54 protein-coding genes (2 of these 54 cut by a window edge) are annotated in these 57,302 nt (G+C 70.9%); 25 read left to right on the top strand and 29 right to left on the bottom strand.

The annotated features are described in order from the left end of the window. From ACYVHG_RS05120 to ACYVHG_RS05095, 6 genes are all read left to right on the top strand, one after another. Positions 1-846, top strand: the final stretch of a protein-coding gene (locus ACYVHG_RS05120; protein ID WP_461166338.1) for a sodium:solute symporter family protein. It extends 858 nt beyond the left edge of the window; only the last 846 of its 1,704 coding nucleotides appear in the window; the start codon falls outside the window, past its left edge; the stop codon is at positions 844-846. Positions 847-859: 13 nt separating this feature from the next. After that, a complete protein-coding gene (locus ACYVHG_RS05115; protein ID WP_461166337.1) occupies positions 860-1,171 on the top strand; it encodes a hypothetical protein in 312 nt (103 codons plus the stop codon). Beyond that, the gene (locus ACYVHG_RS05110) at positions 1,158-1,949 is read left to right on the top strand and encodes a DeoR/GlpR family DNA-binding transcription regulator (protein ID WP_461166336.1); all 792 of its coding nucleotides are present in this window, start codon (positions 1,158-1,160) and stop codon (positions 1,947-1,949) included. Before ACYVHG_RS05115 ends, ACYVHG_RS05110 begins: the two co-directional genes overlap by 14 nt. Next, a complete protein-coding gene (galT, locus tag ACYVHG_RS05105; protein ID WP_461166335.1) occupies positions 1,946-3,043 on the top strand; it encodes a galactose-1-phosphate uridylyltransferase in 1,098 nt (365 codons plus the stop codon). Before ACYVHG_RS05110 ends, galT begins: the two co-directional genes overlap by 4 nt. Further along, the gene (galK, locus tag ACYVHG_RS05100) at positions 3,040-4,131 is read left to right on the top strand and encodes a galactokinase (protein ID WP_461166334.1); all 1,092 of its coding nucleotides are present in this window, start codon (positions 3,040-3,042) and stop codon (positions 4,129-4,131) included. The genes galT and galK overlap by 4 nt, the downstream gene beginning before the upstream one ends. Before the next feature lie 318 nt (positions 4,132-4,449). Further along, entirely contained in the window at positions 4,450-5,778 is a 1,329-nt protein-coding gene (locus ACYVHG_RS05095) for an MFS transporter (protein WP_461166333.1), read from the top strand. 2 nt (positions 5,779-5,780) lie between these two features. On the opposite strand, the gene ACYVHG_RS05090 is transcribed toward ACYVHG_RS05095, so the two are convergent. Further along, positions 5,781-6,938 (bottom strand): aminotransferase-like domain-containing protein, encoded by a 1,158-nt coding sequence (locus tag ACYVHG_RS05090; protein WP_461166332.1) that lies wholly within the window; start codon positions 6,936-6,938, stop codon positions 5,781-5,783. Positions 6,939-6,998: 60 nt separating this feature from the next. Beyond that, the gene (glpK, locus tag ACYVHG_RS05085; protein ID WP_461166331.1) at positions 6,999-8,552 is read right to left on the bottom strand and encodes a glycerol kinase GlpK; all 1,554 of its coding nucleotides are present in this window, start codon (positions 8,550-8,552) and stop codon (positions 6,999-7,001) included. Between the two features lie 99 nt (positions 8,553-8,651). On the opposite strand from glpK, the gene ACYVHG_RS05080 reads away from it, so the two are divergent. Beyond that, positions 8,652-10,382, top strand: coding sequence for a glycerol-3-phosphate dehydrogenase/oxidase (locus tag ACYVHG_RS05080; RefSeq protein ID WP_461166330.1), 1,731 nt, complete (start codon positions 8,652-8,654; stop codon positions 10,380-10,382). Here ACYVHG_RS05080 and ACYVHG_RS05075 read toward each other — a convergent pair. Further along, entirely contained in the window at positions 10,379-10,915 is a 537-nt protein-coding gene (locus ACYVHG_RS05075) for an META domain-containing protein (RefSeq protein ID WP_461166329.1), read from the bottom strand. The two genes, ACYVHG_RS05080 and ACYVHG_RS05075, sit on opposite strands and share 4 nt — an antisense overlap. Positions 10,916-10,965: 50 nt before the next feature. Next, the gene (locus ACYVHG_RS05070) at positions 10,966-12,540 is read right to left on the bottom strand and encodes an MDR family MFS transporter (RefSeq protein ID WP_461166328.1); all 1,575 of its coding nucleotides are present in this window, start codon (positions 12,538-12,540) and stop codon (positions 10,966-10,968) included. 129 nt (positions 12,541-12,669) lie between these two features. On the opposite strand from ACYVHG_RS05070, the gene ACYVHG_RS05065 reads away from it, so the two are divergent. Further along, on the top strand, positions 12,670-13,113 hold the full coding sequence (locus ACYVHG_RS05065) for an SRPBCC family protein (protein WP_461166327.1): 444 nt from the start codon (positions 12,670-12,672) through the stop codon (positions 13,111-13,113). Between the two features lie 32 nt (positions 13,114-13,145). Here ACYVHG_RS05065 and ACYVHG_RS05060 read toward each other — a convergent pair whose 3' ends face one another. Both ACYVHG_RS05060 and ACYVHG_RS05055 read right to left on the bottom strand, forming a co-directional pair. After that, a complete protein-coding gene (locus tag ACYVHG_RS05060; RefSeq protein WP_461166326.1) occupies positions 13,146-13,532 on the bottom strand; it encodes a PaaI family thioesterase in 387 nt (128 codons plus the stop codon). A gap of 31 nt (positions 13,533-13,563) precedes the next feature. Then, positions 13,564-18,051, bottom strand: coding sequence for an ATP-dependent helicase (locus ACYVHG_RS05055; protein ID WP_461166325.1), 4,488 nt, complete (start codon positions 18,049-18,051; stop codon positions 13,564-13,566). Between the two features lie 105 nt (positions 18,052-18,156). Here ACYVHG_RS05055 and ACYVHG_RS05050 point away from each other — a divergent pair, with 105 nt between their 5' ends. Next, entirely contained in the window at positions 18,157-18,774 is a 618-nt protein-coding gene (locus ACYVHG_RS05050; protein ID WP_461166324.1) for an LGFP repeat-containing protein, read from the top strand. Here ACYVHG_RS05050 and ACYVHG_RS05045 read toward each other — a convergent pair whose 3' ends face one another. From ACYVHG_RS05045 to ACYVHG_RS04980, 14 genes are all read right to left on the bottom strand, one after another. Further along, on the bottom strand, positions 18,775-19,209 hold the full coding sequence (locus ACYVHG_RS05045; protein WP_461166323.1) for a hypothetical protein: 435 nt from the start codon (positions 19,207-19,209) through the stop codon (positions 18,775-18,777). A 59-nt stretch (positions 19,210-19,268) separates the two neighbouring features. Then, the gene (locus ACYVHG_RS05040) at positions 19,269-19,496 is read right to left on the bottom strand and encodes a hypothetical protein (RefSeq protein WP_461166322.1); all 228 of its coding nucleotides are present in this window, start codon (positions 19,494-19,496) and stop codon (positions 19,269-19,271) included. 9 nt (positions 19,497-19,505) lie between these two features. Next, positions 19,506-21,323, bottom strand: coding sequence for an acetyl/propionyl/methylcrotonyl-CoA carboxylase subunit alpha (locus ACYVHG_RS05035; protein WP_461166321.1), 1,818 nt, complete (start codon positions 21,321-21,323; stop codon positions 19,506-19,508). Between the two features lie 129 nt (positions 21,324-21,452). After that, positions 21,453-22,898, bottom strand: coding sequence for a condensation domain-containing protein (locus ACYVHG_RS05030; RefSeq protein ID WP_461166320.1), 1,446 nt, complete (start codon positions 22,896-22,898; stop codon positions 21,453-21,455). Between the two features lie 10 nt (positions 22,899-22,908). Next, positions 22,909-23,334 (bottom strand): SufE family protein, encoded by a 426-nt coding sequence (locus tag ACYVHG_RS05025; protein ID WP_461166319.1) that lies wholly within the window; start codon positions 23,332-23,334, stop codon positions 22,909-22,911. Next, on the bottom strand, positions 23,331-24,233 hold the full coding sequence (locus ACYVHG_RS05020; protein WP_461166318.1) for a sulfurtransferase: 903 nt from the start codon (positions 24,231-24,233) through the stop codon (positions 23,331-23,333). Before ACYVHG_RS05020 ends, ACYVHG_RS05025 begins: the two co-directional genes overlap by 4 nt. A gap of 38 nt (positions 24,234-24,271) precedes the next feature. Further along, positions 24,272-25,582, bottom strand: a complete 1,311-nt coding sequence (locus ACYVHG_RS05015) for a condensation domain-containing protein (protein WP_461166317.1) — start codon at positions 25,580-25,582, stop codon at positions 24,272-24,274. Further along, a complete protein-coding gene (locus ACYVHG_RS05010; RefSeq protein ID WP_461166316.1) occupies positions 25,579-26,829 on the bottom strand; it encodes a phthiocerol/phthiodiolone dimycocerosyl transferase family protein in 1,251 nt (416 codons plus the stop codon). Before ACYVHG_RS05010 ends, ACYVHG_RS05015 begins: the two co-directional genes overlap by 4 nt. A 1-nt stretch (position 26,830) precedes the next feature. Then, entirely contained in the window at positions 26,831-28,225 is a 1,395-nt protein-coding gene (locus tag ACYVHG_RS05005; protein WP_461166315.1) for a glycosyltransferase, read from the bottom strand. Between the two features lie 79 nt (positions 28,226-28,304). Continuing rightward, positions 28,305-29,597: a phthiocerol/phthiodiolone dimycocerosyl transferase family protein gene (locus tag ACYVHG_RS05000; protein WP_461166314.1), complete on the bottom strand. Its 1,293-nt coding sequence runs from the start codon at positions 29,595-29,597 to the stop codon at positions 28,305-28,307. 21 nt (positions 29,598-29,618) lie between these two features. Then, positions 29,619-30,848 carry a phthiocerol/phthiodiolone dimycocerosyl transferase family protein gene (locus tag ACYVHG_RS04995; RefSeq protein ID WP_461166313.1) on the bottom strand — a complete coding sequence of 410 codons (1,230 nt, stop codon included), beginning with the start codon at positions 30,846-30,848 and terminating at the stop codon, positions 29,619-29,621. A gap of 267 nt (positions 30,849-31,115) precedes the next feature. Further along, positions 31,116-31,748 (bottom strand): Maf family protein, encoded by a 633-nt coding sequence (locus tag ACYVHG_RS04990; protein ID WP_461166312.1) that lies wholly within the window; start codon positions 31,746-31,748, stop codon positions 31,116-31,118. Between the two features lie 27 nt (positions 31,749-31,775). Next, a complete protein-coding gene (locus ACYVHG_RS04985) occupies positions 31,776-32,051 on the bottom strand; it encodes an acyl-CoA carboxylase epsilon subunit (protein ID WP_461166311.1) in 276 nt (91 codons plus the stop codon). After that, the gene (locus tag ACYVHG_RS04980; protein WP_461166310.1) at positions 32,048-33,703 is read right to left on the bottom strand and encodes an acyl-CoA carboxylase subunit beta; all 1,656 of its coding nucleotides are present in this window, start codon (positions 33,701-33,703) and stop codon (positions 32,048-32,050) included. The genes ACYVHG_RS04985 and ACYVHG_RS04980 overlap by 4 nt, the downstream gene beginning before the upstream one ends. A 76-nt stretch (positions 33,704-33,779) precedes the next feature. Here ACYVHG_RS04980 and ACYVHG_RS04975 point away from each other — a divergent pair, with 76 nt between their 5' ends. From ACYVHG_RS04975 to ACYVHG_RS04965, 3 genes are read left to right on the top strand one after another with little or no spacing between them, the layout of a single operon-like run. Then, on the top strand, positions 33,780-34,571 hold the full coding sequence (locus tag ACYVHG_RS04975) for a biotin--[acetyl-CoA-carboxylase] ligase (RefSeq protein WP_461166309.1): 792 nt from the start codon (positions 33,780-33,782) through the stop codon (positions 34,569-34,571). A 2-nt stretch (positions 34,572-34,573) separates the two neighbouring features. Then, the gene (locus tag ACYVHG_RS04970; protein ID WP_461166308.1) at positions 34,574-35,104 is read left to right on the top strand and encodes a PH domain-containing protein; all 531 of its coding nucleotides are present in this window, start codon (positions 34,574-34,576) and stop codon (positions 35,102-35,104) included. Continuing rightward, positions 35,101-35,784 (top strand): response regulator transcription factor, encoded by a 684-nt coding sequence (locus ACYVHG_RS04965; RefSeq protein WP_461166307.1) that lies wholly within the window; start codon positions 35,101-35,103, stop codon positions 35,782-35,784. Before ACYVHG_RS04970 ends, ACYVHG_RS04965 begins: the two co-directional genes overlap by 4 nt. A 12-nt stretch (positions 35,785-35,796) precedes the next feature. On the opposite strand, the gene ACYVHG_RS04960 is transcribed toward ACYVHG_RS04965, so the two are convergent. Continuing rightward, a complete protein-coding gene (locus ACYVHG_RS04960) occupies positions 35,797-37,113 on the bottom strand; it encodes a sensor histidine kinase (RefSeq protein WP_461166306.1) in 1,317 nt (438 codons plus the stop codon). Between the two features lie 34 nt (positions 37,114-37,147). Continuing rightward, entirely contained in the window at positions 37,148-37,693 is a 546-nt protein-coding gene (locus ACYVHG_RS04955) for a GtrA family protein (protein WP_461166305.1), read from the bottom strand. A gap of 118 nt (positions 37,694-37,811) precedes the next feature. Here ACYVHG_RS04955 and ACYVHG_RS04950 point away from each other — a divergent pair, with 118 nt between their 5' ends. The 3 genes from ACYVHG_RS04950 (at position 37,812) to ACYVHG_RS04940 (ending at position 40,843) form a co-directional block, all read left to right on the top strand. Then, positions 37,812-39,038 carry a 5-(carboxyamino)imidazole ribonucleotide synthase gene (locus tag ACYVHG_RS04950; protein WP_461166304.1) on the top strand — a complete coding sequence of 409 codons (1,227 nt, stop codon included), beginning with the start codon at positions 37,812-37,814 and terminating at the stop codon, positions 39,036-39,038. Then, positions 39,031-39,555, top strand: coding sequence for a 5-(carboxyamino)imidazole ribonucleotide mutase (gene purE, locus ACYVHG_RS04945; RefSeq protein WP_461166303.1), 525 nt, complete (start codon positions 39,031-39,033; stop codon positions 39,553-39,555). The genes ACYVHG_RS04950 and purE overlap by 8 nt, the downstream gene beginning before the upstream one ends. Before the next feature lie 127 nt (positions 39,556-39,682). Further along, the gene (locus ACYVHG_RS04940; RefSeq protein WP_461166302.1) at positions 39,683-40,843 is read left to right on the top strand and encodes an acyl-CoA dehydrogenase; all 1,161 of its coding nucleotides are present in this window, start codon (positions 39,683-39,685) and stop codon (positions 40,841-40,843) included. A gap of 137 nt (positions 40,844-40,980) precedes the next feature. Here the strand turns inward: ACYVHG_RS04940 and ACYVHG_RS04935 are convergent, their stop codons facing one another. The 3 genes from ACYVHG_RS04935 to ACYVHG_RS04925 all read right to left on the bottom strand — a co-directional run bounded on the left by ACYVHG_RS04935 (position 40,981) and on the right by ACYVHG_RS04925 (position 44,166). Then, positions 40,981-41,271 carry a transposase gene (locus ACYVHG_RS04935; protein WP_461166301.1) on the bottom strand — a complete coding sequence of 97 codons (291 nt, stop codon included), beginning with the start codon at positions 41,269-41,271 and terminating at the stop codon, positions 40,981-40,983. 514 nt (positions 41,272-41,785) lie between these two features. Further along, complete coding sequence (locus tag ACYVHG_RS04930; protein ID WP_461166926.1) at positions 41,786-42,478, bottom strand: TIGR03089 family protein; 693 nt, start codon at positions 42,476-42,478, stop codon at positions 41,786-41,788. Beyond that, complete coding sequence (locus tag ACYVHG_RS04925; RefSeq protein WP_461166300.1) at positions 42,475-44,166, bottom strand: LCP family protein; 1,692 nt, start codon at positions 44,164-44,166, stop codon at positions 42,475-42,477. Before ACYVHG_RS04925 ends, ACYVHG_RS04930 begins: the two co-directional genes overlap by 4 nt. A gap of 139 nt (positions 44,167-44,305) precedes the next feature. Between ACYVHG_RS04925 and rfbD the strand changes: the two genes are divergently transcribed. From rfbD to ACYVHG_RS04905, 4 genes are read left to right on the top strand one after another with little or no spacing between them, the layout of a single operon-like run. After that, complete coding sequence (rfbD, locus tag ACYVHG_RS04920) at positions 44,306-45,253, top strand: dTDP-4-dehydrorhamnose reductase (protein ID WP_461166299.1); 948 nt, start codon at positions 44,306-44,308, stop codon at positions 45,251-45,253. Next, positions 45,223-46,149 (top strand): glycosyltransferase family 2 protein, encoded by a 927-nt coding sequence (locus ACYVHG_RS04915; protein WP_461166298.1) that lies wholly within the window; start codon positions 45,223-45,225, stop codon positions 46,147-46,149. Before rfbD ends, ACYVHG_RS04915 begins: the two co-directional genes overlap by 31 nt. Further along, complete coding sequence (gene manB / locus ACYVHG_RS04910; RefSeq protein ID WP_461166297.1) at positions 46,150-47,241, top strand: mannose-1-phosphate guanylyltransferase; 1,092 nt, start codon at positions 46,150-46,152, stop codon at positions 47,239-47,241. A 14-nt stretch (positions 47,242-47,255) separates the two neighbouring features. Further along, complete coding sequence (locus ACYVHG_RS04905; protein ID WP_461166296.1) at positions 47,256-48,047, top strand: SGNH/GDSL hydrolase family protein; 792 nt, start codon at positions 47,256-47,258, stop codon at positions 48,045-48,047. A 6-nt stretch (positions 48,048-48,053) separates the two neighbouring features. Here the strand turns inward: ACYVHG_RS04905 and ACYVHG_RS04900 are convergent, their stop codons facing one another. Further along, complete coding sequence (locus ACYVHG_RS04900; protein ID WP_461166295.1) at positions 48,054-48,713, bottom strand: O-methyltransferase; 660 nt, start codon at positions 48,711-48,713, stop codon at positions 48,054-48,056. A 243-nt stretch (positions 48,714-48,956) separates the two neighbouring features. Between ACYVHG_RS04900 and sigE the strand changes: the two genes are divergently transcribed. From sigE to tatB, 4 genes are all read left to right on the top strand, one after another. Further along, the gene (sigE, locus tag ACYVHG_RS04895) at positions 48,957-49,610 is read left to right on the top strand and encodes an RNA polymerase sigma factor SigE (RefSeq protein ID WP_461166294.1); all 654 of its coding nucleotides are present in this window, start codon (positions 48,957-48,959) and stop codon (positions 49,608-49,610) included. 104 nt (positions 49,611-49,714) lie between these two features. Then, on the top strand, positions 49,715-50,092 hold the full coding sequence (locus ACYVHG_RS04890; protein ID WP_461166293.1) for a hypothetical protein: 378 nt from the start codon (positions 49,715-49,717) through the stop codon (positions 50,090-50,092). A 10-nt stretch (positions 50,093-50,102) separates the two neighbouring features. After that, positions 50,103-51,599, top strand: coding sequence for a S1C family serine protease (locus ACYVHG_RS04885; protein WP_461166292.1), 1,497 nt, complete (start codon positions 50,103-50,105; stop codon positions 51,597-51,599). A gap of 28 nt (positions 51,600-51,627) precedes the next feature. After that, complete coding sequence (gene tatB, locus ACYVHG_RS04880) at positions 51,628-52,110, top strand: Sec-independent protein translocase protein TatB (RefSeq protein WP_461166291.1); 483 nt, start codon at positions 51,628-51,630, stop codon at positions 52,108-52,110. A gap of 1 nt (position 52,111) precedes the next feature. Here tatB and ACYVHG_RS04875 read toward each other — a convergent pair whose 3' ends face one another. From ACYVHG_RS04875 to ACYVHG_RS04865, 3 genes are all read right to left on the bottom strand, one after another. Continuing rightward, positions 52,112-53,251, bottom strand: a complete 1,140-nt coding sequence (locus ACYVHG_RS04875) for an Mrp/NBP35 family ATP-binding protein (RefSeq protein WP_461166290.1) — start codon at positions 53,249-53,251, stop codon at positions 52,112-52,114. 45 nt (positions 53,252-53,296) lie between these two features. Next, on the bottom strand, positions 53,297-54,775 hold the full coding sequence (locus tag ACYVHG_RS04870; RefSeq protein ID WP_461166289.1) for a lytic transglycosylase domain-containing protein: 1,479 nt from the start codon (positions 54,773-54,775) through the stop codon (positions 53,297-53,299). A gap of 104 nt (positions 54,776-54,879) precedes the next feature. Further along, the gene (locus ACYVHG_RS04865; RefSeq protein WP_461166288.1) at positions 54,880-55,521 is read right to left on the bottom strand and encodes a dTMP kinase; all 642 of its coding nucleotides are present in this window, start codon (positions 55,519-55,521) and stop codon (positions 54,880-54,882) included. 52 nt (positions 55,522-55,573) lie between these two features. On the opposite strand from ACYVHG_RS04865, the gene mtrA reads away from it, so the two are divergent. Continuing rightward, positions 55,574-56,260, top strand: a complete 687-nt coding sequence (gene mtrA / locus ACYVHG_RS04860) for an MtrAB system response regulator MtrA (RefSeq protein ID WP_461166287.1) — start codon at positions 55,574-55,576, stop codon at positions 56,258-56,260. A 31-nt stretch (positions 56,261-56,291) separates the two neighbouring features. Continuing rightward, positions 56,292-57,302, top strand: the 5' portion of a protein-coding gene (gene mtrB / locus ACYVHG_RS04855; protein WP_461166286.1) for an MtrAB system histidine kinase MtrB. Its footprint extends 675 nt past the window's final position; the window shows 1,011 of its 1,686 coding nt (coding positions 1-1,011); its start codon is at positions 56,292-56,294; the stop codon falls past the right edge of the window.

The raw sequence follows: 57,302 nt of genomic DNA, 5'->3' as shown, positions 1-57,302 counted from the left end.
AACTCGATGTCGGCGGCGCGGCGCGCGCCGATCATCGGCGCGGTCCCGAAGATGTTCATCCCCTTCGTGGTGGTGGTTCCGGGCATGATCTGCGCCGCCGTGGTCGGTGACATGATCCACCTGAAGAACACCGGTGCCGCCGACGGCATCACCTACAACGACGCGATCCTGCTGATGATGCGCGACATCCTGCCCAACGGCCTACTGGGCGTCGCCGTCGCCGGCCTGATCGCCTCCTTCATGGCCGGTATGGCCGCGAACGTCTCGGCCTTCAACACCGTCTTCAGCTACGACCTGTGGCAGCAGTACGTCGTCAAGGACCGCGAGGACGGCTACTACATCCGGGTGGGGCGCATCGCCACGGTCGGAGCGGTGGTGCTCGCCATCGGCACGGCCACCATCGCGGCCGGCTACTCGAACCTGATGGACTACCTGCAGACCCTGTTCGGCTTCTTCAACGCCCCGCTGTTCGCGACCTTCCTGCTGGGCATGTTCTGGAAGCGGATGACGCCGACCGCCGGCTGGGTGGGCCTGCTCGCCGGCACCGGATCCGCGGTCGCGGTGTTCGGGCTGCAGGAGGTGGGCGTGATCGACCTGCCCGGGCAGGGGATGCCGTTCGTCGCCGCGTCCGCGGCGTTCGTCGTCGACATCCTGGTCTCGGTGCTGGTGTCGCTGGTCACCCGGCCCAAGCCGGACGCCGAACTGGCCGGCTTCGTGTACTCGATGACCGACAAGCAGACCCTGCAGGGCGACGACGACTCCGCCGCCCCCTGGTACGCCCGCCCCGTTCCGCTCGGCGCCACCGTGATCTCGGTCGCCGTGTTACTCGGCCTGATCTTCAACTGACGAGGAGCCGGACATGACCGACGAAACCCCGAACCTGAACCCGCCGGAGCAGTCGGAGCAGCGGCCGCAGTCACCGCTGACGATGCTCTTCGACATCCGTTCGATCATCGCGGCACTGCTGGGCATCTACGGCCTGCTGCTGCTGATCGCCGGAATCGCACCGGCCTTCGCCGAACTCGGCGCCCGCGAACTCCAGCACACCCCCGACCGCACCGATCTCGCCGTCGGCAGTGTCGGCAATCTGTGGGTGGGCGGCGCTCTGCTACTGGTGGCGACCGGATTCGCGCTGTGGGCGGTGCGGGGAGCGCGGCGTGCTGGCAGCTGAACGACGCCGCGCCATCCTCGCCGTCGCCGCCGAACGGGGGTCGGTCCGGGTGATGGACCTCGCCGCCGACCTCGGTGTCTCCGAGATGACGATCCGCCGTGACCTGGACCGACTGGACGAGGCGGGGGAACTGACCAAGGTGCACGGCGGAGCCGTCCGCACCGGCGCCGCGGCCGGCACCGGAATGGAGCCGCTGTCCGCGCTGAAAGCGGTGCGCGACACCGCGGAGAAGCGGGCCATCGCCGCTGCCGCCGAGCAACTGGTGGACGACTCCATGACCGTGGCCGTGGGCGCCGGGACCACCACCCTGGAACTGGCCCGCCTGCTGCGCGGCCGCCGCATCTCGGTGATCACCAACTCGATCTCGATCTTCCACGTGCTCACCGACGCCGGCGACGAGCCGTTCACCGACGCCCCGTCGGTACAACTGACCGGAGGGCAGCGGACACCGTCGGACGCCCTCGTCGGTCCGGTCGCGAACGCCATGCTCGAGCGTGTGCGCTGCGACATCGCCTTCCTCGGTGCGCACGGCATCGACCCCGCCGCGGGTTTCACCACCCCCAACATCGGTGAGGCGGAGACGAACCGGCGGCTGCTCGGTTCGGCGCGATCGACCGTTCTGCTCGCCGACCACACCAAGTTCGGGGAGATCGGCGCGCACCTGTTCGCCCGGTTCAGCGAGGTGGACGTGCTACTGATGGACGACGGACTCGCCCGCCCGGCCCGGGAGGCACTGGGCGCCGAGATCGACCTGACCATCGCCGAGGCGCCGCGATGACGCGCGAGATCGCCGATCCCGCCGCGGCCCGGCTGGCCGACGGCCGGCGGATCCTGTTCTTCAACGCCGACGAGCCGCCGTCGATCACCGCCGACCAGCGGGGCCTGCCCCAGCGCCCGCAGGTGTCGCAGACCACGGTCCGGCGGGATCCGACCACCGGCGACGCGGTGATCATCGCCCCCGCCAGGCAGGAACGCACCTACAAGCCGCCGCGCTCGATGTGCCCGCTGTGCCCGGATCCCACGGGCCGTTCCAGCGAGATCCCGGCCCGGGACTACGAGGTGGCGGTCTTCGAGAACCGGTTCCCGTCGCTGTCCGGACCGCCGGGAGTGCCCTGGCAGCCGTCCGGTGACGATCCGCTACGGGCCCAGGGGCCCGGCATCGGCCGCTGCGAGGTGGTGTGTTTCACCAGCGAACACGAGGGGTCGTTCGCGCGACTCTCGCCGAACCGCGCCCGGCTGGTGGTGGACGCGTGGACCCATCGGACAGCGGAGATGTTCGCGCGTAGTGACATCGAGGAGGTGTACTGCTTCGAGAACCGCGGCGAGGAGATCGGGGTGACGCTGCCGCACCCGCACGGCCAGATCTACGGCTACCCGCTGCGCACCCGGCGCACCGCCGCGCTGGTGCGCACCGCGCAGGCGTACCGCGCCGAACACGATGCGGACCTGTTCGAAGCGGTACTCGCCGCTGAGATCGCCGAGGGCACAAGGATACTGATCCGCACCGAATACACCACGGCATTCGTCCCGTACGCCGCGAAATGGCCCGTCGAAGTGCATGTGTACCCGAACCGGCACCACCAGAACCTGACCGAGCTCACCGACGCGGAGGCCGACGATCTCGCGGCGGTGTACCTGCGCCTGCTGCGCGGCTTCGACGCCCTCTACGACGCGCCGCTTCCGTACATCGCGGGGTGGCACCAGTACCGCTCCGGCTCGGCCGAGGGCTACCTGCACGCGGAACTGTTCTCCATCCGCCGCAGTTCCGACAAACTCAAGTACCTCGCCGGGTCGGAGTCCGGCAGAGACGCTTTCATCACCGACAAGACCCCCGAGGCGATCGCGGCACAGTTGCGGGAGGTGATTCGATGACGGTGCGCGCGTACGCCCCGGGCCGGGTGAACCTGATCGGGGAGCACACCGACTACAACGACGGGTTCGCGCTGCCGATCGCCCTGCAGATCGGTGCCGTCGCCGAATTCAGCACCGTCGCGGCCGGATCGGCTGAAAGTCCGGTGATCGCGGTGCACTCGGCGCAGCGCGGCGACGAGGTCCGGGTGCCGCTGGACACCGAACCCGGCGGGGTCCGGGGGTGGGCGTCGTACGTCGCCGGATGCGTCTGGGTGCTACGAGAACACGGAATTGCGCTGCCCTCCGGTGAGATCCGGTTGAGCTCGCAGGTGCCGGTGGGTGCGGGGCTGTCGTCGTCGGCGGCACTGGAGTGCGCGGTACTGCTCGCCCTGATAGCCGGGGCCGGCGCGCCGTCGCCGGACCGCACCACGCTGGCGCGGCTGGCGCAGCGTGCGGAGAACGAGTACGTGGGCGCCCCGACCGGACTGCTCGACCAGATGAGCAGCCTGCACGGTGCTGCGGACACCGCACTGCTGCTCGACTTCCGGAGCCTGTCCGTCGATCCGGTGCCGCTGCGGCTCGGCGACGAGGTGCTACTGGCGATCGACTCGTGCACCCCGCACAGCCATGCGGCGGGGGAGTACCGGGAGCGTCGGGATGCCTGCGAGCGCGCCGCCGCGCACCTCGGTGCGGTCTCGCTGCGCGAGGTCGACGACGACGCCTGGCAGCGGCTCACCGACGACCGGATCCGGCGGCGTGCGCGACACGTGCTCACCGAGAACCGGCGGGTGGTCGAAGCCGCAGCGGCTCTGCGGGAAGGCGATCACCGCCGCTTCGGCGTGCTGATGAACGAGTCCCAGGCGTCGATGCGTGACGACTTCGAGATCACCGTCCCCGCGATCGACCTCATCGCGTCGGTGGCGGTGGAACTCGGAGCCCACGGAGCGAGGATGACCGGGGGCGGCTTCGGTGGCACCGTGATCGCGCTGGCCTCCGCGGACGCCGCGGAGCGGATCGCCTCCCGGCTGCCAGCCCGGGTGGCCGGTGCCGGCCACCCGGAACCGGTGCTCACCGTGGTGCGACCGGGTCGCGGGGCGCACCTGCTCTGATCGGCAGCGCGGCCGCACAGCGCGGTACCGGTGCGGGGTGAGTCGTCCGGGCGGCGAATCGGATTGCAACGCAGTGATCGCGGCGATAGAGTCCGGTGCCATGTGGGGCAGCAAGCGGATCGCGGACGGTGCATCGTGCCGTCGGCGTCGGCCGGCCGGCCTGATCTGGGTTCAGTGAGATAGGACTCCGCACCACAGGTGTGGTGTGTCCATCTCCCCTTCTCTCGCAGATTCCCTCTGCTCGAACGAACCCGGACTTCCATCGTGATCGACGAAACCTCTCAGAACACTTCCCGCCCGACCCCATTCCTGGCCCCGTTGGCGACGATTTCCGTCGCCCAGTTGGTGGTCATCATGAACAATGCGATCGTCAACATCGCCCTACCCGAACTCTCCGTGGAGCTGGCCGTCCCGGAGCGATACCAATCCTGGGCCGTCACCTCGTACCTGCTGGCCTTCGGCTCACTGCTCCTGATCGGCGGGCGCATCACCGACCGGATCGGGCACCGCCGGGCTTTCATCGGTGGCCTGATCGGAACCGCCGTTTTCGCCTCGCTGGCCGGTGCGGCACCCACGGCATGGGTGTACTTCCTGGCCCGGGGCCTGCAGGGGGCGGTCGCCGCGGTGCTGGCCCCGGCGGCGCTGGCGCTCCTGTCCACCACCTTCTCCGGGGCGTCGAGAGCCCGCGCCTTCGGCGTCTACGGCGCGGTGACCGGTGTCGGAGCGGCGGTCGGCATGTTGGCCGGGGGGTTACTCACCGATCTGCTCAGTTGGCGCGCGACGATGTTCGTCTCGGTTCCTACGGTGCTGATCGCGGCCCTGGCCGCGAGGCGGACCCTGACCGCGGACCGTGAGACCACGTCGTCGGCGTGGCACGTTCCCAGTGTGTTGTCGGCGTTCTCCGGGGTGGCGCTGTTGCTGGTGGGGTTGGCCCAGGTCGAGGGCGATTCGGCCGGTACCGGTATGGCGGTGATCGCGGTCGGGGGCCTGGTGATCGCCGGATTCGCCGCCCTGCAGTACCGCACGCCGGACGCCCTGGTGCCGCCCGCACTCGTGTGCGACCGGCGTCGGCTGTTGGGCGTGATCGTGCTCGGTGTGGGTGGCCTGGGGATGACGGGGCTGTTCGTCATCGTCAGCCTGTACGTGCAGCGGGTGCTGGGGATGAGCGCCCTGTCCGCGGCGCTGGTGTGCCTGCCGTATCCCGTGGGGTTGGCGGTCTCGTCGAACCTCAGTCCCGCACTGATCTCCCGGTTCGGGGAGGCCAGGGTCGCCGGCTGGGGACTGCTGTCGACTGGGGTGTGCCTGCTGCCGCTGGGTTTCACCGGACCGGACGGCTCATCGCTCATCCTGGTGATCGCGGCCTTGGCCGGGACGAGCGTCACGATGGGCCCGGCGTTCGTGGCCGCGACCCGCCTGGCGATGTCGCAGGTCCCGCGCGGGCAGGCGGGATCGATGGGGGCCGTGATGAACTCGAGTGGCGAACTGGGCGGAGCGATCGGTGTCCCGCTGTTGGTACTCGTCGCGACCGCGACGGCCACCGACGGCCGGCCCGGGTACGGGTCGGCGATGGTCGGCGCGGGGGTGATCGTCTCCGCCGGAGCGGTCGTGGTGCTGGGCGGGCGGCGGTGCTCCACGGTGGATCGATAGCGTCAGAGCACCGACGAGAGCCGGTGCACCGCTGTGCGCAACTCCTGCGGGGACGACGTGGTGAAGCACACTCGCAGCGCGCCGTCGAGGTTGCGCTGCACCGCGAACGCGGCGCCCGGCACGTACGCGACCCCGGCGTGGACGGCCCGACGCAGCGCTGCCGCCGTGTCGCTGCCGTCGGTGAACTCGCACCACAGGAACATCCCACCGTCGGGGGTGCTGAGCCGCAGTCGTTCTCCGAAGGTCTCGGCGAGTGCCGAATGCAGGGTCAGTGCGCGCTCGGCGTACACCGCGCGGATGCCGTCGACGTGCGCATCGAGCCACTCGGTATCGGCCAGCAACTGCGCCGCCACCGCGTGCGTGAGCGACGATCCGCACAGGTCCGCGCCCTGTTTCAGGCGTTCCACCAGCGCCAGTGCCGCCGGATCGCCGTGCATCCACCCCACCCGCAGCGCCGGTGCCAGGGTCTTCGAGGCACTCGACAGGCGGATCACCCGGTCCGAGTGCGCCGCCACCGGAGCCACCGCCGGCCCGGCGAACCGCAGCTCGCCGTACGGATCGTCCTCGACGATCCAGAAGCCGAACTCCTCGGCGAGCCCGGCCAGCTCACGCCGCCGCTCGTCGGTCAGCGTGGCCCCGCCGGGGTTGTGGAAGTTCGAGACCGTGTGCACGATCGCTACCCGCTCGCGCTGCAGGATCGGCCGAAGTTCGTCGACCCGCATACCGCCGGCGTCCATCGGCACCCCGCGGACCCGCGCCCGCACGGTGTCGAAGGCCTGCAGTGCACCGATGTATCCCGGATCCTCCACCAGCACCAGATCACCCGGATCGAGCAGCGCCTGCGCCAGGAGCGACAACGCCTGCTGCGAACCGTGCGTCACCAGGACCGCGCCGGCGTCGCGGCCCAGTTTCGCCGACTCGCGTGCGTGCACCACCTCGCGCAGTGCCGCCGCACCCGCGGTCACGCCGTACTGCAGGACAGACGGGTCGTGCAGCGCCAGCGCAGCGGCCCGCGTGATCCGCTCCGCCGGCAGCAGCTCCGGCGCGGGCAGGCCGCCGGCGAGGGAGATGACACCTGGACGCTCGGTGACGGCGAGCAGGTCACGGATCGCCGAACCGCGCACCGCCCGGACGGCGAGGGAACCGGATTCGGGGGACATGCCGAAACAATCCCAGGGAGCGTCCCATTAATCAAGACGACCGTCTTACTATGTGGACAACTAGGCCCAGTCGAAGGTGTGCTCCACCGCCCTGTTCCATTCGGCGAACAGGTGCTCGCGCTCCTGCTCCGGCATCTGCGGCAGCCAGCGGCGATCCTCCGCCCAGTTGGTGCGGATCTCCTCCAGTGTCCAGACCCCGGTGGCGTACCCCGCCGCGTAGGCCGCACCGAGCGCGGTGGTCTCGATCACCCGCGGCCGGATCACCGGGACGTTCAGCACATCCGCCTGGAACTGCATCAACGTGTCGTTGACCACCATGCCGCCGTCCACGCGCAACTCCGTCAACGGAATCCCGCTGTCGGCGTTCATCGCCTCGATCACCTCGCGGGACTGGTAGGCCGTGGCCTCCAAGGCCGCTCGCGCGATGTGCCGCTTATCGGAGTATCTGGTCAGCCCCACGATCACCCCGCGCGCGTCCGATCGCCACCGCGGCGCGAACAGCCCGGAGAAGGCCGGCACCACGTACACGCCGCCGTTGTCCGGCACGCCGGTCGCGAGCACTTCCACGTCTGCGGCGGAGGAGATGATGCCGAGGTTGTCGCGCAGCCATTGGACCAGGGAGCCGCTCACCGCGACCGAGCCCTCCAGTGCGTACACCGGGGCTTCGTCGCCGAGCCGGTAACAGACCGTGGTGAGTAGGCCGTGTTCACTGAACACCGGCCGGGAGCCGGTGTTGACCAGCAGGAAGTTCCCCGTGCCGTAGGTGTTCTTCGCCGATCCCTCGTCCAGCGCGGCCTGCCCGAACATCGCCGCCTGCTGGTCGCCCAGGATTCCGGCGATCGGCACCCCGCCGAACACGCCGCGCTCGCGCACCGTTCCGTACACCTCAGCGCTGGAACGGATCTCCGGCAACATCGCCATCGGAATGCCCATCGCCGCGCAGGTCGCCGGATCCCAGGCGCCGTCGGCCAGGTTCATCAGCATGGTGCGCGAGGCGTTGGTGATGTCGGTGATGTGCAGCGGCCGGCCGCTCGATGGGACGCCGGTACCGATCTCGTCGTCGGTGGTCAGGTTCCACACCAGCCAGGAGTCGATCGTCCCCGCGCACAACTCACCCCGCTCGGCGCGCTCACGGGCACCGTCGACGTGGTCGAGGATCCAGGCGATCTTCGGGCCGGAGAAGTACGTCGAGAGCGGCAGTCCCGACGATGCCTTGAACCGGTCGGTGTCCGGCTCGTCGAGGCCGACCGCCGCGAGTTCCCGGCACAATTCGTCGGTGCGGGTGTCCTGCCAGACGATCGCGTTGTGGATCGGCTCACCTGTCGCGCGGTCCCAGACCACCACCGTCTCGCGCTGGTTGGTGATGCCCACCGCGGCGATGTCGGCGGCGGTCAGATCGGCGGTGGCCAGTGCCTGCGAGCACACCAGGCGTGTGTTGACCCAAATCTGCGTGGCGTCGTGCTCGACCCAACCGTTGCGTGGGAAGATCTGGTCGTGTTCCCGTTGTTCGGAGGCCACAATGGTCCCGCGCCGATCGAAGATGATGCACCGCGTCGAACTGGTGCCCTGGTCGATCGCGGCGACGAACTGCGGGTCGCGAGATGAAACTGCCACGCCCGAATACTGACATGGTGAGTGCCGATGAACCCTGCTGACCCTCGAATCGATACTGCCGCGGGCACATCCGCGGGGCTCTCGACCTCCGCGCCGCTGATGTCGCCGCAGTACCGGGCGCAGGCGTGGGACCGGCTCGGCGCCGAGGAGTTCGACGTGGTGGTGATCGGCGGGGGCATCGTCGGCGTCGGCGCCGCACTCGACGCGGCCACCCGCGGACTGAAGGTCGCGCTGGTGGAGGCCCGTGACTTCGCCTCCGGGACCAGCTCGCGCAGCTCGAAGATGTTCCACGGCGGCCTGCGCTACCTCGAGCAGATGGAGTTCGGCCTGGTCCGTGAGGCTCTGCACGAGCGGGAGCTGTCGCTGTCGTCACTGGCGCCGCACCTGGTCAAGCCGCTGCCCTTCCTGTTCCCGCTCACCAAGCGGGTCGTCGAGCGCCCGTACATGGCCGCCGGAATGTTCCTCTACGACACCATGGGCGGTGCGAAGACGGTGCCCGCGCAGAAGCACCTCACCCGCGCCGGTGCGCTCCGGCTGGCACCGGGCCTCAAACGCGACGCCCTGATCGGTGGCATCCGCTACTTCGACACCGTCGTCGACGATGCCCGCCACACCATGACGGTGGCCCGCACCGCCGCTCACTACGGCGCCGTGGTGCGCACGTCCACGCAGGTGGTGGACTTCCTCCGCGAGGCGGACCGGGTCTGCGGTGTGGTGGTGCGCGACAGCGAGACCGGCGAGCGGGCCGAGGTCCGCTCGACCGTGGTGATCAACGCGACCGGTGTGTGGACCGACGAACTGCAGGCGCTCTCCAAGCAGAAGGGCCGGTTCCGGGTCCGTGCCAGCAAGGGGGTGCACATCCTGGTGCCCCGGGACCGCATCGTCGCCGACGTGGCGCTGATCCTGCGTACCGAGAAGAGCGTGTTGTTCGTGATCCCGTGGGGCAGTCACTGGATCATCGGCACCACCGATACCGACTGGAACCTCGACCTCGCACACCCGGCGGCCACCGCCACCGACATCGACTACATCCTCGATCACGTGAACAAGGTGCTGGTCACCGAGCTCACCCGGGACGACATCACCGGCGTCTATGCGGGACTGCGGCCGCTGCTGGCGGGGGAGTCCGACGAGACCAGCAAGCTCTCGCGCGAGCACGCCGTGGCGGCGATCGCGCCCGGCCTGGTGACCATCGCCGGCGGGAAGTACACCACCTACCGGGTGATGGGCTCGGACGCCGTGGACGCCGCGCAGGCCTACCTGCCGCACCCGATCCCCACCTCGTGCACCGAGAAGGTGCCGCTGGCGGGTGCCGACGGCTACTACGCGCTGTCCAACCAGACCGCGTCGATCGCCGCTGAGCACGGGGTGCATCCGCACCGGGTGACGCACCTGCTCAACCGGTACGGATCGCTCATCGGTGAGGTGCTGGCGATGGCGGCCGACGATCCCGGCCTGCTTGAACCGCTGGCCGGTGCCCCGCAGTACCTGCGGGTGGAGGCGCTGTACGCGGTCACCGCCGAGGGGGCGCTGCACCTGGAGGACGTGCTGGCGCGCCGCACCCGGATCGCCATCGAGTACTCCGATCGCGGCCTGGAGGCCGCCGCTGAGGTGGCGCAGTTGATCGCGCCGGTACTCGGCTGGTCGGAGGCGGACATCGCCCGGGAGCTGGAGAACTACGGGGCGCGGGTCGCCGCGGAGATGGAATCGCAGATCATGCCCGACGACGAGACCGCCGATGCGCTGCGCGCCGCCGCTCCCGAGGCCCGGGCCGAGATCCTCGAACCGGTCCCGGTTCCGGGGCGGCGGGCGAGCGCCGTCGACCGTTAGCGGCGCACCGCCGCCGGGGCCGAGGGAGCCGCGGAGGCGGACGGTTTCGCGGACGGGTTCGCACCGGCCGGGGTCAACACGAAGTTCCAGGACCGGTTGTTGTCCGGGTCGGTGAGCGTGAGTTCGGCGCCGTTGCGGGTCCAGATCCGCTCACCCTTGAGGGCCTCGCTGATCGCGGTCTGGGTGCCATTCGGGTCCGGGCAGTAGCGCATCGTCGAGGCCAGCCCGGCGCCGAAATCGACCCGGTCGGCACTGGCCAGCGAGGTGGCCGTGCCGTTGAGCAGGTTGCAGGAGTCGTTGCCGGAGATGTTCGAGCCCTGCACCCGGAACCACGCGGCCGGGTCGGACTTCAGGCGCCACTGCGCGCCCAGGATGGACGGCTTCGGCGCGGCGGATGCGGCACCGGACGGCTTGACCGAGCCCGACGGTGCGGAGGGACGGGCCGGATCGGCGCCGGCGGTTCCGGCGCAGCCGGCGGTGAGGACGGCGGCACCGACGACGAGCGGGAGGACGAGGGAGGACTTACGCATCATGTCGACGATTATGCCGCCTCACCCGTCACTTTGGTACCTTCAGTACTACCCTAGTCGGACTTAACCGACTCCCGGGTGGCTTCGGGAACCATGTCGATCGTGGTCCGCAGCGGCTTGTTCGGCAGCAACGCGGTCGCGATCAGGGTGACCACCGCGCACCCCGCCGCCACCAGGAAGATCCGCCCGGTCGCATCGCCGTACGAGGCGCGGATGATCTCCTGGATCGGCCCCGGCAGGGCGCTCAGGTCCAGCTGGGCGCTGGACGAGCCGCCCGCCGGCACCCGGATGCCGTGCGCGGCCAGGCCCTGTTGGGTGAGCTCGGCGACCCGCGAGGCGAGCACCGCGCCGAGGGCCGAGACACCGATCGCGCCGCCGAAGGTGCGGAAGAACGCGACCGAGCTCGACGCGGAACCGATGTTCTGCACGCTGACGGTGTTCTGCACCGCGAGCACCAGGTTCTGCATCAGCGCGCCCACGCCGAGGCCGACGATCGCGATGTACAGCATGACCTGCGAGAGCGGCGTCGCATGGTCGATCGTGCCGAGTACGGCGAAGCCGATCGCCATGATCACCGCGCCGCCCACCACGAACCGCTTCCAGGCGCCGAACCGGGTGATCAACTGGCCGGTGGTCACCGAGGCGACCAGCATGCCCAGCACCATCGGGATGGTCAGCACGCCGGCCATCGTCGGGCTGTAGCCGCGGGCGGTCTGGAAGTACAGGCCCAGGAACGAGCTGGCGCCGAACATGCCGACGCCGACGGCGATCGAGGCGATGATCGCCAGCGCGGTGGTGCGCTCGGTGACGATCTTGAGATCGATGATCGGATCGGAGACCTTGGCCTCGACCAGGACCGTCAGTGCCAGCAGTCCGATACCCGAAGCCAGGTAGACCAGCGTGGAGACCGAGATCCAGGCGTAGTTCTTACCGGCGAACGAGACCCAGATCAGCAGGACGGACACGCCTGCGGTGAGCAGGGTGGCGCCCAACCAGTCGATCGAGGCCGAGTCCTTGCGGTTGACCGGCAGGTGCAGGGTGCGCTGGATGAGTACCAGTGCGAGGATCGCGATCGGCACACTCACGTAGAAGCACCAGCGCCAGCCGATGTGGTCGGTGATCAGGCCACCCAGGATCGGGCCGCCGGACATCGACACCGCCATCACCGCGCCCATGTAGCCGGAGTACCGGCCGCGCTCACGCGGCGGGATGATGCTGCCGATGATGGCCACCACCAGCGCGGTCAGGCCACCCATGCCCACGCCCTGGACGACCCGGGCGCCGAGCAACACGGAGACGTTCGGAGACGCGCCGGCCAGGATGGATCCCGCCACGAAGATCACGATCGCCGATTGGACCAGGATCTTCTTGCTGTAGAGATCGGCGAGCTTGCCCCAGATCGGGGTGGAAGCGGCGTTGGCCAGCAGGGCGGTGGTGATCACCCAGGCGAAGGCGGTCTGCGAGGCGTGCAGGTCCGCGATGATCCGCGGCAGCGCGGTGGAGACGATCGTCGTGCTCAGCAGCGCGGTGAACAGTGCGGCGAGCAGACCCGCCATGACCTCGAGGATCTCCCGATGGGTCATGGGGGCCGATGGCTGTGGCGGTGCGTCCGCCGTGGTGACCGACATCGGTACCTTCCTTCAAAACTCTAAGCAATAACGTGCAAGATGCAACTATAACGACGGTGAAGATATTTCCCAAGAGTTCGCACTGTGACGTCACTCCCATAAAGATGGAACATGTTCTAGATTGATGACATGCCCCTGGTCATCGATCACAGCCGCGAGATCGCCGCACCTGCACCGGTGGTGTGGCAGGTGCTCACCGACTTCGGCGCCTACCAGCAATGGAATCCGTTCGCGGTCGCGGCGCAGTGCGATCTGCGGCCCGGCGGGAGGTTCACCATGCAGGTCGCGCTGGTGGGATCGAAGCCGATGACGCAGACCGAGTTCGTGGTCTCCGTGGACGAGGGCGAGGGCTTCGCGTACGCCATGCGCCCGGCTCCGGCCGGGCTGCTGCGCAGTATTCGCGAGCAGCGCATCGTCGATCTGGGAGCGGGACGCTCGCGCTACACCTCGCACTTCCAGCTCGACGGTCCGATGGCCCCGGTCGTCGACCTGGTGCTGGGGCGGGCGCTGCGGCGCGGCTTCGGCGGCAACGTCGACGCGCTGGCGCGTCGGGCGGAACAGCTCGCGCGGTGAGTCGGGCGGAACAGCTCGCGCGGTGAGCCGGGCTAGCCGGCGGCGCGTACCCGGCGGGTGAACCGGGCCGTCGCCCGTGCGATCGCCCGATCGTCACCATCGGTGACTCGGATGACGAAGATGTCCTCCTTGGGCAACCGTTCCCCGATGCTCGCCTGTGCGCTCAGTACGTCCCCGATGCGGGTGGGCCGCAGGTAGTCGATGTGGATGGCGCTGGCCACCCCGGTGTGCTCGTCGTCGTTGGCGGCGGCCGCCACCGCCGTCCCGACCAGCGCGAAGACGAACGCGCCGTGCGTCGTGCCGTGCGGATTGAGGTGGTCAGCGGTGACCTGCGCTCGGGACTGCGCCCGGCCGCCGCCGTGGCCCGCCACCTCGATGCCCAGGAGCTGTGCGTAGCGGTCGGCCGCGGAGCTGCTCATGGGCCTCATCCTGCCATGCGGGCCGGCCGGTTCAGCGGGCGCGCAGCCCCTTCGGCGTCCTCGCGAAACCGGCCGCCGCGAGGGCTCCGGCCAGCGGGGAGGCCGGCGCGGGCAGCCCGTCGATCTTCTCGATGGACAGGCCGCCGAGCCGCGGCGCGGCTCCGGCCAGCGCTCGCAGCGCGCGGTCCGGGGAGTCGGTGAAGGTCAGCAGGGTGCGGCCGCCGCGCTCGAGGAACAGCGCCAGCGCCCCACCCACCAGCACCACCACGGCACCGGCCTTGCGGCCCGGCCGGGCGCCGTCGGGGGTCTCCGGCCAGGCCAGCGCCGCGCCGTACGGATTCGCCGGGTCCGTCGCCGCCAACACCAGCGCGGACGACTCTCCGCGCTGCTCGGCCCGTTCCGATTCGGTGGCCGCGTCCCGCAGTGCGTCGACGGTGCCGGTGCGGGCGAACTGCGCGGCCCCGAGCCGCTCGATGAAGTAGCCGCGACGCGCCTTCCCGGACTCCTCGAACGCGGCCAGTGTGCGATACACCCGCGCGAAACCGCCCTCGACGTGCTCGGCGGAGACCGCACCCCGGGTGACCACGCCGTAGCGTTCGAGGAGCTGCTCGGCCACGGCGTGCGACTGCTCGGTGGCGCCGGCGTCCGACGCGGCCGGCGGTACCGACCAGCGGCCGGCCAGCATCGGTGGTACCTGATCGGCGGAGACCCGCAGCCGGGCCCGCGGAGCCCGGCGGGGCGTGCGATGCGCGCCGGCGCGGCGACCGCCGGCGAGGCGGGCGCGGACCGGGGCGAAGGTGTCACCGGTGAGCCGGCCCGCCCACACCAGATCCCACAGTGCCTCCGGGGTGGCGCCGGTGAGCTGGCGGTAGAAGTACGCGCCGCCGCCGCGGACCGCATCGTCGATCGCCCGGTGGGCCGGAGCCGGGTCCAGTGCGGCGGGCGGCGGAAGGGTGAGTTGCGCCGGATCAGCGGGGTGGAAGGCGATCCAGCCGTCCTGCGCGCCGATCGCTCCGTGCCCGGTCCAGACCACCTCCCCGGTAGCGGTGAGTTCGTCGAGCATGGCGGGGGAGTAGTCGGCGACCCGCTGCGGCAGCACCAGCGTCTCCCAGGCGGACGCCGGGATCGGTACCCCGGCCAGCTGGTCGATCACCGTCGCCACTCCGTCGATCCCGCGCAACGGCTCGGTGAGGTGGTGCCAACCGGCCAGGAACTGTGCGTAGGCGCGTTCGGGCACCGGCTCGACGTCCTGGCGCAGCCGGGCGAGCGACCGCTGACGGATCCGGCGCAGTACGTCGGCATCGCAGAACTGGGCGGCGCCGTCACCATCGTCGTCGTCGGGGACGAACCTGCCCTCGATCACCCGGCGGGCACCGACCATCTCCGTCAGGGCCCGTGCGACCACGGCGACCCCGAGGCCGTACCGGGTGGCCACCTCGACGGCGGTGAACGGGCCGTGGCGGCGGGCGTACCGGGAGAGCAGGTCACCGATCGGATCGGGAACCGGCGCGGTGAACGCCGACGCGATCCCCGGCTGCACCGGTACACCGAGACCGTCACGCAGCCGTGCGGCGTCCTCGACCGCGGCGACGAGGCCATCCCCGAAGCCGAACACCCGGCCCGCGGCAGTCAGCTCGCGCACCGCGGACGCGGCCAGCGCTGCACTCTCGCAGCGCTCGGCGATCTCCCCGCTCCGCAGTGGCCCCAGTTCCCGGATCAGATCCGCCACCTGTTCGGTGCTGCGCGCCCGGTATCCGGGGGCGGTGCGCTGCAACTGGGCGGAGACCTCCGCCAGCACCTCGGGGTCGAGCAATTCGGTCAGCTCGACCCGGCCCAGCAATTGGGAGAGCACCGCAGGATCCAGGCTGAGCACCGCGGCGCGGCGCTCGGCCAAGGGGGCGTCGCCCTCGTACATGAATGCGCCCACGTAGCTGAACAGCAGGGACGCCGCGAACGGTGACGGTGCCACCGTCTCCACCTCCGCCAGGCGGATCCGCCGGGCGGCGATCGCGCGATGCACCGCGACCAGCTCGGGAACGTCGTAGACGTCCTGCAGGCACTCGCGGACCGCTTCGAGGACGATCGGGAACTGCGGGTACTGGCGCGCCACCTCCAACAGTTGGCTCGCCCGCTGGCGCTGCTGCCACAGCGGAGCGCGCCTACCCGGATCACGGCGCGGCAGCAGCAGCGCGCGGGCCGCGCACTCCCGGAACCGGGAGGCGAACAGGGCGCTCGACCCCACCGCCTCGGTGACCAGGTCCTCGATCCGGTCGGCGTCGAAGCGGAACAGATCGGCGCCGGGCGGGGTGTCGTCGGTGTCCGGCAGCCGCACGACGATGCCGTCGTCGGTCGCGGTGACCGCACCGGAGAGTCCCCGCTCGGCGTTCAGGCGCGCGCCGACCGCCAGCGCCCACGGCGCATGCACCTTCATCCCCAGCGGCGAATGCAGCACCACCCGCCAGTCACCGAGCTCGTCGCGGAACCGTTCGACCACCAGGGTGCGATCGGTGGGCAGCACACCGGTGGCCCGGTGCTGCTCCGCCAGCAGCGCGATCAGGTTGTCGGTGGCCCAGGTGCCCAGGCCCGCTCGCTGCGCCCGCTCGCGCTGGGCGGGCTCGTCGAGGGCGGTGAACTCGCGGGTGAACCGGCCGATCGCCCGGCCCAGTTCGGCGGGACGGCCCACGGTGTCGCCGATCCAGAAGGGCAGGCGTCCGGGCTGGCCGAAGGCGGGGGAGACCAGGACCCGGTCGTGGGTGATCTCCTCGATCCGCCAGCTGGTGGCGCCGAGCGCGAAGACGTCACCGACCCGAGACTCGTAGACCATCTCCTCGTCGAGCTCACCGACCCGGGATGCCCTCTCGCCGACCATGAACACGCCGAACAGGCCGCGATCGGCGATCGCGCCGCCCGAGGTGACCGCCAGGCGCGCGGCACCGGGACGGCCGGTGAGGGTGCCGGCGTCACGGTCGAACACCACCCGGGGCCGCAGTTCGCCGAAGTCCTCCGCCGGGTACCGGCCGGAGATCAGGTCCAGCACGGCGGTGTACGCCGAATCCGGCAGCCCGGCGTAGGGATGCGCACGGCGGACCAGCGCCAGCCACTCGTGCACGTCGAGCCGGTCCATCGCGGCGGCGGCCACCGTCTGCTGGGCGAGTACGTCGAGCGGATTGCGCGGCACCACCAGCGCCTCGATCGCGCCCTCGCGCATCCGGGAGACGGTGACGGTGCTGTGCAGCAGATCGGTGCGGTGCTTGGGGAAGAAGACGCCGCGGCTGGGCTCACCGACCCGGTGGCCGGCACGCCCCACCCGTTGCAGACCCGCCGCCACCGATGGCGGTGCCTCCACCTGGATCACCAGATCCACTGCGCCCATGTCGATGCCCAGTTCCAGGCTGGACGTGGCGACCACGCAGCGCAGCCGGCCGGATTTGAGATCGTCCTCGATGAGGGCGCGCTGCTCCTTGCTCACCGAGCCGTGGTGGGCCCGGGCCAGCAGTGGTTGCGCGCCGTGGGTCTGGCCGCTGGCCAGCACCTGCGCCGGAGCGCCGCCGGGAACAGCGGGATTCCCGGCCCCGGAATCTCCTACGGTCCCGGTGGTCCCGCCGGTTCCGGCCTGCACTCCGGCGGCCGATTCGTTGATCCGGGCGGTGAGCCGCTCGGCCAGGCGGCGGGAGTTGGCGAAGACGATGGTCGAGCGGTGCTGCTCGATCTGCTCCACGATCGCCGATTCCACGTGCGGCCACAGCGATCCCTGCTGCACCGGCTCGTCCGGATCGCCCCCGATCACGTCGAGTTCGGTCATGTCCGGTACCGGCACGCTCACGGTGAGCTCGAACCGCTTCTGCGAGGGCGGGCGCACCACCGTCGCCGGACGCGGCCCGCCGAGGAACGCGGCCACCTCCTGCGCGGGTTCGACGGTGGCCGAGAGTCCGATCCGCCGAGCCGGGTGCGGCAACAGCGCATCCAGGCGTTCGAGGGACAGTGCCAGGTGCGAGCCGCGTTTGGTACCGGCCACCGCGTGCACCTCGTCGACGATCACGGTGTGCACGGCGGTCAGGCTCGCGCGGGCCTGCGAGGTGAGCATCAGGAACAGGGACTCGGGAGTGGTGATCAGGATGTCCGGCGGGTTACGGACCAGCCGGCGCCGCTCCTGCGCAGGGGTGTCACCCGAGCGCACACCGACGGTGACCTCCGGCGCCGGCTCACCGCGCTGCTCGCGGACCCGGGAGATACCGGCCAGCGGTGCGCGCAGGTTGCGTTGCACGTCGACCGCGAGTGCCTTGAGCGGGGAGATGTAGAGCACCGAGGTGCCGCTGGTGCGCCCGCCTGCGGCCAGGCGGTCCAGCGCCCACAGGAACGCCGAGAGCGTCTTCCCCGAGCCGGTGGGCGCGACGACCAGGGTGTTCTCACCTGCGGCGATGGATCGCCAGGCGCCCTCCTGGGCGGCAGTGGGAGCGGCGAAGGACTCGGTGAACCACTGCGCGGTGGCGGGCGTGAACGCCCGGAGGGCGTCCGGCATGTGTTCATCATGGCGCAGACCCCCGACACACCCCGTGACTGTTGTTGTTTGTGTGACTGCTGTGATTCATGATGTTCAGGGGTAAGAGTCTCTGAAGGAGCAGGTATGGCCACGCACGTCACATCCAACAGTCTCCGTCGCGCCTGGCTGCGCGGCATCGTCGCCGGCGCCGCGGTCGCGGTCGGGATCAGCGGCACCGTGGCCGCCGTCGCGAAGGCCGATCAGCAGGTGGGCCGGTTCCTGGTCAAGGGCCAGATCGAGGTCTCGTACTTCGCCACCGGCGGCTGGGTCCAGTGGGGTCCGCCGCTGATCCCGGAATCGAACGCGGCCCGCGGCGGCAAGTTCCAGACCTTCGAGAAGAACACCTCCTTCTACTGGCATCCCGCGGCGGACGGCGGCAACGCCCACCAGGTCGGCGGCGCGATCCGTGGCAAGTGGGGCGAGACCGGTTGGGAACGCGGCCCGCTGGGCTTCCCGATCAGTGACGAGGTGCACGCCCGCGGACCGTTCAACGCCGTCACCGGCGCCATGAACGCCTTCCAGGGCGGCACCGTCTACTGGTCGCCGGCCAGCGGCGCCTGGCCGGTCTGGGGCGAGATCCTGGTCAAGTGGAGCGCGGAGAAGCGCGAGTCCGGACGCTACGGCTACCCGACCGGGCCGGAGATCCGCACCGGTAACGGCTTCTCGCAGACCTTCCAGCGCGGAGTGATCACCTGGCCGTGATCACAGCGGCCGCCGGGGATCAGTCACCGGCGGTGGCGGATCACCGAGACCGGTGGCCCTGCGGATGTGACTGACGCCGGGCAGCCGGTTCACCCCGCGCTGCATGTCGCTGAGTCGATTGGTGACCTCCACCAGCGGCGGCAGTACGGCGTCGAGCGTGTTGAGCGCCGGATCGGCGACTGCGGTGAGCCGCTCGGCGCGGTCGATCACGATATTGGCCCGCTCGATCATGTCGGCCATCGCCAGCATCATCTTCGGCAGTTCCGCGATCAACTCGATGGTGTCCGGCGGGACGGTGCTGAGCTTGCCGACACTGGTCACGGTACGACCGGTGTTGTCCATCGCCCGCCCGGCCGCAGCGCGGACCGAGTCGAGCAGGCTGTTGACCGATTCCCCGATGCTGGGAACCGGCTCGGGCTCCTTCTTCCTGGCCATAGGACGATCATCGCCGCTGCGGCCGGGGCGCGCAGCGCTTTCACCCCGGCGGGGCCGGTTCAGAGCGTGGCGCCGAACCTCGCGACGGCCTCGCGGGCGGTGTCCAGGCCCGGGCTCCGCCGCCCGACGGTGCGCACCGCACCGTCCGGCAGCAGAACCACCTCACCGATCGAATCGCCCGTGGTGGCCTCACGGACCGACCAGCTGTAACCGGTGTCCGCGAGCCAATCGTCCTCCCGCAGGGCGGTCAGGTAGTACTCGCCGACATTGAGGCCGATCGGATCCATCGGGACCGTCTACTCGTCGCCGGACTTGATCTCGAGCAGCACCGTGCCCTGGGTGACGGCGGTGCCGGGCTCGACCGTCAGGCCGGTCACCACGCCGTCCTTGTGCGCGGCCACCGGGTTCTCCATCTTCATGGCCTCCAGGACCACGACCAGATCACCGGCACTGACCTGCTGGCCGTCCTCGACCGAGACCTTCACCACGGTGCCCTGCATCGGGGCGGTCACCGAATCGCCGGTGGCGGCCACGCCGGCACCGCGATCACGGGTGCGCGGCTTGGGCTTGCGGCGGATCACGCCCGCACCGGCCGCGTCACCGCCGCCGAGCGTGAGCTCACCCGGCAGCGAGACCTCCACGCGGCGGCCGTCGACCACCACGACCACGTTCTGCCGCGGCAGCGAGTCGTCCTCCTCGATCGCCTGGCCACCGGTGTACGGCTCGATCGGGTTCTCCCAGTCGGTCTCGATCCACTTGGTGTAGACGTCGAAACCCTCGGAGCCGTCGGCCTTGGTGCCGGTGAAGGCCGGGTTCTCCACGATGTGCCGGTGGAACGGGATCACCGTGGCCAGGCCCTCGACCTGGAACTCGGCGAGCGCGCGCCGCGAACGCTCCAGTGCCTGCTCGCGGTTCTCTCCGGTGACGATGAGCTTGGCGAGCATCGAGTCGAACTGGCCGCCGATCACATCGCCGGCGTCCACACCGGAGTCCACGCGCACACCGGGACCGGTGGGCTCGCGGTAGACGGTGATCGGGCCGGGCGCGGGCAGGAAGCCACGGCCGGCGTCCTCGCCGTTGATCCGGAACTCGAAGGAGTGACCGCGCGGCTGCGGGTCCTCGGTGATCTCCAGCTCCTTGCCCTCGGCGATCCGGAACTGCTGGCGCACCAGGTCGATGCCGGCGGTCTCCTCGGTGACCGGGTGCTCGACCTGCAGGCGGGTGTTGACCTCCAGGAAGCTGACCAGGCCGTCGGCCGCGACCAGGAACTCGACGGTGCCGGCGCCGTAGTACCCGGCCTCCCGGCAGATGTCCTTCGCGGACTGGTGGATGCGCTCGCGCTGCTCGGGGGTCAGGAAGGGCGCGGGCGCCTCCTCGACCAGCTTCTGGAAGCGGCGCTGCAGCGAGCAGTCGCGGGTGCCGGCCACCACGACGTTGCCGTGCTGATCGGCGATGACCTGCGCCTCGACGTGGCGGGCCTTGTCCAGGTAGCGCTCGACGAAGCACTCACCGCGGCCGAAGGCCGCGACCGCCTCACGGGTGGCGGACTCGAACAGCTCGGGGATCTCGTCGATGGTGTGCGCGACCTTCATACCGCGACCGCCACCGCCGAAGGCGGCCTTGATCGCCACCGGCACGCCGTGCTCCTGGGCGAACGCGACGACCTCGTCGGCGCCGGAGACCGGGTCCTTGGTGCCGGGCGCCATCGGGGCGTCGGCGCGCTCGGCGATGTGGCGGGCGGTGACCTTGTCACCGAGGTCGCGGATCGAGGCCGGTGACGGGCCGATCCAGGTCAGGCCCGCGTCGATGACGGCCTGCGCGAAGTCGGCGTTCTCGGACAGGAAGCCGTAACCGGGATGGATCGCGTCGGCGCCGGACTTCGCGGCGGCGTCCAGGATCTTGTCGAAGACGAGGTACGACTCGGCGGAGGTCTGTCCGCCCAGGGCGAAGGCCTCGTCGGCCAGGCGCACGAACTTCGCCTCGGCGTCGGGCTCGGCGTAGACAGCGACGCTGGTGATGCCGGCGTCCCGGGCGGCGCGGATGACGCGGACGGCGATCTCACCACGATTGGCGATGAGCACCTTCTCGATCTTCTTGTCAGCGTGGGCTGCCACTTCAAAGTCTCCCTAGTTCCGTGCGGCGCACCTCGTCGTGCGCACAGCCTTCTGTCCAACCGGGGGCCGAACTCGTCACGAGTCTAAGCCTCCGCTCATGTGGCGCAGACGACAGTCCCCTCGGATCGGTCACCCTCGGGCGACTGTCGCATCGCCGATCTCGGTCAACATCGAACGTAGCGCGCCGAGGTACAGGGTGACACTGCGGCGCGCGGTCTCGAAGCCCGGGAACCTCGCCGCCACGTGCAACCCCGACGGGGTGCGCAGCATCCACAGGTAGACGTCGTCGAGCGAGTAGTCGCGCGAGCGCAGCGCGGCGGCGGCTCCGGCGTCGTTGACCTCGGAGCCCGGGGCCGAGCGGGTGTCCATGAACGAGACCACGAACCGCGGCGGCGGTGCCGGTGCGGCCAGCACCTCGCCGATCCGCAGGTACGGCAGTGTGCTGCCGGCCTTGGACCGTCGCCACTCGGACTGCGAGCGCTGCGCCAATTCGCCGAAGGTGCGGGTACCGGTGGTGTCCAGCCGGAACGGTGCCACCCCGACGAACCAGCCCAGCGCGGCGATCCACTGCTCGGCGTCGCGCGTGTGCCTGGTCACCGCGCACCGGAACACCGGGCCGAAACCCAGATCGGTGTTGATCTTGGCCATGCACGCCAGCACCCCGGTCACCAGGGTGGCGCCCGATTCCGAGCACACCCGGGTGAAGTTGTTGGCCCGGTCGTCGTCGAGCAGATGGAAGTTGACGGCGCTCTGCGGCAACCGGGGCACCCCGTCGGGATCGTGCCCGAGCGCTGCGCGGGTCTCGTCGGCGAGCAGCTTGGCGCTCACCGGCAGCAGCGGCATCGGGAACGCCGACGGTGCGAACGCGGTCTCGGTGAGGTACTCGTTCCACATCTGCGCCGCGGGGTGATCGGCGGTGGCCCGGTCGGCGCTCTGCCGGTCGGTGTCGGAGTAGTTGACGTAGCTGCCGGCGGGGAACAGCTGCGCGGTCGTCCCGTGCACCGCCTCCCGGTAGAACTCGCGCAGCTCGTGCGGGCTCAGGATCAGGGAGTACCCGTCGAGCAGGGAGTGATCGGCGGCGAAGAACAGCGTGAACGAGTCCTCCCGGGACACCGTCGAGAACAGGTACGCCGGCCAGGTCAGCGGTGCGGTGGACCGGTCGAACTCCCCGAGCAGCTGCTCGGCCAGCGGTTCGGTGCTGTGATAGGTGCCCACCGTCTGCACCTTCAGGTCGACGGTGGCTGGCTGGGCGCTGCGCCGGCGCGGGAGCCCGTCCTCGATGAAGACGTGGGTGCGCAGCACCTCGTGCCGGTCGATCCAGGCGCGCAGTGCGGTGCGCAGCCCGGGGATGGAGAGCGGCTCGTCGAATTCGACGGCGATCCCCAGCCAGGATTCGCGGCCGCCGTCGATGTGCCGGCGCTGCAGGATCGACAGGGCGCTGCGCAGGTGCGCCTCGTGCACGTGGGACGGGCGCCGCGGGTCGTCGCGCCAGCGCGCGGCGGGCCCGCGGGTGGGCGTCCAGTTGCGCAGTTCCCCCGGGCGCAGCGGGTACGCGCTCAGTTCGGTGAACTGCATGGCCGCCCGCTCAGGCGGCCAGCCGGCGCTTGATCCGCGCCAGCATCGCGGACATGCCGCGCAGCCGCAGCGGACTGACCACCGCGTCCAGGCCCAGTGCGTGGTGGAAATCGTCGGGGACACCGGCGATGGCCTCGGCGGATTGACCGTCCAGGCCCTGGGCCAGGATCGACGCGAAACCGCGGGTGGTGGGCGCCTGCGGCGGCGCACTGAAGTACAGCCGCACCGCGCTGCGATCGGCGGCGTCGACGTCGAGGAACAGCGGCGACTGGCACTCGGGGACCGGTTCCATCGCGGCGTCGGTCAGGTGCGCGGGAAGTGGCGGCAGCTCCCGGGAGAACTCCAGCAGCATCTCCAGCCGGTCGGCCTCACCGACCCCGGCGAAATCGTCCACGATCTCCGCGAGCGGTTCGGGGAGACCGGGGGAGGCGCTCACGCGCCCGCGGAGCCGGGGGCGGTACCCGCCTCGCCGCCCCGCACGATCGGCGCCCGCACCGTGTTGCCCCACTCGGTCCAGGAACCGTCGTAGTTGCGCACATCGGCGAAGCCCAGCAGGTGGGTGAGCACGAACCAGGTGTGGCTCGAACGCTCACCGATCCGGCAGTACGCGGTGACCGGAGTGGCCGGGTCCAGATCGGAGTACACCTGCTGCAAGTCGGCGTGCGGCAGGAACCGCCCGTCCGGGCGGGCGGCCTTCGCCCACGGGATGGACACGGCGGTGGGGATGTGGCCACCGCGCAGCGCACCCTCCTCCGGGTAGTCCGGCATGTGGGTGCGCTCACCGGTGTACTCCTGCGGTGAGCGCACATCGACCAGGGCGCGGCGCCCGAGGTCCGCGCGGACCTCCTCGGCGAAGGCACGGATCCGCGAATCGTCCCGTTCCACGACCGGGTAGTCACTGCGCGGGTACTCCGGGCGTTCCAGGGAGACGTCGCGGCCGTCGCTGATCCACAGGTCGCGGCCACCGTCGAGCAGCCGGACGTCGGGATGGCCGAACAGGGTGAACACCCACAGCGCGTACGCCGCCCACCAATTCGACTTGTCGCCGTAGATCACCACGGTGTCGTCGCGGCTGATCCCCTTGGCGCGCATCAACTCGGCGAACCGCTCACCGTCGATGTAATCGCGGGAGACCGGATCGTTGAGGTGCAGGTGCCAGTCGACCTTCTGCGCGGTGGGGATGTGCCCGATGTCGTAGAGCAGCACGTCCTCGTCGGATTCGATCACCTTCAGGCCGGGAACCCCGAGGTGTCCGCTGAGCCAGTCGGCGGTGACGAGGCGCTCGGGGTGCGCGTAGTGCGCAAGCTCCGCGCTGGGATCGGTGTCGATAGCCACGACGTTCAGCGTAGCGGCCACCGGTGCCCCGCGCGGTCTCACGCCCGGGGCGCGCCGGTGAACGTGTCGAGCGCCGCCGCGACGATCCCGGGCAGGTCCGTCGCCGTGGCGAGGTTGGTGGCCGCGAACAGGGAGGTCTCGTCGTCGGTGCCGGTCCAGCCCACGTACAGGTAGGGCGGAGGGGACGAGGGTGCCCTGCCTGTACCCGAGGCTCTCGGCTCGGCGACCGGTAGCGGTGCCCAGGCCAGACGGAACCAGGTGCGCTGCGCGGGACTGCCGTCCGGTGCGCGGACCGGGGCCGGGAGTGCGCCGACCCCGGCGCAGGTGGTCACCGGGTGCGACGGATCGGGCGGCGCGTCGATCAGCGCCGCGAGGGTGCGGCGCGGCAGCAGTGCGATCAACGGTCCGAAGGCGTCGAACCGGCCGGTCTCGGGCAGGGTGGTCAGGGCCTGCTTCACCGCGGTGCGCAGCCGGGGGACCTCGCTCGGGCCGGCGGCCGGGTCGATCAGCAGCTCCGCGTCGAGGATGGCATTACCGCGCAGGTCACCGTCGGTGCGGCGGCTCACCGACAGGCTCAGCGCGGCCGCACCGTCGTCCGGGCGCACCCAGCCCAGTGCGCCGGCGATGGCGGCGGTCACAGCGAACAGCACGCTCGATTCGGTGCCGCCGAGCTCGCGGGCCAGGTCGGCGAGCACGGAGCGGTCGATGTGCTGGATAGCCCACCGCTCCGGACCGGTCTCGGGTCCGGGATGCTCGCCCGAGCCGGGGTCCAGACGGTCCTGCGCCAACTTCGCGGCGGCCAGCGCCGCCCGGACCGCGGCCGGTACTTCGGCGAGCACGGCCAGGCCGTCCCGGACCGCCGCGCGCACCGTCGGCGCCGGTGCGGACGGATAGGGAAGTTCGCGCACCGTGCCGACCGCGGCCTCGGCGATCGCCGTCGCCGTCCCCACACCGTCGGCCAGGACGTGCGAGACCACCAGTGTGACCGCACTGCCGCCGTCGGTCAGCGGCAGTACCGCCAGTTGCCAGCCGGGACCGTGCCACGGGTCGATCGGCGCGGCCACCCGTTCGTCGAGCCAGGCGTCGATCTCACTGCGCGGGCGCGGCAGCGCGACGATGATCGGCGGTGCCTGGGGCTCGCGGATCCACCGGTCGCGGCCCACCGGCAGCGGTGACGCAGCGACCCTCCGGCCCAGTAGGCCCTGCGCGAGCGCGTGCCGGAATCGTTCGAGCCCGGCGGTATCGACACCGCGGTCGTAGATCCACACCGCCTGGATCAGCGAGTTCCGGCCGGTCGCGCGGGTGCCCGAGGCGGCTGCCTGATCGATGAAGTCGAGCAGATCACTCATACGGCCACCGTCGCGGTCAGCGCCGATTCGATGGCGCTGCGGATCGCCGCCACCGCCTGCGGGGCCAGGGTGCCCGGTGCGTGACGCATCTCGATCGACAACCGGCCGTCGAAGGTGAGTGCGTGGTAGTGCAGCCCCACCAGCGGCGCCAGCAGCTGCGGGGGAGCGCCCTGGACCAGCGCCCGGACCCTGTCGATGTCGACCTCGGAACTGGTGTTGAAGTCGAGCGCGGTCACGTCCTGCGGGGTCGACGGTGGCGGCACCGTCCCCAGGTTGCTCAGCCGGACCGGGGCACCGTCGGTGACGGTGACCGCCGCGGTACCGGTCAGCGCCGAGGCGGCGCTGCCGTCGGCGAGGTCGGCGCGCAGCCGCTGCAGCACCGCCTGCCCGATCTCGGTGGCCGGGGTATCGGCGCACACCGTCAGCGGTGCGGTCGACGATCCCGCGAAGTTGGTGACCTCCGTCGCCCCGACCGGCGGCTCGCACCGCCCGCGCAGGTCGACGGGGCTGAACACGGCCATCGGCACCGGCTGCTGCGGGTCCACCGGCATCGCCGCGCGTTCGGCGGTCACGATCAGCCCGGCGAGCAGGCCGTGCACGCTCAGGCCCGCGGCCTTGGCGCGCTCGCGGAGCGCGGTGGTGTCCTCGGCGCTGAGCCGGATCCGCTCGAACCCGAACTCGCCGGCGTTCACCGCACTCGGCTCCGGAACGTTGCCGCAGGTGCGGGCGGTGATGCTCAGCGGTTCCGGGGCCTGCGCGGCGGGCAACCGGCCCGCCAGGTCGGTGGGGGCGTGCGGCAGCGCCGGCGCCGGAGTGCGCTCGTCGTGCGGATCGGTGTACAGCTCCCACAGCCGCAGATTCAGCGCCACCGCGTGGGCACCGTCGGCGACGGCGTGACTGACGCCGAGGGTCACGCGGTGCAGGTCACCGTCGGACGCGATGGCGAGGGCGGCGATGCTGCGCTGCGGGTCGGCGTCCAGGCGCACGTCACCGGGCGCGAAGGACCGCTGTTCGACGGTGACCGGGGCGTGCGTCTCGTCCACTGCGCGCTCGGGCACCACCAGCTCGAAACCGGTGGCGCCCGCCTCGATCACACCGGTCAGTACCGGCTGCTCGCGCCGCAGCGCCGCGAACGCGGCCGCCATCCGCTGCGCGTCCAGCGGACCGCGGACGGTGAAGCTGCCGCTGGAGGTGGTGCCGGTGACCACGTACGGGACCTCCAGCTCGGACAGCGCGCGGCGGGGCATCTCAGGCCTCCGCGCCGGCCATCGCGGCGACCGCCGATGCATCGAAGTCCAGGGTGTCCGGTGCCCGCACCCCGGTGGCGTCGGAAGCGGTGCCGCGCACGTCCACACCCTCGTCCTCGGCGATCGACTCGATGATGGTCGCGGCCCGGCGGGCCGGGATGTCGCCGAGGTCGATCAGCGAGGCGATGCGCTGCGCCCGCCGGCGCGTCGCCGGGGCGAGCAGCACGTCGAAGGCCGCGTGCAGGCGTTCACGGGTCATGTTGCGCATCGGCAGGCAGGCACCCACCCCGAGGTCGGTGACCCGCGCACCCCAGAAGGGCTGATCGGCGAGCACCGGGGAGATCAGCGTGGGCAGGCCCGCCCGCAGCGACGCCGCGGTGGTGCCGGCGCCACCGTGGTGGATCGCGGCGGCGCAGTGCGGCAGCACCTCCGAGTGCACCACCTCGTCGACCACCCGGATGTGATCGCCCAGGTCGGCGTGACTCAGATCGCTCCAGCCCGCCACGATCAGGCCCCGTCGGCCCTGCTCGGCGCACACCTGCGCGAAGGTCCGGGCCAGGGCGTCCGGGTCGGCGATGCGCATACTGCCGAAGCCCCAGTAGATGGGGGCGCTACCGGAGGTGATCCAGTCCATCAGGTCGGCGTCGGTGCGGCTGCGGCTGCCCTCGCGCAGCCACGCGTCGCGGGGCACCTCCAGGAAGCCGAGCATCGGGCGGGTGCGGCTGAACTCCGGCACCAGGTCCGGGGTCAGCGCGGGATCGTAGAGCTGCAGGTCGACGATCTCGTGAGCGTCCCGGTTCTTGGCCCGGCGCGAGCGGTACGGCGCCGCGCCGACCGAGACCCGGTGGAAGTTCACCGCGGCCCGCACGTGGGTCCAGGTGAACGAATCCCCCAGCGTCCAGGTGGCACGCTTGACCATCCGCGGGGAGCGGGAGAGCACGTCGCTGGTCAGACCGGCCGGGGTGTACTGCGTCATCGGGTAGACGCTGTTGGTGGTGCCGGGGAAGAACCGGTAGCTGATGATCGTGGCGCCGGTGCGGCGGGTGATCGGCAGGGCGAAATCGACGGCGTCGGAGTGGGTGAGGACCACATCGGCGTCGCGGCAGACGGTGTGGATCTCCCGGGAGATGGTGGCGATGTTGCGCACCAGGAACCGGCCGTAGGCCCGCATCCGCTCGACCGGGCGGTGGATCACCTCGCGGTAGTCGTCGTCGTAGTCCGGGACGATCTCGTTGAGCCGGTGCGCGTCCAGACCCGCCGAGCGGATCAGCTTCACCAGCGGATCACCCATCGCGGCGATGGTCACCCGGTGTCCCCGGTCGCGCAGCGCCAAGCCGATGGCGATCGTCGGTTGGACGTCGCCGCGGCTACCCATGGCGAGGATGCAGACCTTCATGATCAGTTCGTCCTTAGGGTTGTTGGGTCTGGGGCGGAGGTGAGCCCGGTGGCGTGCGGGCGGGAGGCGGGTTGCGCTCTCACGCTGCTGTGCCGATCGGGAGAAGGGCGTGCGCGTCGTCCTCGATGCGCCGCATGATGCGGTCGCGGACGGCTCGGTCGCAGGTCCCGGGCAGTACCCGGGACTCGATGGAGAGCCGGCCGTCGAAGACGGAGATCAGGTAGGAGGTGCCGATCGGGGCCGGAGGGGTGCCGTCGCCGTCCCAGCTCTGCGCGTACTCGGCGATCCCGGCGGCGCTGCGCACGATCTGCGCATGGAAGTCGAGCACGCTCAGGCCGGCGGGGGTGGCCAGGTCCGGGATCGGGCCGACGTTGCTGATCAGCAGCGGCGGTCCGTGCCGGCGGGTCCGCGGGTCGGGCATCGGGCTCACCGAGGTGCGCACCACGGTTCCGTCCCGCACGTCCGAGCGGATCCGGTCGGCCACGGTGCGCGCGATCGTCTCAGCCGGGCCGTCGGAGACGGCGACGTAGGAGAAGCCGCACAGCGCGGTCACCGAACGCAGCGGGATCGGCGGGTCGATCCGGGCCCGGAAGTCCACCGGGGTGAGCAGTGCGAGTGCCGCGCCGGAGGCACACTCGGCCAACTCGGCCCGGGCGATGAGGGCGCTGACCAGCGCGTGCGTCGAGACCGAGGCGTCGCGTGCGGCCCGGTCCAGGGCGGCGGTCAGTTCGGCGGTCAGCCGCAGCCGCAGCGGGTCGTCGGTGTCCGGGGCGCCCGGGGACTCGATCTGCTCGGGTGCGGGAACCGAGCCGTGCCAGACGGTGCCGGCGAGCCGCTCCTCGTAGTCCAGGTCGCCGGGCAGGTGTCCGCGCTCGGCCATCACCTGGTGCGGCTCGGCGGGGAAGTCGTGGGCCCGCCGGACGATCGGGGCGGCGCCGGCGGCGAGCGCGGTGTAGAGCTCGAACAGCCGCACCGCGATGGCGATGATGCCCGAGCCGTCGGTGGCGGCGTGGCTTGCCCACAGCGTCAGGCGGTGTCGGCTGCCGATCCCGGTCAGCGACAGTGCGGAGAGTTGCTCACCGCCGACGAACCACGGCGGGCTCTGGTCGTAGCCGCGCACGGGGGCCAGTTCCTCCCGGAAGCCGATCGCTGCGGTGACCGCCGGATCGCCGGGTGCGAAGTGCGGGCGGCCCTTGACCTCGACGATCCGGGCGGCGAGCACCGGGTACTCCTCCAGCAGTGCGGAGTAGGCGCCGCGCAGCGCCAGCACGTCGACGGTGCCGTCGAGCTCGAAAGAGGTGCCGATCACCTCGCGGGAGGTGGGCCGGACGAAGGAGGCCTCGGAGAAGGTGAGTGCGCGATGGATGTGCATGAGCGTCTCCTGTTCTCCCGGTCAGACGGCCGGAGCGAGGTGCGCGGCGGACAGCACCAGGGTCTCGATCCGGTTCGCCACGGCGTCACGAGCGGTCTGCGAGGCGGTGCCGCCGAGGGTGATCACGTCGATCCCGAGCCGGCCGGCGAAGGTGGAGACCTGGAAGATGCTGGCCGACGGTGACGGTCGCCCGGCCGGACCGTGCAGTGCGGCCGAGTCCATCCACACCACCGGCCGCAGGTCCTCGGCGTCGAGGTCGGCCGGTAGGTCCAGGGTGAGTGCACCGAGGTTGCTCAGCACCGTCGGCGGCTGGACCGAGGGTGTCGGGGCCTGTTCGGCCAGCACCGCGAGGCAGCGTCCGGCGTGCAGGTCGGTGCGCAGCTGATCGACCACCGCGCTGCCGGTGGCGGCGGGGTCGGAGTCGGCGGTCAGCTCGACCGCGGCGAACGAGGCGCCCACGAAGTTGGTGACGGTGGTGGCGGCGAGCACCGGCCGGACCCGGCGGCGCAGGTCGACCAGGGTCATCGCGCCGATCCGGATCGGTGTGCCGGGGGCGTCGTCGACGAAACCGGCCCGCTCGGCGCCGAGCAGGATGCCGGTGAGCAGCGCGTTGATGCCGATACCGCGAGCGGAATCGGCGAACCGGGCGGTGGCCTCGGGGGAGAACCGCAGCGACCGGGTCTGCGGTGCGACCACACCGTCGGCGGGTCCGGTGGGGGCGAAGCCGTACCAGCGGGTGCCGTCCAGGCGGTCACGGCCAGTATCGATCGCCGGGACCTCCAGGCCGGGGAGCACGTCCTGCGCGGAGAACGGGAACGGCGCCGGCGCGGCCGGATAGCGGAAGGTTCCCGAGCGCAGGGCCGTGTAGTGCGAGAACAGACGGCTCAGCAGGGCGAACAGGTGGGTGCCGTCGGTCAGGGCATGGCTCGCGGCGAGGGTGATCCGGTGCCGGTCACCGTCGGAGTCGACGTGCAGCCGCCCGAGCGCCTGCTCCGGATCGGCCAGGGCCGGGCCGGTGCCGATAGTCAGCGGGGCGCCGGAGCCGGTGCCGAAGGCCGGGCGGGCGGCCGGGGCGCCGGTGGTGACGGCGGCGTCGAGCGCGGGATGTTCGGCGCGCAGCGCGTGGAACGCCCGGGTCAGGGCGTCCAGGTCGAGTCGGCCGCGCAGCGTCACCTCGAAGGCGCAGGTGGTGGGAGCCGGTCCCACGAACCCGGCCTCGGAGGTGGCGAGGTGCCGAAACGTCAGGGTCATGCCATGAAGCTAAGGGCACACTGATTCCATTTGCGAGTCGAACAACCCGTGTCGATCGTCACTGTCGAAGAGTCTTGACCAGAGTTGCTGATAACTCACGCATGTTGATTGTTCGCTTTCCGTACAGGTTGACCACCGGAAATACGGCTACCTGGCCTGCGGGCCTCCTACCTGCTGAAACCCGCACATTGCCTGCAGTTAACGCGATGCTTACGTTATCCGACGTTCAGGATTGTGAGTTCCGACACCAGATTTCGGACACTCGTTTCAGTCCGTGGGACCCCACAGATCGGTGACGCCGACACCCAACTCGGCGAGCAGCCGGCGGGTCAGGGGCAGCGAGATGCCGATCACCGAACTCGGGTCACCGTCGATGCCCTCGATGAACCAGCCGCCGAGCCCGTCCAGGGTGAAGGCGCCGGCCACCGACAGCGGTTCCCCGGTCGCCACGTAGGCGTCGATCTCGGCGTCCGACGGTGCCCCGAACCGCAGCACCGTGGTACTGGTTCCGGACGCCGCGTCCGCGTGCACCCGGCCGTCGTGGACGAGGATCGCGCAGTGCCCGGTCAGCAGCCGGCCGGTGCTCCCGCGCATCGCCCGCCAGCGCTGCGCCGCCACCTGGGCGGTATGCGGCTTGCCGACCAGCTCGCCGTCGATGGACAGCATCGAGTCGCAGCCGATCACCACCGCCCGGCCGGGCAGCGGACCCTCGGCCAGGATCCGGTCGACCACGTCCTGCGCCTTGGCGCGCGCCAGTTCGGCGACCGCCCGCTCGTGACCGGTGTCCGGGCCGAGACCGGCGAGGATCGCATCCTCGTCGACCTGCGAGACCGAGACCAGCGGTGAGGTGCCGGCGGCGCGGAGCACACCGAGCCGCGCCGGCGAGGCCGACGCGAGCACCAGGCGGACGGCTGAATCGCTGATGGTCTACGAACCCTTGGTCCAGAACACCGGCGTCTGGCTGGTGAACGCGTTCGGGCCGTTGAAGTACTGCGGGCGCATCCGCTCGCCGTGCCCACCCCACAGCGAACGCGGGGTCGCGCCGGCCTGCGGCTGCGACGAGGTGGCCGCGGCGAGCACCGCCACCACCGCGGCGACGTCGGCGTCGGAGGGATTGCCCTTCTCGAACCGGATCGCCGCGCGCAGCCGCTCGACGTCAGCGGCGCTGGCGACCACCGGGTCCGCGGGCTTGTCGCCGGTCACAGCGGGATGTTCCCGTGCTTCTTGGGCAGGGTGGCGACCACCTTGCGCTCGAGCATGTTCAGTGCGGTGACGATCTGCCCTCGGGTGTGCGAGGGCGGGATCACCGCGTCCACGTAGCCGCGCTCTGCGGCCACGTACGGGTTCACCAGGGTGTCCTCGTACTCCTGCTGCAGCTTCAGCCGCAGGGCCTCGACGTCCTCGCCCTTCTCGGCGGCCTCGGCCAGCTCCTTGCGGTAGACGAAGCCGACCGCGCCGGAGGCGCCCATCACCGCGAACTGGGCGGTGGGCCACGCGAGGTTGATATCGGCGCCCATGTCCTTGCTGCCCATCACGCAGTACGCGCCGCCGTAGGCCTTGCGGGTGACGATGGTGATCTTCGGGACCGTCGCCTCACCGTAGGCGTAGAGCAGCTTCGCGCCGCGACGGATGATGCCGTCGTACTCCTGGCCGGTGCCGGGCAGGAAGCCGGGCACGTCCACCAGGGTCACGATCGGGATGTTGAAGGCGTCGCAGAACCGCACGAACCGGGCGGCCTTCTCCGAGGCGTCGATGTCGAGGCAGCCGGCCAGCTGAGTGGGCTGATTGGCGACCAGACCCACGCTGCGCCCGTCGATCCGGCCGAAGCCGACGATGATGTTCATCGCGCGCTGCGGCTGGATCTCGAGGAACTCGTCGTCGTCGAGCAGCCGGCGGATCACCTCGTGCATGTCGTAGGGCTGGTTCGGCGAATCCGGGATCAGCGCGTCCAGCTCGCGGTCCTCGTCGTTGACCGAATCCTCGATGGAACCGTTCAGCGGATCGGTCGGCACGAAGCGGGGCGCCTCGGACCGGTTGTTCGACGGCAGGTAGGCCATCAGCTCACGCACGTAGTCCAGCGCGTCCTGCTCGCCGGAGGCCACGTAGTGCGCCGTTCCCGACTTGGTCATGTGGGTCTGGGCGCCGCCCAGCTCCTCCTTGGTGACCTCCTCGCCGGTGACCGACTTGATCACGTCCGGGCCGGTGATGAACATCTGGCTCTCGTGATCGACCATGACCACGAAGTCGGTCAGCGCGGGGGAGTAGACGTGGCCACCCGCGGCCGCGCCCATGACCACCGAGATCTGCGGGATCACCCCGGAGGCCTGGGTGTTGCGGAAGAAGATCTGCGAGTACAGCGCGAGTGAGACCACACCCTCCTGGATGCGGGCGCCGGCACCGTCGATGATCCCCACCAGCGGGCGGCCGGTCTTCATCGCGAGGTCCATGACCTTGCAGATCTTCTCGCCGTAGACCTCGCCGAGGCTGCCGCCGAAGACCGACGCATCCTGGCTGAAGACGCACACCTCGCGGCCGTCGACGGTGCCGTACCCGGCCACCACGCCGTCGCCGACCGGACGGCGCGCGGCCATCCCGAAGTTCGTCGAGCGGTGCTGGGCCAGTTTGTCGAGTTCGACGAACGAACCCTCGTCGAGCAGCGCCAGGACCCGCTCCCGGGCGGTGAGCCGGCCCTTCTCGTGCACCTTGTCGATCGCGGCCTGCCCCATCGGGGCCATCGCCTCCGCGTCCTTCTTGCGGAACGCGGCCAACTTGCCGGCCGTGGTGTGGATGCTCGGCTCGGCGGCGGCCGGGTCGTTGGCGCCGGCGGAGCCGTCGGTGGAGGTGGCACTCGTCATGAACACGACTCTAGCCAATAGAGTCGTGTTCGAGGCCAAGGGCCGGGCACCGGCCCGGCGGAGGAGGTGAGCGACGGTGCTACCGGACCGCGACGTGATCGCCGCTGCGATCAGCGGCACGCGCTGGGACGAGGTGACGGTGGTGCCCACCACCGGCTCGACCAACGCCGATCTCGCCGACGGGGTGCGCGCCGGGGACGCGCCCGGGCGCGTCCGGATCGCCGACGAGCAGACCGCCGGCCGGGGCCGCCACCTGCGGCCCTGGACCGCTCCGGCCGGAACCCAGCTGCCGATCTCGGTGACGGTGGCCGTTCCCGCCGCGCTGGCGCCGCGGGCGGGCTGGCTCTCCCTGGTCGCCGGAGTGGCCGCGGTCAGCGCGGTGCGTGAGGTCACCGGACTCGAAGCGGGCCTGAAGTGGCCCAACGACGTGCTCCTGGACGGCCGGAAGACCGCGGGCATCCTGTGCGAGCTGGTCACCGCACCCGATGCCGGTCTGATCGCGGTGATCGGCACCGGGTTGAACACCACCCTGGAGACCGCTGACCTGCCGGTGCCCACCGCCACTTCGTTGCGGCTGGCCGGAGCACCCGATCCGGACCGGACCGCGCTCGCCATCGCCTACCTGCGGGCGCTGGACGCCGGACTGACCGCGTGGGCGCAGGACCAGGCCGCGATGCGGGCGAGGTATCTGCGCCACTGCGTCACCGTCGGGATGCGGGTGCAGGTGTCGCTGCCCGGCGAGCAGGTGCTCACCGGCACCGCCGTGGACGTCGACACCGAAGGGCGGATCGTGGTCGCCGATGACGGAGCGGCCGGGACGCGCCGGGCGCTCTCGGCCGGGGACGTGACCCACCTGCGGCCGGCCTGAGCATGGCTTTCCCGGAGAAGGCCCTGATCGACGACGAGCAGGTGCTGCTGCACGTGCGGCCGCACGGCCGCCGGATGGTGGGGCCGGTGCTGATGCTGTTCGCGGCGTGCACCGCGGCCGGTGTGGCGCTGGGCCTGATCACCCGGGCCCGGCTCGACGGTGCCCTGCCCGGCTGGCTCGGGCTCGCGGTACTGGTGGTGTGGGCCGTGGTGGTGTGCTGGTGGACGGTGCGCCCGTGGCTGCGGCACCGCGCCAGCCATCTGGTGCTCACCGACCTGCGGCTGATGTTCCGCACCGGGGTGGCGCGGCGGCGGGGGATCGATCTGCCGCTGCGGCGGATCACGTCGGTCCAGTACCACCAGCGCCTGGTGGACCGGATCCTGCGCAGCGGGGTGCTGACGGTGGAGTCCGCGGGTGAGGCTCCGCTCGACTTCCACGACGTTCCGCGGATCGCCGCGACCCACGCGATGATCCTGGACGCGATGGACGACGCCGACGAACCCGGCTCGTGGGAGTACGCTCGTCGGCCATGACCACCAGGGTGCTGCTGGCCGAGGACGACGAAGCGATTGCGTCGCCCCTGGCGCGTGCGCTCTCCCGTGAAGGATACGAGGTCACAGTGGCCGGGACCGGCACTGTTGCGGTCGAGCGGGCCCTCGGATCGGAGTTCGCGCTGCTGATCCTCGACCTCGGGTTGCCGGAGATCGACGGGCTGGAGGTGTGCCGGGAAGTGCGACAGGCGCGCCCGGACATGGCTGTGTTGATGCTCACAGCCCGCACCGACGAAATGGACTTCGTGGTCGGCCTGGACGCCGGCGCCGACGACTACGTCGGCAAACCCTTCCGGATGTTCGAGTTGATGGCCCGCACCCGCGCGCTGCTGCGTCGCAGCGGCACCGGATCCGGTGCCACGGAGGTGCTCGACGCCGGCGGTATCCGGCTCGATGTCACGGCCCGCCGGGTCACAGTCGACGGGGTCGACGTGGCACTGGCGAACAAGGAGTTCGAACTGCTCCGGTTCCTGATGGAACACGCGGGGCGGCTGCTCTCCCGCGAGGAGATCCTCGCCGACGTCTGGGGAGATTCCGACCTGCGCGGATCGAAGACCCTGGACATGCACATCTCGTGGCTGCGCCGCAAGGTGGGCGACGATTCCGGTCCCCGCCGGATCGTGACGGTGCGCGGGGTCGGTTTCCGGTTCGACGCGCAGTAGCGCAGCCGGCACTCAGCGGGGTTCGGGTTCGGCGGCTTCGTCGTCGGCGGGTTCGGGGGGAGCCTCCTCGCCGGTGGCCGCACGCAGGAACATCGCGAAGGTGGTGGGCTTGCGGCTCTGCAACTGCAGCCGGCCCCCGTCGCCCTCGATGAACGCCCGCGCCAGGGCCAGGCCCACGCCGGTGCTCTCGGCGCCGGAGTACCCGCGCCGGAAGATGCGCTGGGCGTCGCCGTCGGGGATGTCCGAGCCCTCGTCGGCGACGGTGACCAGCACGGTGTGCTCGCCGACCGGGCGCATGGCGACGGTGACGGTGCCGCGGCCGTGGATCAGGGCGTTGTCGATCAGTACCGCGGCGGCCTCCCGCAGCCGCGCCGCGGTCGCCCGGGCCCGCAGCGGGGTGACGCTGTTCGGGGCGATCACCAGGCGTCGCCCGGCCACCGCGAAGGACGGTGCCAGATCGTCGATCAGCGGGGAGAGCTCGGCGCGCACGTCCACCGCGTCGAGGGTGAACTTGTCGGCGCGGGCGGTCTTGACCATGTCGCCGACCACGGTGGTCAGGCGGTCCACCTGGTCGAGCGCGGCCTGGGCCTCGGTGACCACCTCCGGGTCCGCGTGCAGGGTCAGCTCGTCGAGACGGATGCGAACCGCGGTGAGCCGGCTGCGCAGCTGGTGCGAGACGTCCCCGACGATCTGCCGCTCGCGTTGCAGCCGGTCGGCGATCTCCACGGTCGCGGCGTCGAGCACGTCGAGGACGCGGTCGAGTTCCTCGATGCCGTGCCGGTGCGGGTCGGGGCGGAAATCGCCTCTGGCCAGGCGCTGTGCGCGGTCGGCGACGGCCTGCACCGGATCGGCGACCCGGCTCGCGGTGGCCGCGGCGACCACGAACCCGGCGGTCACCGACAGGGCCATCACGATCAGCTCGATGGTCAGCGAGCGGTATTGATCGCTGCGCACCATCGCGTAGTCCTGCTCGATCCGCAGGACACCGGCGTCGCCGAGGGAGGTGCGTTCGATCATGGGCCGCTCGATCGGTTCCTCGGAGCCCACCGTCAGCTCACGGGGCATCCCCATCGAATCGGTGTAGGTGAGCACCAGGCGGCCGCCGGTGGGGACCAGCAGGCGCAGCGCCAGGACCGGGGGTTCTCCGACCGAGCCGGTGCGCTGCTCCTCGTCGAGGATCTCCGACGATGCCTGTTGCAGCCGGTGTTGCAGCTCGGTGCGGGCGGCGTCGTCGGTCCAGCGCCAGGTGTAGAACATCAGCGGGAGCCCCAGGCACAGGCCGGTCACCGCGACGACGGCGATGGTCGAGCGCAGGATGCGGCCCCGCACACTGCGGGTTCCGCTGGTCAGTGCGGTAGCGATGTCACCGCTCGGCTGCGGACGCGGAATCCCCGGAGAGCGGGATCGATTCCTGGGCCGGCGCGTGGTTCATCTCCTCGGGGAAGGCCCAGCGGCGCAGCGCCCAGAACCGGAACGCCATCTGCAGCAGGTTGCCCACGATGTAGTTGAGCACGAAGTCGACCACGATCAGCGTGGTCTTGGAGTCCGTGGCGCGCAGGTTGAAGAAGTTGTTGGCGATGAAGATCGGGGCGGCCATGATCAGCACACCGACGCCCGAGATCGCGAAGAACAGCAGCGCCTCGTGGTGGCGTTCACGGCCACCACGATGCTTGAAGCTCCACTCGCGATTGAGGATGTACGACAGGATCACCGCGCAGACGCCGGAGAAGATCTTGGCCACCGTCGGCTTGCTGTCGAGCACCGTGAGCACCAGGCCGTAGAAGATCGCCAGGTCGAAAACGCAGGTCGTGGCACCGACGATCGCGAACTTGATCAGCTCATGGTGCGCCATGACCAGCCCACGCAGGGGCGCCGGGGTGCGATCCAGGATCGCCTCGATGAATGCCACGTACGCCACTGTAACGGAACCGCTGATAGTACCGCGAAGAATGTGATCCGCTCAGGCGGGCGGTCACGGGCTCCCGCCCCGTTACCGGCCGATGCCGGTCACCTGCGAACATATCCGGGTGAGTGTTCCTTTCAGTGCACGTTCGCGGCCGGTCGTGGCGATGGTCGGCGGTGGGCAGTTGGCACGCATGACGCACCAGGCGGCGATCGCTCTGGGACAGAGCCTGCGGGTGCTGGCGGCCGCGGAGGATGAGCCGGCCGTGCAGGTCTGTCCGGACGTGGTGCTCGGCGATCACGATCAGCTCGACGATCTGCGCCGGGTCTCGACCGGCGCGCACGCGCTGACCTTCGACCACGAGGGTGTGCCCACCGAGCATCTGCTGGCCCTGCAGGCGGAGGGCGTGGTGGTGAACCCGCCGCCCCAGGCGCTGGTGTACGCCCAGGACAAGCTCGCCATGCGGCACCGGCTGACGGAGCTGGGCGCCCCGGTGCCGGGCTTCGCCGAGATCGCCGTCGCCGATGATCTGCGCGCGTTCTGGGACCGGTATCCGGGAGCGGTGGTGCTCAAGGCGGTGCGCGGCGGCTACGACGGGCGCGGGGTGTGGATGCCCGATTCCCTCGACGAGGCCCTCGAGGTGGCTCGCGAGCAGTTGGCGGCGGGTGCGCAGTTGCTCGCCGAGCAGCGGGTCGAGATGGTCCGGGAGCTCTCGGCGATGGTCGCCCGGTCGCAGTACGGGCAGGGCGCGGCCTGGCCGGTGGTGCAGACGGTGCAGGTGGGCGGGCAGTGCGCGGTGGTGCTCGCACCGGCCCCGCAGCTGCCGGACCGGACTGCGGCCGCCGCCGAGTCCCTGGCGCTGCGGCTGGCGGACGAGTTGGGCGTGGTGGGCGTGATGGCGGTGGAACTGTTCGAGACACCGTCGGGGGAGCTGATCGTCAACGAGCTCGCGATGCGTCCGCACAACTCCGGGCACTGGACGATGGACGGTGCGGTCACCGGTCAGTTCGAGCAGCACCTGCGCGCGGTTCTGGACTACCCGCTCGGTGACACCTCGGCGAGGGCGCCGCTGACGGTGATGGCGAACGTGCTCGGCGCCGCCGAGTCGCCGTCGATGAGCATGGACGAGCGGCTGCATCACCTGATGGCCCGGATGCCCGATGCGCGGGTGCACATGTACGGCAAGGGGGAGCGGCCGGACCGCAAGATCGGTCACGTCAACCTGGTCGGGGCGCCCGACGGTGACCGTGACGATCCGCAGTACGCGGCGCGGTTGCGCGAGCGCGCCGAGCGGGCCGCGCACTGGTTGGCGACCGCCGAATGGACCGATGGATGGAGTGTGCATGGCTGACAACGGTGGATCGGGAACGGGGCCGCGGGTCGGCCTGATCATGGGCAGCGATTCGGATTGGCCCACGATGGAGGCCGCTGCGCAGGCGTTGGCCGAGTTCGGGGTGCGGTTCGAGGTGGGTGTGGTTTCCGCGCATCGCACTCCGCAGCGGATGCTGGACTACGCCACCTCGGCCGCGGGTCGCGGCCTGGAGGTGATCATCGCCGGGGCGGGCGGCGCGGCGCACCTGCCGGGAATGGTGGCCTCGGCGACGCCGCTGCCGGTGATCGGGGTGCCGGTTCCGCTCAAGCATCTCGACGGTATGGACTCGCTGCTGTCGATCGTGCAGATGCCCGCCGGGATCCCGGTGGCGACGGTGTCCGTCGGCGGTGCCCGCAACGCCGGCCTGCTGGCGGTGCGGATCCTCGGCGCCGCGGACCCGGCGCTGCGTGCGCAGATGGAGCAGTTCCAGGCCGGGCTGGAGCAGATGGTGCTGGGCAAGGATGAGGCGCTGCGCCGCAGGCTGCTGGAGGGCTGAGCACGGTGGCCGTCGCCGGCGGCGGCGCGGGCGGCGCGGCTTGGTTACCCGCGAGTAACTGACCGGTCGGCTGCGGGGATAGAATCGCTCGCGAACGCAACACGCTGAACGCTGATGGAGGCCGTCAATGGCAGGCAACCCCGACTTCGACCTGTTCCAGCTCCCCGAGGAGCACCAGGAACTGCGCTCCGCCATCCGGGCGCTCGCCGAGCGTGACATCGCGCCGCACGCCAAGGACGTCGACGAGCAGGAGCGTTTCCCGCAGGAGGCGCTCGACGCCCTGGTCAACAGTGGATTCAACGCCATTCACGTGCCCGAGCAGTACGGCGGCCAGGGTGCTGATTCGGTTGCTACCTGCATCGTGATCGAGGAGGTGGCCCGGGTCTGCGGCAGTTCCTCGCTGATCCCGGCCGTCAACAAGCTCGGCACCATGGGGCTGATCCTCAACGGCTCCGAGGAGCTCAAGCAACTGGTGCTGCCGACTCTGGCCAGCGGTGAGGCGATGGCCTCCTACGCCCTGTCCGAGCGGGAGGCCGGCTCCGACGCCGCGTCCATGCGCACCCGCGCCCGCCGGGACGGTGACGAGTGGGTGCTCAACGGCACCAAGTGCTGGATCACCAACGGCGGCAAGTCCACCTGGTACACGGTGATGGCGGTGACCGATCCCGATCACGGCCCCAACGGCATCAGCTCGTTCATCGTGCACAAGGACGATCCGGGCTTCTCGGTGACCGGTTACGAGCACAAGCTGGGCATCAAGGGCAGTCCCACCGCCGAACTGGCCTTCGAGGACTGCCGCATCCCGGCGATGCGGATGATCGGCGCCGAGGGCACCGGTTTCAAGACCGCGCTGCAGACGCTGGACCACACCCGTCCGACGATCGGTGCGCAGGCCGTGGGCATCGCGCAGGGTGCCCTGGACGTGGCGATCGAGTACATCAAGGATCGCAAGCAGTTCGGCAAGTCGATCGCCGAGTTCCAGGGTGTGCAGTTCATGGTCGCCGAGATGGCGATGCGCCTGGAAGCGGCGCGCCTGATGGTCTACACCGCCGCCGCCCGGGCTGAGCGCGGCGAGCCGAACCTGGGCTTCATCAGCTCGGCCTCGAAGTGCTTCGCCTCCGACGTCGCGATGGATGTGACCACCGACGCGGTGCAGTTGCTCGGCGGCGCGGGGTTCACCCGCGACTTCCCGGTGGAGCGGATGATGCGCGACGCCAAGATCACCCAGATCTACGAGGGCACCAACCAGGTACAGCGTCTGGTGATGAGTCGCCAGCTGCTGCGCTGAGCGCCGCACGCTCACCCTGCCGCGCGACCCACGGCAGGTACGGCGCCCGGCGGGGCGGCCGGCTGCCCGTTCGTGCATCTTCGCGATCGAGAGTGCGTGAGGTTTCGGTGGCGGTTCCCACACTGCTCTCGATCCGCTCACGCACCTGCTCGCTGCTCTTCTCGCCTCGGATCTGCGGTGTACTTCTCGCCCCACTTGTCGGTGAAGTCGTCGAGCTCGGCTTCTGCGGCATTGACCGTGGGGCTGTGGTAGATCCGTTTGAGATCGCGGCTGATCTCCGCCCAGTGCTTCTTCGAGGCGTACCGCAGACTGTTGCGCACCAGATGCACCACACAGGTTTGCACCGTCGCGCGGGGCCAGGTCGCTTCGATCGCGTGAGGTAGGCCCTTGAGGCCGTCGCAGCACACGATGCATGCATCCACGATCACCGGTCAGATCGACCCCTTGATCCGACGCCGCCGCCACCAACTGCTGGGCCAGTGCAGACAGATCCAGCGCCGCCGGCACCGGCAAAATCTCAGCCGACGAAGCCGGCTCACTGTGCTCGCTCATGAATGTGATCTTCTTCCCGTCCCAGGCTCAGACCTGGGACCACACGCCATGGCTCTTACACAAAGTTCCCGACAGACCCTTTCCCTGAGCGACACACAGGCGTGTGATGCCGAACGAGCGATCGACCTGTTCCGGCAGATGCTCGCGTACCGGGAGACCGGTACACCCGCCGGCGAGTTCCGCCGGCAGCGTGGTCAGGGCTGAGGATCGGACTTCGCGCCAGGCGGCCGACATGCCGACTTGCCAGAGGTAGAGCGATCTGGTCGCAGCGTCACTCGGCGGGCTGCATTCGACCGTTGGAGCCAGTCGCGCTCGGTCGGGTCAGCGGGTAGGGGAGCGGTGGCGGCGGCGAAGCCGTCGAGCCACGCGGCGAGGCCGGCATCGTGGGGGTCACGCGACCCGGGCGGTGGCCTTCTCGGTTTCGAACTTCTCGCTGAGCTTCGCCGGATCGGCGTTGCTGACGTGGATGACCGAGGCGGGCGCCGCCAGAGGTGCCAGTAGACCGTCGTACAGATCGTCGACGGTGCTCCACGAGCGGGTGGAGAGCACCCGGTCACCCACCGCGTACCCGGCGGAGGCCGCCAGTGCCGTCGAGCGGGCGGCCACGATCTCCGGGTTGTCACCGGCCAGAGCGATACCGGCACCGGCAGGGGAGAAGGCATCGGCGTGCACCCGCACCTCGGTGGTGTAATCGTCGACACCGGCCGGCAGATCCGGCACCGCGGTGCCGAAGGCGTTCAGGCCCACCGCGAGGATCTCGTCACCGTCGGCCTCGTCGATCCGCTCCGGCGCGCAGAAGGTGACCGCACCCGATTCACCGAACCGGACCTCGCAGCCGGCCCACCAGGCACCGAACAGGATTCCAGCGGTCTGCCAATGCGCAGGCAGGAGCACTCCGACCTGATCGCCGGGGCCGAGGCCGTACTGATCGCGCAGCAGGTTGCCGCACTTCGCCGCCCAATTGCCCAGAGTGACCGCCGACAGGCCCATCCGCGCGCCGGTGGCGTCGTCGTACCAGGTGAACCGGGGCGCGGCCGGATCAGTGGCCACGATCGGCGCCAACAGCCGGTCGGTCACGGTCAATCCACGCACGGCACGCCCCCGTCCTGCTGGGCGGTGAAGCCCGGGCGGTTGAGCAGCGAGCTGATCCGCGCCGCCTCGCTCGGATCGAGGGCCTCGGTCATACCCGGCGGGATGGAGCTCGTGGTGGTGGCCACCGCACCGTCGGAACCGCCGGAGGCGCCCGGGCCCGAGTAACCGTCCTGCAGCACCACCTTCACGTGCCCCGACTGCACCGAGGTGGTGGCGATCACCGGCAGACCGCCCAGCAGCGCGGCAACCGCCTTCGCGCCCTGATCGCCGGTCGACGGTGCCAGTACCGCGCTCTGCGCGCTCAGCCCGGCATCGACCGAGGCGGCGTTGCCCTTCGATCCCTGCGCGAACCCCTTGCCGCTGAGGAAGGTCGAGACGCCGCCGGCCAAGCCGGTGGTGGAGCCGGCATTGACCACGTCGACGGTGTACGCGGCCCGGTTGACCTGGGGGACCGGCGGCGCCGACGACGGTTGCTGGGTCTTGGTCTCGGGCTGGCCGGGCTTGTCGCCGAGCAGGCCGCGCACGTACGCCTGCACCTGCTTGGGGTCGACCACCACCACCGACTGGGTGCCGTCATCGCTCCAGCCGTCATCGCGGACCACCGGAACGGTGGAGAACTTCACATTGCCCGCCGACAGGTTCGCCAGTTCCTTCGCGAACCCCATCACGTCCCAATCCTTGTCCAGGGTCACCGAGGAGGTCAGCGCGTTCTGCAACTGGCTGAGCTTGGCCGGGCTGGTGAGCGTGCCGGTGGAGAGCACCTTTCCGGCGAGCGAGGCCATGAACACCTGCTGTCGGGTCACCCGGTCGAGGTCACCGCGGGGCAGGCCGTGGCGCTGCCGCACGAAGCTCAGCGCCTGCGGTCCCTTGAGAGTCTGCTTACCGGAACGGAACCGGGCGCCGGAGAAGGCGTCGTTGACCGGGCGCTTGAGACACACCTCGACACCGCCGACAGCATCGGTCAGGCGGGAGAAGCCGACCAGTCCGATCTCGGCGTACCGGTCCACGGAGACACCGGTGAGATCGGCGACGGTCTGGATCAGCGCCTTGCGGCCCTCGGCATTGCCCTTCTGCACCGCCTCCTGCTCGGGAACACCGTTCGCCTTGGCCTGGTCGCGGGTGACGTTCGCGGCACCGGCGAAGGCCGAGTTGATCTTGCCCTTGCCCTGATCCGGGATCGCCACGTAGGCGTCACGGGGGATCGAGATCGCCGTCGCCGACTTCCCGTTGTTCGGGATCCGGACCAGGATGATGGTGTCGGTGTTGAGCGTGCCGTCGTCGACGCCCGCGTTCAGCCGGGCCAGCTCCTGCTTGGTCAGCGGATTGCCCTTGGCATCGGTCCGGGAGTCGGTACCCACGAGCAGGATGTCGGTGGCACCGTCGGGGCGGGAATCGAGCCCGCCGATCCGCTCCAGATCGTCGGAGAAGCGGGCGATCCACACCCACGCCACCCCGGTCGCCACCAGCACCATCGCGGTGAGCAGTGCGACCGCCGCCTTACCGCTGCGCTGCAGGCGCTCACGGGTGGCCTCGGACAGATCCGAGGCGCGCGGCACCTGCCGCGACCGTGCGCTCGTACCGGCGTCGTCGCCACCCTCGTTCTCGGCGCGCACGCTGCGGCGCGTCGAGCCACCGCTGCGGGAATGACGCGCACCGCGCGGACTAGGGCTGTCGGCCACTACCACTCCTCTATCGGGACAGGATTCGCAGGCGACCGCCCGGCCGGGGGAGCCGGACCGGTCGATCACATCCCCATAACGGTACCGACCGGACCAGGGAAACTCCCACCGACGCGGCCGTTGACGTACCGTTGCGGTGATGAACACGGTGATCGTCGGCGCCGCCGGGCAACTGGGATCGGCGCTGGTCAGGCAGGCTCGCGGCCGCGGCGTCGAGGTCCTGGCGCTGGGCCGGGATGCGCTCGACGTCACGTCCGCGGGGGAGGTCGGCGCACTCGATCTGAGCCCGCAGTCGGTGCTGATCAACTGCGCGGCACACACCGCCGTGGACGCGGCCGAGTCCGAGCCCGGCGCCGCCGAGGAGCTCAACGCCGCAGCCCCGGCACTGCTCGCCGAACGGTGCGCGGTCACCGGCGCGCGGCTGGTGCACATCTCCACCGACTACGTCTTCGGTCCGGCCGGCGACCCGGTGCGGCCGTGGGAGCCCACGGACCCGACTGCACCGGCGGGCGTCTACGGCCGGACCAAACTGCTCGGGGAGGCGCTGACCCGGCGGGCCGACCCGCGCACCGTCGTCGTGCGCACCGCCTGGGTGTACACCGGGCGCACCACCGGCCCCGACGGCGAACCGGTCTGGGCCCGTGACTTCGTCGGCACCATGGGGCGGCTCGCCGAACAGGGCGTCGCCCCGAAGGTGGTCGACGATCAGCGCGGCTCACCGACCTACGCCGAGGACCTCGCCGCCGGACTGCTGGACCTGGTCGGGCTGCTCGCCGCGCAGCCGCAGCGCCCCGGTGCGGTGCTGCACGCAACCGGCGGCGGCGAAGCGACCTGGTTCGAGCTGGCCCGCGCCGTTTTCGAGCGGACCGGAGCCGATCCGCAGCGGGTCGAACCGTGCAGTTCCGCCGAGTTCCCCCGGCCCGCACCCCGCCCGGCCTACTCGGTGCTCTCACCCGCCTCCTGGATAGCAGCGGGCCCGGCGCCGCTGCCGCACTGGCGCGACGCGCTGGACCGGGCACTGGCCGGGTGCGGCGATCAGACCGGTAACCTGTCCGCGTGCCCGCAGCCGACGAGACGACCGCAGTGACACCTGCCTCCGTGGCCGTGGTCACCGTCACCTACTCGCCGGGTGAGCACCTCGAGAACTTCCTGCGCAGCCTCGACGCCGCCTACTCCGGCCCCGCCCCCCGGGTGCTGATGGCCGACAACGGCAGCGTCGACGGTTCACCCGAGGCCGCCGAGCAGGCTCATCCCCGGGCCGAACTCCTGCGCACCGGCGCGAACCTGGGCTACGGCGGGGCGATCAACTTCGCGATGGCGCAGCTCGGCCTCGACGGACCCGGCGCACCCGAGTTCGTGCTGATCAGCAACCCCGACGTGGTCTTCGGGCCCGGCTCCATCGACGAGTTGCTCGCGGCCGCGCAGCGGCACCCCGACGCCGGCTCGCTGGGTCCGCTGATCCACGATCCGGACGGCACCGTCTACCCGTCGGCCCGGCGGGTGCCGAGCATGGGGTTCGGGATCGGGCACGCGCTGCTCGGTTCGGTGTGGAAGTCGAACCCGTGGACCCGGGCCTACCAGCAGGCCGAAGCGGACCTGTCCGAGCGGGAGGCGGGCTGGCTCAGCGGCTCGTGCCTGCTGGTGCGCCCGGCGGCGTTCGAGTCGATCGGCGGTTTCGACGACCGCTACTTCATGTACATGGAGGACGTGGACTTCGGTGACCGGCTGGCCCGGGCCGGCTGGCGCAACGTCTACGTCCCGACCGCGCAGATCACGCACGCCAAGGGGCATGCGGCCGGGAAGGTGCCCGAGCTGATGCTCCCGGCGCACCACGAATCGGCGTACCGGTTCTTCGCCGACCGGCACCCCGGCCCGCTCGCCGCACCGCTGCGTGCGGCGATGAAGGTGGGTCTCGGTGTGCGTTCACGGATCAGCGTGCTCGCAGCGGTCCGGGCGCGCCGGCGTAACGGAGAAGAGGAGTAGATGACGGAGCAGGCACCCGACCTCACCGATGTGGAGGCCGTGATCCTGGTGGGTGGTAAGGGCACACGCCTTCGCCCGCTCACCCTGTCGGCGCCCAAGCCGATGCTCCCCACCGCGGGGAAGCCCTTCCTGACGCACCTGCTCTCGCGGATCCGGGACGCCGGCATCCGCCGGGTGGTGCTGGGCACCTCGTTCAAGGCGGAGGTCTTCGAGGAGTACTTCGGCGACGGTTCCGAGCTGGGACTGGAACTGTCGTACGTGGTCGAATCCGAGCCGCTGGGCACCGGCGGCGGCATCCGCAACGTGCTCGCGGCACTGCGCGCCGAGAACGTCCTGGTGTTCAACGGTGACGTGCTCGGCGGCAGCGACATCCGCGCCGTGGTGCAGACCCACCGCGACAAGGACGCCGACGTCACCATGCACCTGGTGCGGGTGGCCGATCCGCGCGCCTTCGGTTGCGTGCCCACCGATACCGACGGCCGGGTCACCGCCTTCCTGGAGAAGACGCAGGATCCGCCCACCGATCAGATCAACGCCGGCTGTTACGTGTTCAAGCGCTCGGTGATCGAGGAGATCCCGGCCGGCCGGCCGGTCTCGGTGGAGCGGGAGGTCTTCCCCGCGCTGCTCAACGGCGGCCGCAAGCTGTACGGGCACGTCGACTACGGCTACTGGCGAGATATGGGCACTCCCGAGGACTTCGTGGCCGGCAGCTCCGACCTGGTGCGCGGGATCGCACCGTCGGCCGCCCTGGACGGGGTGCGCGGCGAGGCCCTGATCCACCCCGGTGCGTCCGTGGCGCCCGGCGCGCTGGTGATCGGCGGCACCGTCGTCGGGCGGGGTGCCGAGATCGGCGCCGGAGCCCGGCTCGACGGCGCCGTGATCTTCGACGGTGTGCGCGTCGAGGCGGGAGCCTTCGTGGAACGCTCGATCGTCGGTTTCGGTGCGCACATCGGGCCGCGGGCGCGGGTGCGCGATGCCGTGATCGGCGACGGCGCCTCGGTGGGCGCCCGGTGCGAACTGCTGCACGGCGCCCGGGTCTGGCCGGGGGTGGAGCTGCCCGACGGTGGCGTACGGTTCTCGACGGACGTCTGAGACGAGGCCCTACAGTGCGCGAATTCCAGCGGTACGTGGCGATCGGCGACTCGTTCACCGAGGGCGTGGGCGACCCCGATCCGACCGGGACGCACGAGTTCCGCGGCTGGTCCGACCGGGTCGCCGAGGTGATGGCCGCACGGTCGCCCGAGTTCGGCTACGCGAACCTGGCGATCCGCGGCAAGAAGATGCAGCAGATCGTCGCGGAACAACTCGACGACGCGCTGGCGCTGGAGCCCGACCTGGTGACGGTGTACGCGGGCGCGAACGACCTGATCCGCCCCACCGTGGATGTGGACGCGGTGATCGAGGCCTACGACGCGATGCTCGGCCGGCTCGCCGACAGCGGCGCCACCGTCATGGTGTGGACGGCCGCCGACACCCACGGCAGCGGCATCTTCGGGGCGCTGCGCGGGCGGTTCGCGATCTACAACGAGCTGGTGCGGGAGATCGCCGACGACCGCGGTCTGGTGCTGCTGGACTACTGGCGGCTCAAGCAGTACCGGGACCTGCGGATGTGGGAGTTCGACCGGATCCACATGTCGCAGGCGGGGCATCTGCGCATGGCGATCGAGGTGCTCGACGTCCTCGGAGTGCCGCACGATCTGCAGGTGCCCGAGCTCGGTCCGGAGCCGGTGATCACCCCCGCCGAAGACCGCGAGATCAAGCGCCGCTGGCGTCGCGAGTTCGCCTACCCGTGGGTCTCCCGACGGGTCCGCGGCATCTCCACCGGCGACGGCCTGCCGCCGAAGTACCCCACCCTGATGCGCCCCGTCGGCGTGGAGCAGGATCGCACCGCAGGTTAGTCCCGGTCAGTCCGGCTCGGCGAAACCCTTGGCCGCGGCCACCAGGCCACCGCCGAGCGGCAGGATCACCGGCAGCAGGTTCTCGTCGGCGGCGATGATCCGGGTGGCCTCGCGGGCGGCGAAGGCCTCGTCGTCGTGCGCCTGCGGATCGGGGACACGGTGCCCGGCGTCGCCGAGGTTGACCACCACCACCCCGCCGGGCCGCAGCAGCCGGACCGCGTCCACCACGTACCGCGGGTGATCGACCGGGTCGCCGTCGATGAAGATCAGATCGTAGGAGGCGTCCGCGAGCCGCGGCAGCACCTCCAGCGCGTGACCGTTGATCAGCCGGGTCCGGTTCGTGGCCACCCCCGCCTGCTGGAATCCGATCTTCGCCGCCGCCTGGTACTCCTGCTCGGAGTCGATGGTGGTGAGCACCGAGTCGGGGCGCATCCCGGACAGCAGCCACAGGCCACTGATTCCGGCGCCGGTACCGACCTCCACCACCGATCGCGCGCCCCCGGCCGCGGCGAACACCGCCAGCAGCGCGCCGATCGACGGCGAGACCGCATCGACCCCGAGGTCGGCGGCGCGCTCGCGGGCCGAGGCCATCGCCTCGTCCTCGACGATGGCGTTCTCGGCGTACGTGACGAGGGCGGATGCTGCGGCGTGCGAAGCGTTGGACACGCCGCAATGGTAACCGGTCGGCTGCCGGTAACCCGGTCGTGACCCGGTTGTTAGCTAAGGCGATACATGCACAGGTAACACACAGGGAGGAATCAGCACTCCCACACCGGGCCGCGAGAGGGTATCGGTCAGTGAAGACTCGGCTCCCCGCGCGAGGGAGTGTTCCCGGGAACAATCCACGTGCCCCGGGAGTTCTCACCAGGTAAGGAGCCCGCCGATCCGTGCGGGCACGAGGAGGAGCGCATGGCCCTGGCCCGCAAGGCCGGACCCCGGCCGGACCCACGGCCGGAAACTCGGTACGCCACGTTCGACGACGAGCGCGGCGCCGATACCGCGGGTACCGCCGCTTTCGACGCATCGGGCGACCACGCCGACATGCCCTCCTGGGACGAACTGGTCCGCGAGCACGCCGACCGCGTCTACCGCCTCGCGTACCGGCTCTCCGGTAATGCGCAGGACGCAGAGGACCTCACCCAGGACACCTTCATCCGGGTCTTCCGGAGTCTGCAGAACTACGAGCCCGGCACCTTCGAGGGCTGGCTGCACCGCATCACCACCAACCTGTTCCTGGACATGGTCCGGCGCCGTAACCGCATCCGCATGGAGGCCCTGCCCGAGGACTACGAGCGGGTCCCCAGCAGCGATCCGGACCCGGGCCAGATCTACGTCGACGCCAGCCTCGGCCCGCAGTTGCAGTCCGCACTCGACGCCCTGGCCCCGGAGTTCCGCGCCGCAGTGGTCCTGGCCGATATCGAGGGCCTGTCCTACGAGGAGGTCGCGGCGACCCTCGGCGTCAAGCTCGGGACGGTCCGCTCGCGCATCCACCGCGGCCGCAAGTCGATCCGCGAGGCCCTGGCGAATCAGGGCCTGACCAGCAGCGCGTCCTTCGCGTACTGACCGCGCCGCGGGTTGCGGCGTCACCGAGTCGCGGGCTCGGCCGTGGAACCGGCGAATCCAGGTACTGTGGCGGTAGCCAGGCTCTATCGAAGGAAGGGAGCGTCGTGGAACACCTCAGCGGTGGAATCAAGCGGGCCTTCTCCCGCCGGCCCGGCGAGTTCTCGTCCACCGAGCACCTCGCCTACGAGGCCGTGGTCGCCTTCGTCGACGGTGAGCTCCGGATGAATGCGCACCTGCGCGCCGGCCACCACATCGCCAGTTGCCCGCTGTGCTCGGCCGAGGTCGATGCGCAGCGGCAGGTGCGGACCGCCCTGCGCGAGTCCGGTGAGATCACCGTCCCGCACCGATTGCTCGGTCAGCTCTCCCAGATCCCCACCGACTGCCGCAGCGGCGCCGGGTTCGACGGATTCCCCACCTTCACCCCGGGATCGTCGCCGCGCGACGAGCGTGGCAGGCGCGGCCGCCGGCGCAACGCTCGGTAGATTCGAATCCGTGACGTCCGATCCCGACGCCCCGCGCCAGCACCGGCAGGACGGCCCCCGTCCGCACCGGCTGGACCCGCGGCCCACGCACCGGCCCTCGGTCTCCGAGGGGGAGCAGGTGGTCTTCGGCCGCCCCGACGGTGTCGACGGGGCCTTCGCCCCGGACTCCCTGCGCCGGGCCGGCTCCGGACGGCCGCAGCCCGCGCCCGCACAGCCCGATGCGGTGCTCACCGAGGCCTTCTCCCGCCCGGCCGGCGCCACCGAGGCGTTGCAACGCGACCCCTACGCCGCCCCACTCGACCAGGAGCCGGAGCAGCCGCCGCAGGACCCGTGGCGCGATACCGACAGCGCCGCCGCGCTCGGCTCGCCCGGAGTCGAGGCCCCGCCCGAGCCGGTCCGCGAACCCGACCCGGAGCGTCTCGGTGTGCGTGAACTGCTGTTCGGCCGCCGGGTCTCCACCCGCGCGCTGGCGGTGCTCGCCGTGCTGGCACTGGTGATCGGTCTGCTCGGCGGAGCGATCGGCCGGATCACCGGAACCACGATCACCCGTCTCACCGACTCCCGCGTCACCCTTCCGGTGGACGAATCCAAGATCGCCGACCAGGGTGCGATCGCCGACATGGTCTCCAAGGTCGGAGCCGGCATCGTCACCATCGAGGTGCGCACCCGCACCTCGGGCGAGACCGGTTCCGGATCGGTGATCGACTCCGGCCGGGGTTACATCCTCACCAACAACCACGTCGTCGCGACCGCCGTGAACAACAAGGACGCCAAGGTCGAGGTGGTGTTCTGGAACGGAACCCGCACCCCGGCGCAGCTGGTGGGCACCGACCCGTTCACCGACGTCGCGGTGATCAAGGTCGCGGTGAACGGCCTGCAGCAGGTCGCCCGGGGCGACTCGGGCGATCTGACGCCGGGGCAGACGGTGGTGGCCATCGGCTCCCCGCTGGGGCTGCGACGCACCGTCACCTCCGGGGTGGTCTCGGCGACGCATCGGCCGGTCCAGGGGCCGGCCGACGGACCCGGCCCGCCCGCCACGTTCGACGCCGTGCAGACCGACGCCGCGATCAACCCGGGCAATTCCGGTGGCCCGCTGCTCGACCTCAAGGGCCGTGTGATCGGTGTGAACACTCTCGGGCTGGCGCCCGCCGGCGGCTCCATCGGGCTGAACTTCGCCATCGCCTCCAACGTCGCCTGGCCGATCGCCGAGTCGATCATCCGCGGCGACAAGGTGGTGCACGCCGACCTCGGCATCAACGGCCGTGAGGTGAGCAACGACACCGCCTCCGGAGTGCGGGTGGAGAACGTCAAGCGTGGCGGCGCCGCCGATAAGGCCGGGATCCGCGAAGGCGATGTGATCACCAAGGTCGGCGATACCGAGGTCGCCGAAGCCGCCGATGTGATCGTCACGATCCGCTCGGTCGGAGTCGGCAAGGAGACCACGGTGACGGTGGTCCGCGACGGGCGCCAGGTTCCGATCAAGGTGCGGCCGGAGCCCTTGAGCTGAATCCGGTGCACTCCCGTAGCATGACGGGGTGTTCTCGAATCTCGGCATGGGGGAGATCCTCATGCTGGTCGTGGTGGGTCTGGTGATCCTGGGGCCGGAGCGGCTACCGGGAGCGGTGAACTGGTTCTTCACCGCGCTGCGCCAGGTCCGCGACTACGCCACCGGCGCCACCAACCAGCTCAAGAGTGAGATGGGCGACGATTTCGAGACCCTCCGGGAGCCGCTGCAGCAGATCCAGAACCTCCGCGGGATGACGCCGACCGCGATCGTCACCAAACACCTGCTCGGCGGTGACGACACCGTGCTGCGGGAGATGAGCGACCAGGTTCGGTCGACCGCCGGTTCCCTGGGCCTGCAGACCGGTGCCGGAGCGCCCACGCCGTCCTCGCCCGCCGCGGCTGCGCCGGCGGCGCCGCTGGAGGTGCCGTCCGGGCCGACCCCGGCGATGCCCCGGATCCACGAGCCCCTGGCGCCGGGAGAGCGACCCCCGTTCGACCCCGACGCCACCTGAGCTACAGGTGCCGGGTGGTGTCGATCCCCAGCGACATGCCCGCCAGACCCCGCTTGCGCACCGCCAGCTTGTCGGCGATCGCGCGTAGCGCCGAACCGGTCGGCGATTGCGGCGCCGAGAGCACCACCGGCACTCCGCCGTCACCGGCCTCCCGCAACTGCGGATCCAGCGGGATCTGCCCGAGGAGCGGCACGTCGGCGCCGACGGCGCGGGTCAGCCGCGCTGCGACCTGCTCACCGCCGCCCGACCCGAAGACGTCCATCACCGTGCCGTCGGGGAGTGTCAGCCCAGCCATGTTCTCGATCACGCCGGCCACCCGCTGACGGGTCTGCAGGGCGATCGCACCGGCCCGCTCGGCCACCTCGGCGGCCGCGGTCTGCGGGGTGGTCACCACCAGGATCTCCGCACCCGGGATGAGCTGCGCGATCGAGATCGCGACATCGCCGGTTCCGGGCGGAAGGTCCAGCAGCAGCACGTCGAGATCGCCCCAGAAGACGTCCGCGAGGAACTGCTGCAGCGCGCGGTGCAGCATCGGCCCGCGCCACACCACGGGGGTGTTCCCGCTGGTGAACATGGCCACCGAGATCACCTTCACACCGTGCGCCTGCGGCGGCATGATCATCGAATCGACCTGGGTGGGGCGCGCGTCGGTGCCCATCATCCGCGGCACCGAGTGGCCGTAGATGTCGGCGTCGAGCACACCCACGGACAGTCCGCGGGCGGCGAGCGAGGCCGCCAGGTTCACCGTCACCGAGCTCTTACCGACGCCGCCCTTGCCGGAGGCCACCGCGTACACCCGGGTCAGTGAGCCGGGCTGGGCGAACGGGATCACCGGCTCGCCGCCGTCGCCGCCGCGCAGGGTCTTGCGCAGTTCGGTGCGCTGCTCGTCGTTCATCACGTCCAGCTCGACGCGCACCTCACCGGCGCCGGGCACGTCGGCGACCGCGGTGCGCACCCGCTCGGAGATCTGCTCGCGCATCGGACAGCCCGAGGTGGTCAGGTACACCCCCACGTCCACCGAGGAATCGGCCGCCACCGCGACCGACTTCACCATCCCCAGCTCGGTGATCGGTCGGCCGATCTCGGGGTCGTTCACGGTGGCCAGAGCCGACCGGATCGCGTCTTCGGTAACCGCACTCATATCGCCTCCCATCGTATCCGCGGCGGGCTCGGGGAGGAATCCGGCTCAGCGGGGCGGACGGGGCGGGGTGGACGAGACCGGCGGGACCGGGCCGCGCGGCGGCGCCGACCGTGCCTGTGACGGTGCCGGGCGACCGCCCGGGGCAGGTGGCCGTGCGGCGCTGGGCGCACCGGGCAGGGCAGTCCCGGGCGCCGGAGCCCCGGGTGCCGGAATCGGAGCCCCTGCTGCCGGAGCGGGGGGCGGACCGGGCGGCGGAACCGGACCGGGAGCCGGGGGCGGTACCGGACGGCTGGGCGGAGCCGGCGTACTCGGGCAGTCCACCACGGTCACCGGGGCCGGACCCGGGTTCGACGGGGCGACGGCACCGGCCGGTCCGCGCACGCCGGCCGGGGGAGCCGGGGGAGTGGAGGTAGCCGGGACCGGCGACGAAGCGGTGCCCGGCGCGGGCGCCGACGGTGACCCGGGTACGGGCGGTGACCCGGGCACGGTTGCCGCGGGTGACCCGGGTGCGCCCGGTGCGGAGACGACGGCGCTCGGCGCCGGCGGGCCGGATGGTGCACCGGGCAGCGCCACGGGACCGCCCGGACCGGCCGGGCCCGACGGTGCGATGAGGGCGGGCGCTCCCGGCGGCGACCCGGGAGCTGGCGGCGCGGTCACCGCACCGTCGGTCGGGCAGCGCACGATCACCACCTTCGGCGGCGGCAACGGCTTGGGCAGCCGGGTGGGTGGCGCCACCGGGGCGTTCATGTCCGGGATCCCGCCGACCGGGATCGCGCGGTCGCGGTACGCCTTGGACCAGGCGACCACGTTGTCGACGTACGAGTTCGACTGGTTGTAGGCGAACACGGCCACCCGCTGGTTCGCCTCGTGCTGCAGGCCGGAGGAGCTCGAACACAGGTAGCGGGCGGCGCCGTAGGTGGCATCGCGCAGGTTGTTCACATCCGGGGTGCCGTCACCGTTGTTGTCGCCGCCGAACATCTTCCAGGTGGTGCTGAGGAACTGCATCGGTCCGAGGGCCCGGGCGAAACCGGCGCCGTCGCGGATCACCGCGTTGCCGGCCAGACTGCCGTCGAGCACCGGCCCCTCGATCGGGGTGAGGGTCTGCCCGCGGGCGTCGACGTTGCCACCGTCGGCGTGCCCGGACTCGATCCGGCCGATCGCCGCCACCAGGTTCCACTCGATCCCGCAGGCGGGAGCCTCCAGTGCCATCCGGTCGGCGGCCGCCTTGTAGGCGGCGTACGCGGCGCCGGGGATGCCCAGCGGTCCCGGAGCGACCTTCACCGCCTCCGGGCGGGGCGCGATCGGCACGTGCCGGCCCGGCCGGGCACCCGGCACGCTCGGGTCGTCCGACGGTGCCGGCGGCCGCAGGTCGGCCACGCCGATCGCCGCCTGCGCCACCAACTCGGGGCCGGTGGGGCGCGGGTGGGGTGCCGGACCGGAGGCGGGCGCACCGTCGGCGCCGGTGACGCCGAGCAGCAGCGCGGCCGCGCCCGTGGCGGCAGCGGTGGCACCGATGATTCGCACGTCGTCCTCTCGAAGCAGTGGTTACTGACGAGTCAACCGCTGCCGGACGTTACCCACCTACATCACCGATGCGGTGAGACTTCAGCGAATATCAAATGTGTTTTTCAGGAAGTCGAGATGATGGACTCGGCCAGGGAATCGGCCGAATCCGCAGGCCGGTGCACCCACCACGGCGAAACCCAACCCGCGTGCGCGAGCCCCTGGTACACCGCTGCGGTTCGGGTCTGCAGGTCCGCATCGCGCTCGTAGGCGTCGCGTTCGCGGTCGGCGTCGAGGGCCTCGCGGGAGCGGGCCCGCTCCGCGGCGAGCTCCACCGGGACGTCCAGCAGTACCTGCAGATCGGGCACCGGGAGCCCGAACCGGTCGAACTCCAGCTCCCGCACCCAGCGCACCGCCGCACCGTCCGGACCCTCGCCGAGCCGGGCGGCGCTGTACGCGGCGGACGACCCGGCGTAGCGGTCCAGGAGCAGCACGTCGTGCGCGCCGAGCAACGACTGGATCTCCTCGATCGCCGCCCGCCGGTCCAGCGCGAACAGCAGGCCCATCCCGTACACCGAGTCGGTCGCGTCGCCGTGCCCGCCGCGCAGCGCCTCCGCCGCCAGGTCCGCGTGCACCGACCGGCCGTACCGCGGGAACGCCAGCCGGGCCACCGTCAGTCCGCGGCCGGTGATCGCACTGGTGAGGGCGCCGGTGAGTGTGTTCTTACCGGCACCGTCGAGGCCCTCGATCGCGATCAGCGTTCCCATGCGCACAGATGGTAGGTGTCGCAGAACCGGGCCCGGCGGCGGAGGTGACAGTATGGAGGGTATGAAACCCCGCATCCTGGTGATCGACGACGATCCCGCGCTCGCGGAGATGCTCACCATCGTCCTGCGCAACGAGGGCTTCGACTCGACCGTCGTCGGTGACGGTACGCAGGCGCTCGGTGCCGCCCGAGAGTTCCGTCCCGACCTGGTCCTGCTGGACCTGATGCTGCCCGGTATGAACGGGATCGACGTGTGCCGGGTGCTGCGCGCCGACTCCTCGGTGCCGATCGTGATGCTCACCGCCAAGGCGGACACCGTGGACGTGGTGCTCGGCCTGGAGTCCGGTGCCGACGACTACGTGATCAAGCCGTTCAAGCCGAAGGAACTGGTCGCGCGGGTCCGTGCCCGGCTGCGCCGCACCGACGACGAGCCCAGTGAACTGCTCTCGATCGGCAACGTCATCATCGACGTACCCGCGCACAAGGTGACCCGCGACGGCGAGGTCATCTCGCTCACCCCCACCGAGTTCGATCTGCTGGTCACCATGGCCCGCAAGCCGCGCCAGGTGTTCACCCGCGACGTCCTGCTCGAACAGGTCTGGGGCTACCGGCATCCGGCCGATACCCGCCTGGTGAACGTGCACATCCAGCGCCTGCGCGCCAAGATCGAGAAGGATCCGGAGAACCCGGAGATCGTGCTCACGCTGCGCGGGGTCGGCTACAAGGCCGGTCCGGCGTGATCGGCGGATCGGGCGCGGGCTCCGGGGCCGCATGACCGCATCTCGCCGGTCCGAGGTGGCCGGGCGGGCGCGAGCGGTGTGGCGGACGGCCAGGCGCCGGGATCCCGGTGACTGGCTGCGCGACGGTGCCTGGTTCTCCGGGAAGGGCCTGTCCTACGGCGGTCGGGTGTGGCGTCGTTCCCTCCAGTTGCGGGTGGTCACCCAGACTCTGGTGCTGAGCCTGACGGTGCTGCTGCTGCTCGGATTCGTGCTCACCTCGCAGATCGCGAACCAGCTGATCGACGCCAAGCTGGCCGCGGGCAAGGAGGAGACCGCCCGGGTCAAGCAGAACGTGGAGATCTCCCTGGCCCGCGCCGAGCCGCGGACCGAGGGTGTGGAGTCGGTGCTGCGCGGAGTGCGGTCGACGCTGGTCAGTCAGGGCCTGGACGTCGGACCCAGCGCGGCGCAGTCCGGCAACTACGACCCGGTGCTGATCCTGCCGCACGGGGCCGGCCGCCCGCCGACGGTGCTCGGCAGCGAGGCCGAGGTCCCGCAGTCGCTGCAGACCTTCGTGCGCAGCGGCCAGACCGCTTATCAGCACGCGACGGTCACCGACAGCACCGGCCGGTACGGGAAGGTCCTGGTGATCGGCACCCCGGTGCAGTCCTCGATCCAGGGGCTGGAGTTGTACCTGGTGTTCCCCCTGACCCAGGAGGAGACCACGCTGAGCCTGATGCAGGGCACCCTGTACACCGGTGCGGCGGTGCTGCTGGTGCTGCTGGCCGCGGTGAGCCTGCTGGTGGCGCGGCAGGTGGTGCTCCCGGTGCGCTCGGCCGCCCGGATCGCGGTGCGCTTCGCCGAGGGGCGCCTGCGGGAACGGATGCCGGTGCGCGGCGAGGACGACATCGCCCGGCTGGCGATGAGCTTCAACGACATGGCCGAATCGCTGTCCAAACAGATCAGCCAACTGGAGGAGTTCGGCAACCTGCAACGGCAGTTCACCTCCGACGTCTCGCACGAGTTGCGGACCCCGCTGACCACGGTGCGGATGGCGGCCGACATG

Source organism: Tsukamurella serpentis (genome assembly GCF_054780975.1).
The sequence above is the reverse complement of the archived record's forward strand: the minus strand, read 5'-3'. Positions and strand labels throughout refer to the sequence as shown.

Coding starts and splice junctions, on each gene's coding strand:
- ACYVHG_RS05115 (WP_461166337.1), top strand. CDS start 860: ATGACCGACGAAACCCCGAACCTGAACCCGCCGGAGCAGTCGGAGCAG.
- galT (WP_461166335.1), top strand. CDS start 1,946: ATGACGCGCGAGATCGCCGATCCCGCCGCGGCCCGGCTGGCCGACGGC.
- galK (WP_461166334.1), top strand. CDS start 3,040: ATGACGGTGCGCGCGTACGCCCCGGGCCGGGTGAACCTGATCGGGGAG.
- ACYVHG_RS05090 (WP_461166332.1), bottom strand. CDS start 6,938: ATGTCCCCCGAATCCGGTTCCCTCGCCGTCCGGGCGGTGCGCGGTTCG.
- ACYVHG_RS05080 (WP_461166330.1), top strand. CDS start 8,652: ATGTCGCCGCAGTACCGGGCGCAGGCGTGGGACCGGCTCGGCGCCGAG.
- ACYVHG_RS05075 (WP_461166329.1), bottom strand. CDS start 10,915: ATGATGCGTAAGTCCTCCCTCGTCCTCCCGCTCGTCGTCGGTGCCGCC.
- ACYVHG_RS05070 (WP_461166328.1), bottom strand. CDS start 12,540: ATGTCGGTCACCACGGCGGACGCACCGCCACAGCCATCGGCCCCCATG.
- ACYVHG_RS05065 (WP_461166327.1), top strand. CDS start 12,670: ATGCCCCTGGTCATCGATCACAGCCGCGAGATCGCCGCACCTGCACCG.
- ACYVHG_RS05060 (WP_461166326.1), bottom strand. CDS start 13,532: ATGAGCAGCTCCGCGGCCGACCGCTACGCACAGCTCCTGGGCATCGAG.
- ACYVHG_RS05055 (WP_461166325.1), bottom strand. CDS start 18,051: ATGCCGGACGCCCTCCGGGCGTTCACGCCCGCCACCGCGCAGTGGTTC.
- ACYVHG_RS05050 (WP_461166324.1), top strand. CDS start 18,157: ATGGCCACGCACGTCACATCCAACAGTCTCCGTCGCGCCTGGCTGCGC.
- ACYVHG_RS05045 (WP_461166323.1), bottom strand. CDS start 19,209: ATGGCCAGGAAGAAGGAGCCCGAGCCGGTTCCCAGCATCGGGGAATCG.
- ACYVHG_RS05040 (WP_461166322.1), bottom strand. CDS start 19,496: ATGGATCCGATCGGCCTCAATGTCGGCGAGTACTACCTGACCGCCCTG.
- ACYVHG_RS05030 (WP_461166320.1), bottom strand. CDS start 22,898: ATGCAGTTCACCGAACTGAGCGCGTACCCGCTGCGCCCGGGGGAACTG.
- ACYVHG_RS05015 (WP_461166317.1), bottom strand. CDS start 25,582: ATGAGTGATCTGCTCGACTTCATCGATCAGGCAGCCGCCTCGGGCACC.
- ACYVHG_RS05010 (WP_461166316.1), bottom strand. CDS start 26,829: ATGCCCCGCCGCGCGCTGTCCGAGCTGGAGGTCCCGTACGTGGTCACC.
- ACYVHG_RS05005 (WP_461166315.1), bottom strand. CDS start 28,225: ATGAAGGTCTGCATCCTCGCCATGGGTAGCCGCGGCGACGTCCAACCG.
- ACYVHG_RS05000 (WP_461166314.1), bottom strand. CDS start 29,597: ATGCACATCCATCGCGCACTCACCTTCTCCGAGGCCTCCTTCGTCCGG.
- ACYVHG_RS04995 (WP_461166313.1), bottom strand. CDS start 30,848: ATGACCCTGACGTTTCGGCACCTCGCCACCTCCGAGGCCGGGTTCGTG.
- ACYVHG_RS04980 (WP_461166310.1), bottom strand. CDS start 33,703: ATGACGAGTGCCACCTCCACCGACGGCTCCGCCGGCGCCAACGACCCG.
- ACYVHG_RS04970 (WP_461166308.1), top strand. CDS start 34,574: ATGGCTTTCCCGGAGAAGGCCCTGATCGACGACGAGCAGGTGCTGCTG.
- ACYVHG_RS04965 (WP_461166307.1), top strand. CDS start 35,101: ATGACCACCAGGGTGCTGCTGGCCGAGGACGACGAAGCGATTGCGTCG.
- purE (WP_461166303.1), top strand. CDS start 39,031: ATGGCTGACAACGGTGGATCGGGAACGGGGCCGCGGGTCGGCCTGATC.
- ACYVHG_RS04940 (WP_461166302.1), top strand. CDS start 39,683: ATGGCAGGCAACCCCGACTTCGACCTGTTCCAGCTCCCCGAGGAGCAC.
- rfbD (WP_461166299.1), top strand. CDS start 44,306: ATGAACACGGTGATCGTCGGCGCCGCCGGGCAACTGGGATCGGCGCTG.
- manB (WP_461166297.1), top strand. CDS start 46,150: ATGACGGAGCAGGCACCCGACCTCACCGATGTGGAGGCCGTGATCCTG.
- sigE (WP_461166294.1), top strand. CDS start 48,957: ATGGCCCTGGCCCGCAAGGCCGGACCCCGGCCGGACCCACGGCCGGAA.
- ACYVHG_RS04875 (WP_461166290.1), bottom strand. CDS start 53,251: ATGAGTGCGGTTACCGAAGACGCGATCCGGTCGGCTCTGGCCACCGTG.
- ACYVHG_RS04865 (WP_461166288.1), bottom strand. CDS start 55,521: ATGGGAACGCTGATCGCGATCGAGGGCCTCGACGGTGCCGGTAAGAAC.
- mtrA (WP_461166287.1), top strand. CDS start 55,574: ATGGAGGGTATGAAACCCCGCATCCTGGTGATCGACGACGATCCCGCG.